The following is a 56,849-nucleotide window of genomic DNA, read 5'->3' as shown; positions in this document are numbered from 1 at the left end:
CCTGCGTGGCGCTGATCAAGGCCAACGGCAAGCTCACCGACGAGGAGTTGTTCGCCCTGGTGCCGGGGCCGGACTATCCCGGCGGCGCGCAGATCATCAGCAGCGCAGCCGACATCGCCGACGCCTACCGCACGGGGCGCGGCTCGCTCAAGGTGCGGGCGCGCTGGAAGATCGAGGAACTGGCGCGCGGGCAATGGCAGCTGGTGGTCAACGAGCTGCCGCCGGGCGTCAGCTCGCAGAAGGTGCTGGAAGAGATCGAGGAGCTCACCAACCCGAAGATCCGCGCCGGCAAGAAGGCGCTGTCGGCCGAACAGACCCAATTGAAGGCCGCGGTGCTCTCGCTGCTCGACGTGGTGCGCGACGAGTCGAGCAAGGACGCGCCGGTGCGCCTGGTGTTCGAGCCCAAGACTTCGCGCATCAGCCAGGAGGAGTTCACCACGATGCTGCTGTCGCAGACCTCGCTGGAGAGCTCGTCGTCGATCAACCTGACGATGGTCGGCATCGACGGCAAGCCGACGCAGAAGTCGCTGCGGCAGATACTCAACGAGTGGATCGCCTTCCGCGAGATCACGGTCGAGAAGCGCTCGCGGCATCGGCTGGGCAAGGTGCAGGACCGCATCCACATCCTCGAGGGGCGGCAGCTGGTGCTGCTCAACATCGACGAGGTGATCGCGATCATCCGCGCGGCGGAGGATCCCAAGGCGGCGCTGATCGCGCGCTTCAACCTGAGCGACCGGCAGGCCGAGGACATCCTTGAAATCCGCCTGCGCCAACTGGCGCGGCTGGAGGCGATCAAGATCGAGCAGGAGCTCAAGGGCCTGCGCGAGGAACAGAAGAAGCTCGAGGACATCCTGGGCAGCCCGGCCGCATTGCGCCGCCTGCTGGTGAAGGAGATCGAGACCGACGCCAAGAGCTTCGAGGATGCGCGCCGCACCCTGATCCAGGCCGAGAAGCGCGCCGTGGCCGAGGTGCGCGTGGTCGACGAGCCGGTGACCGTGATCGTCTCGCAGAAGGGCTGGGTGCGCACGCAGAAGGGCTGGGCCAGCGAGCGCGCCGCCGGCGCGGCGGCGCCCGAGTACAGCTTCAAGTCGGGCGATGCGCTGTACGGCGCCTTCGAATGCCGCTCGGTCGACACGCTGCTGGTCTTCGGCACCGCCAAGGACAAGGGCGTGCGCGTCTACAGCGTGCCGGTGGCGTCGCTGCCGGGCGGGCGCGGCGATGGCCAGCCGGTGACGACGCTGATCGACCTCGACAGCGGCACGCACGTGGCGCATTACTTCGCGGGGCCTCTGGGCACCAGCCTGCTGCTCGCGAACACCGGCGGCTTTGGCTTCATCGCGACGGTCGAGAACATGATCTCGCGCCAGCGCGGCGGCAAGGCCTTCATCGACGTCGGCGAGGGCGAGCAGCTGTGCCGGCCTTCGCTGGTGGGCGGCGCCGGCGGCGCCGAGCCGCTGCCGGCGGCCACGCACGTGGCCTGCGCCTCGACCGGCGGCCGCATCCTGACCTTCGAGATCGGCGAACTCAAGGCGCTGCCGAAGGGCGGGCGCGGACTGACCCTGATCGACCTCGAAGCCAAGGACACGCTCGCCGGTGCCGCGGCGTACACGCGCAGCATCAAGATCGAGGGCATCGGGCGCGGCGGCAAGGAGCGCGAGGAGACGCTGGAGATCCGCACGCTCAACAACGCGCGCGGCGCCCGCGCGCGCAAGGGCAAGGCGGCCGACCTCGGCTTCAAGCCCTCGGCGGTCGTGCGCGTGCTGTAGCGGGGCCGCGCATGGAAGTCGGAATCATCGGGCTCGTGATCGCGCTGCTCAGCGGTCTGGCGAGCTTCGCCCTGGGGCGCTGGCTGTCGAAGCGGCGGCGGCAGAAGAAGGCCGACCAGGCACGCGCGGCGGCCGAGGCCGGGCAGAGCCGGCAGGTGCGGCGGGCGCGCGAGCGGCAGCAGAAGCGCTGAGGCTCGGCAAGCGCTACTTCAATCCGGCCCACCAGCGCCGGTTGGTGCGCGGCCGGCCGATGGTCAGCACCTCGCCGATCACCGGCGTGGCAAGCGTGATGTTCCGGGCCTCCGACAGGTCGGCGATGCGGTCCAGCGGGTCGTGCCAGGTGTGGAAGGCGAGGTCGAAGGTGCTGTTGTGGACCGAGAACAGGACCTTGCCGCGCAGGTCCTCGAAGGCCTGCACGCTTTGTTCGGGCGTCATGTGGACCGCGGGCCAGTAATCGTCGTAGGCGCCGTTCTCCATCATCGCCAGGTCGAAGCCGCCGAAGCGCTCGCCGATCTCGCGGAAGCCCTTGAAATAGCCCGAATCGCCGCTGTAGAAGACGCGCTGGCCGCCGCTCTGGATCACCCACGATGCCCACAGCGTGCGGTCGCGGTCGTTCAGCGAGCGGCCGGAGAAGTGCTGCGCCGGCGTCGCTGTGAGCTCGACGCCGTCGAACTGCGCCTGCTGCCACCAGTCGAGCTCGGTGACCCGGTCGGCCGGCACGCCGAGCTCGACCAGCCGCTCCTTGACGCCCAGCGGCACAAAGTAGCGCTGCACCCGCTGCGCCAGGTAGCCGATGGTGGCGACGTCGAGGTGGTCGTAGTGGTCGTGCGACAGGATCAGCCCGGTGATCGGCGGCAGCTGTTCGAGCGTGATCGGCGGCTTGTGGAAGCGCCGCGGGCCCAGCCACTGGAAGGGCGAGGCCCGTTCGCTGAACACCGGATCGATCAACCAGTAGCGGCCCTGCAGCTTGAGCAGGTGCGACGAGTGGCCCAGGCGCACCAGGTGGTTGGCCTGCGGATCGAGCGCCGAGAGCTGGGCGCCGTCGAGTGCCTGCACCGGGATCGGGTCGGTCGGCACGGTGTCGGTCTTGGTCTCGAGGAGGAAGCGCGACCAGATCTTCCAGCTGCCGGCGGAGGGCAGGGCGTCCGGGTTCGGCGGGTTCCTGAAACCGCAGTCCTTGAACTGGGGCGAAGCGGCATAGGGGCTCTCGCAGGCGGCGCTGCTCGCGCAGCCGGCGAGCAGCGCGCCAGCCGCCAGCACCAGGGCGGCGGTCGCGGAACGGGAGATCGCAGCGGTCATGGGGTGGGAATTCCGGAAGGAGCGGCAGGCCCGGGGGGCGCCGCGAGCTTAACCAATAGCGCGCCTTCGTGCCGTCCCCAGCGCTGCTGGCATAGGCCGTTCGAGCCATTGATGCCCCGCCGCAAGCATGAAATATTGCATCGAACGACGAGGAGCCGAATGGACGAGACCATCCAGAAGCTGGTCGCCGAGCGTCGACGCGCCCTGCATGGCGCCGACGATGGCCGACGGCCCTGGGGCCTGGCACTGTCGGGTGGCGGCATCCGCAGCGCCACCTTCTGCCTGGGCCTGCTGAAGGCGCTGGCGGTGCGGCGTCAACTGCTCAAGTTCGACCTGATGTCGACCGTCTCGGGGGGCGGCTACATCGGCGCGGCGCTCGGGCGGCTGTGCAGCAGCGCGACGTCGGCGGACGAGGTGCGCGAGATCGAGCACGCCCTGGGCGACGTCGACCGCGCCCGCTTCGGCTGGTGGCTGCGCGCCAACGGCCGCTACCTGATCCCGGGCGGCCTGCGCGACACCCTGTTCGCCACCGCGCTCTACCTGCGCAACCTGCTGGCCACCCACATCGAGCTGGCGATCGCCGCCAGCTTGATCGGCATGGTGCTGGCGGCCACCAACCTGCTGCTCTGGGACGCCGTGTTCCGCGCAGTCGACCTCAACAGCGTGCCGCCCGACGCGGTGCTGCGAAGCGCCCAGGTCGATGCCGCGCAGTTCATGCGCCTGGCCGTCGAATGGGCCACGCTATGGCCGACGCTGTGGTTCACGCTGGTCGGGCCCTTTCTCGCCTCGGTGGTACTGGCCTGCGCCTACTGGTCGGTGCACGACAAGCCGTCGACCTCGTCGATGCTGCTGCAGGTCGCGATGTGGCTGGCGCTCGGCCTCGGGGCCGCCTTCGTCGCGCCCGAACTGATGCTGCGCTTCAGCGGGCCGCCCTGGCTGGCGCCCAGCTTCGAGGCCTTCGCGGCCTGCTGGGTGATCGCGCTGCTGTGGGTGCTGCACCGCAGCCGCAGGCAGTCGCCGGCCGCGCTGCGCAACGACCTGACCGACCGGCTGGCCTCGGTGCTCAACACCGCGCTGCTGATCGTCATGCTGGGCCTGCTCGACCGCAGCGCCTGGTGGCTGGCTGCCGAGGGCCAGCAGCAGCGCATCTCTTACGGTGCGGTGCTGCTGGTGGCGGCCGCGGTGCTGCGCGGCGTGCTGCCGATGCTGCTGTCGCACCGGCAGGAACTGCCCGGCGTCGGCAAGACGGTGATGCTGACCCTGGCCAGCCTGCTCGGACTGGCGCTGGCCTTCTGCCTCGCGGCCTGGTGGATCGGCGTGGTCTATGCGGCGGTGCTGCTGCCGGTCTTCACGCCGGCCGGGCTGGACTTCATGCGCGGCTGGGCCTGGCTAGGCACCATCGCCGTGATCATCGGCGTCTATGCGCTGGCGACCGGGCGCAATTTCGCCTTTCTCAATGCGTCTTCGCTGCACATGTTCTACAAGGCGCGGATCGTGCGCGGCTACCTCGGGGCCGCCAATGCGCGGCGGCTCGGGGCCCGGCCGACCGACAAGGTGTCGGGGCTGGAGCCGCCGCAGGTGCCGGTGGGCGAAGTCGACCCGCACGACGACCTCTCGCAGCTGCGCTACGCGCCGCAGGCCCACGGCGGCCCGGTGCACCTGGCGAACGTCTGCATCAACCAGACGCACGACACCAAGGAAAGGCTGTTCAACCGCGACCGCAAGAGCCAGCCGCTGACCATCGGGCCGCTGGGCTGGATGCAGGCTGGCGGCGCGCCCTGGGCCCAGGCGCACGGCGACGGCGCGCTGAGCCTCGGGGCCTGGATGGCGATCTCGGGCGCGGCCTTCGCCCCCGGCCTCGGCCGCCTCACCAAGCGCGGCATCTCGGCGCTGTCCGTGTTCGCAGGCCTGCGGCTGGGCTACTGGTGGAACAGCGCCGGCGCCGGGATCGCCCAGCGTGGCGCGGTGGTGCATGCCAGCCCGCTGCTCATGAAGACCCGCTTCCTGCTGCTCGAATGCTTCGGCGCCTTTCCGGGCAGCAGCTCGGCCAACTGGTACCTGAGCGACGGCGGCCACTTCGAGAACACCGGCGCCTACACGCTGCTGCGGCAGGAGGCCGCCCTGATCGTGATCGCCGACTGCGGCGCCGATCCGGACTACCGCTTCTGCGACCTCGAGGTGCTGATCCGGCGGGCCCGCATCGACCTCAACGCCGAGATCACCTTCATGAAGCCGCGCCCCGATGCCGAATGGACGCACCTGGGGGCCTTCGGTTCGCTCAACGACCTGGCCTCGCCGACCAGCCAGGCCTGCCTGGCGCTGGCGCAGGTGCGCTACGCGAGCGGCCAGACCGGGCAGATCGTGCTGGTCAAGCCCAATGTCTCGGCCTCGCTGCCGGTCGACCTGGTCAACTTCAAGGCGGCGAACCCGCTGTTCCCGCAGCAGCCGACCACCGACCAGTTCTTCGACGAGGCGCAGTGGGAGAGCTACTTCCGGCTCGGTTCGGAGATCGGCTTCCGGCTCGACGAGGAACTGCTGGAACACGTGGCGCAGGGTGCGCCGGGCCTGTTCATGCTCGACGACGGCCAGCCGGATTCGAGCGTCCGCGGCGCCAAGCCGGGCGACAAGGACAGCGCCGCGGCGGCCGCCGTGGGCTCGATGAGCCGGCTGCAGGCGCGGGTGCTCAAGGCCGGCGCGGTGACGGCGTCGATCGGCATCGGCACCGCCGCCACCTTCGGCGTCGCGGCCTGGCAGGGCATCGACAGCTGGCGCGCCCAGCGCGCCGACCAGGAGAAGTCGGAGAACAGCGCCTTCAAGGACCTGACCGAGCGCTGGGCCCGCCTGCACGGCGGCGGCGGGGGCGGCGATGCACCGGCCCTGCTGGCGGCCGAGCTGCTGCGCACCGGGGACCTGCTGTGCCGCGAGGGCAGCGACAACTTCATGGCCAAGTTCCGGCTCTCGGTGCGGATGGTGGACGACGCCAAGCAGGCCTGCGCGGGCGAGGCCGTGGGCCAGCGCTCGCCGGCGTGCGCGCGGCTGCTCGATCCCGGCAACGGCATCGACTGCCTGCAGCCGGCGCAGGCCCCGCCGTGCGCGCCGCGCTACTGGGCCCGCGACTACAGCGGCCAGACCGGCTCCAAGCAGAACTGCAGCGGCATCCTGCCGCAACCTTTCAAGCTCGCCGTCTGGCTGCGCGACCGGCTCACCGGATTCGGGGCGGGCGACCAGGTCGCTAGCGCGCCGCCGCCGCCGCCGACCTACGCGCCGTCGCCCGACGGGACCCGCTTGCCGGCGACGCCGATCGCGCCGGATGCCTGCGCCGGCACGGTGGTCTACATCCTGACCTACGGCACCGGCCTGCGCGACAAGGCGCGCGCCTGGCGCGGCCCGTGGCGCGGGCTCGGCGCGTCGGTGCCGCCGATCGAGGACGTGCTGAGCACCTCGCGCCGCGCCGGCCGGGCGCCGCCGGTGGGCCACCCGGGGCCGACCGTCGTCATCCGCGACGAGTCCGCGCGCGCCTGTGCCCGGGCCCTGACCGAGACCGCCGAGTCGCCGACCGGACAGCCCTGGGCGATCCGGCTGCTGCCGCGCCCTGGTCAGTCGGACCCGAGCGCGATCGAAGTCTGGCTGCCGCGGGCCAGGGATGGGGTGGGGGGAACCTAGTCCGAACCGGGGCGCCAGACCCGCGCCAGCACGCCGAGCTTGTCGCGCAGGGTATGGCGCTCGTCGGACAGCGCATCGATGAAGTCCGACAGCCGCTTCGACTTGACCATGGTGTAGACCGTGAGCCAGGTGGTGAAGCCGAAGACGATGCCGAACCACAGCAGCTTGCGCCACAGCGGCGCGTCGGCTTCCGCCAGCAGGTTCATGCCCAGGAAGCCGGTCGTGATGGTGCCGATCAGGCCGAACAGCGTGACCACCGTCAGCCGCACCACCGTGTTGGCCTGCCGGCGCAGGCTGTCGGCGTCGAGGTAGGTGTTCATGTCGGCGATGCGCTCCTTGACCTCGTCGTAGAGCGGGTCGAGCCCGAGGTGCGTGGCGCACAGGCGGGACAGCGCGCGCACCTGCGCCTGCTCCGAGATCTCGTGGAACCAGTAGCGGTGCGTGAAGCGCAGGAAGCCCTCGAAGCTGGCGCGGATCGCGCGCTTGAAGCGCTTGACGCTGGCGACGTCGTGGATGTCGAGATTGCGCAGCGCCTCGACCAGCCGGTCGGAGTACATCAGCAGCGCCGCCTTCTGGAAATGCGCGATCAGGAACAGCAGGAAATGCTGGTGGCGGAACTGCGCCAGCACGCCGCGGTCGCGGCAGCAGAAGTAGTCGGCGCGGGCGTCGCCGACGACGATCAGGGCGCGGCCGTTGCACAGATAGCGTGTGCGCGGCGCGGCGCCGGCATCGACCCAGAAGCGGTCGTAGCAATAGCGCTGCTCGAAGTCCTGCACCAGCTCGTCGGCATAGGGCAGCGGTCCGCCGCCGGTGGTGGCCGGCTCGGCGGCGCCGGTCACCGTCGCCAGCCGGATGAAGTCGTTGCGCGAGAGCCGCCGTGGATCGTCGAGGGCGAGATAGGCCATCACCGGCATGCGGTAGTACTCGATCTGGCGAAAGCGCAGCGCGCCGGCTTCATCCGAGTGGTCGCTGACCAGCGGCCGCATGAGCCAGGCCCAGTGCGCCGCCAGGCGCGGCGCGCGGTGCTCGGCCACGTGCGACAGGAAGGCCTCGCGCTGCTGCGCGTCAGACGCCGCCAGCACGCTGCCATCGGCCGCCAGCCACTCGACGCTGCTCATGCAGTGCAGCGCCTGGCCCTGCGCATCCCAACCGCCGGGGTAGGCGCGGCCGAAGCGGTAGAGGACCTCGTGCGCCTGCGCGAGGCTCAGGCGGTCGGCGCCCACCTCGACGTTGAGCATCACGACGTCGACGTCGAAGAAGAAGTAGAGGTCGACATGCACCACGTCGAGCGTGATCGGCGGCGTGCCGGGGCGCGCCACCACCCGCACCGCCGCCACGTCGCTGCGGCGGAACACGCGCATCGGCGAATCGCCGCCGTTGGCGCCGCCGGCGGCGCGGCCCTTGCGGCCATCGCCGTAGAGAAAGCGCTGCACGTACGGCAGGAAGCTCACGAACTCGTTGTAGTGGCGCTCGTGGAAACGGTCGCTGGCGCCGGTGTATTCGTCGATCTCCTCGCGCCAGGGCGAGGCGTCGCCCAGGTCCCGCAGCACCTGCCACGGGCCGCGCTGCGCATGGCGCGGCTGCTGGGTCGGCATCAGTCGCAGCGGCCAGAGAAGGGTCTGGCGCAGATGCTGTACCGAAGGTGCTGCACCTGCGCCGGAAAGCTCTGCTTCTGCGTCCGCCAGGCATGGCGCCAGTGTAGGCATCGCTGCGACCTAGGGGAATCCCTAGGACGGTGCTGAAACCGGTTTCACATATACTTCGCTGCCCCCGGATGAAGTCTTTCGACTGCGGGGATGCACCAACACCGAACCCGTCTTCGAATCGACGCCTCCCGTGAACTACCAATTCCAGTTCGACGCCGTCTTCGCCGCCTGGCCCCTGCTGCTCAAAGGCACCTGGATCACGATCCAGCTGTCGCTGGTGGCGACGCTGCTGGGCCTGGTGGTGGCGGTCTTCTGCGCCTGGGGCAAGACCTCCGGGCCGGCCTGGCTGCGCTTCGTCGTCAATGCCTACATCGAGGTCATCCGCAACACGCCGTTCCTGGTGCAGCTGTTCTTCTTTTTCTTCGCGCTGCCGGCCATCGGGCTGCGCTGGTCGCCCTACACCGCGGCGCTGACCGCGATGGTGGTGAACCTCGGCGCCTACGCGGCCGAGATCGTGCGCGCCGGCATCGAGTCGATCCCCAAGGGCCAGATCGAGGCCGGCCGGGCGCTCAACCTCAAGCCCTGGGAGATCTTCCGCTTCGTGATCATCAAGCCGGCGCTCAAGGCCATCTACCCGGCGCTCACCAGCCAGTTCATCCTGCTGATGCTGAGCTCGGCGGTGGTGTCGGTCATCTCGGCCGACGACCTGACCTCGGTCGCGGCCAACCTGCAGTCGCAGACCTTCCGCAGCTTCGAGATCTACATCGTGGTGGCCTGCATCTACCTGGCGCTGTCGCTGGCGTTTTCGGCGCTGTTCAAGCTGATCTACAAGCGCACGCTCAACTACCCGGATCGGCGCTGAACACCATGCGTACCTTCGGCTTTCCAGAATTCCTGTTCATCCTCGAAGCGGCCCAGTGGACGCTGGCGCTGTCGGCGATCGCCTTCGTCGGCGGCGCGGTCCTGGGCCTCGCGATCGCGCTGGCGCGCACTTCGGAGAACAAGGCGGCACGGGCGCTGTCGACCGGCTTCATCCAGGTCTTCCAGGGCACGCCGCTGCTGCTGCAGCTGTTCCTGATCTTCTTCGGCGCACCGGTGCTGGGGCTGGAGATCAACCCGTGGATCGCGGCCGGCGTGGCGCTGATCCTCAACAGCGCCGCCTTCCTGGGCGAGATCTGGCGCGGCTGCATCGAGGCGATCCCGCGCGGCCAGTGGGAAGCGGCCGAGGCGCTGAACCTCGACTATGGCGCGCGGATGCGCGACGTGGTGCTGCCGCAGGCTTTCAAGATCGCGCTGCCGCCGACCGTGGGCTACCTGGTGCAGATCATCAAGGGCACCTCGCTGGCGGCCATCATCGGCTTCACCGAGATCACGCGGGCCGGCCAGATCATCAACAACGCCACCTTCCAGCCGCTGCATGTCTTCACCACGGTGGCGGCGCTGTACTTCGTCATCTGCTGGCCGCTGTCGCTGCTGGCGGCGCGCATGGAGCGCAAGCGCGCCCGCGCGCTGGCACGCTGAGCTTTTCCGTTCTTCATCCAAGTCCTCAACCTAGGAGACCTTCGACATGATCCGTTCCACCACCCGCCGCGCTGCGATCGCAGCACTGGGCCTGGGCGCCGCGCTGACGGCGTTCGCCCCCTTCGCCTCGGCCCAGAGCGTGGCCGACATCAAGAAGAAGGGCGAGATCACGATCGGCATGCTGGTCGACTTCCCGCCCTACGGCACCACCGACGCCAAGAACCAGCCCGACGGCTACGACGCCGACGTCGCCAAGTTGCTGGCCAAGGAGTGGGGCGTGAAGGCCAACATCGTGCCGGTCACCGGCCCGAACCGCATCCCCTTCCTGCTGACCAACAAGGTCGACCTGCTGGTCGCGTCGCTGGCGATCACGCCCGAGCGCGCCAAGCAGGTCCAGTTCTCGCAGCCTTATGCGGCCGCGACCATCGTGCTCTACGGCAAGACCGGCACGCCGATCAAGAGCGCGGCCGACCTGAAGGGCCTGCGCGTCGGTGTCGCCCGCGCCAGCACCCAGGATGTGGCCGTGACCAAGGCCGCGCCCGAGGGCACCGAGATCCGCCGCTTCGACGACGATGCCTCGGCCATGCAGGCCCTGATGTCGGGCCAGGTCGACGCCATCGGCGCCTCGACCACGGTCGCCGCGCAGATCGCCAAGCGCGTGCCGCCGAACACCTTCGAAAACAAGTTCAACCTGGTGCAGCAGAACATGGGCATCGCCATGCGCCCGGGCCAGGACGACCTGCTCAAGAACGTCAACGACTTCGTGGCCAAGAACTCGGCCAACGGCGAGCTGAACAAGCTCTACCAGAAGTGGCTGCAGACCGACCTGCCCAAGCTGCAGTAAGCCGGACAACTCCAGGGAACATCCATGACTGACGCCGTCACGACCGCCGCCGACCCGATCATCCGCATGGAGGCGGTGAACAAGTGGTACGGCAGCTTCCAGGTGCTGACCGGCATCGACCTGTCGGTGCGCACCGGCGAGCGCATCGTGATCTGCGGGCCTTCGGGCTCGGGCAAGTCGACGCTGATCCGCTGCATCAACCGGCTCGAGACGGTCCAGCAGGGCAAGATCGTGGTCGACGGCATCGACCTCACGGCCGGCGGCAAGAACGTCGACGCGGTGCGCGCCGAGGTCGGCATGGTGTTCCAGCAGTTCAACCTGTTCCCGCACCTCACGATCCTGCAGAACTGCACGCTGGCGCCGATGCGCTCGCGCGGCATGAGCAAGACCGAGGCGGAAGAGGTGGCGATGAAGTACCTGACGCGGGTGCGCATCCCGGAGCAGGCCCACAAGTACCCGAGCCAGCTCTCGGGCGGCCAGCAGCAGCGGGTGGCGATCGCACGCGCGCTGTGCATGGCGCCCAAGATCATGCTGTTCGACGAACCCACCTCGGCGCTCGACCCCGAGATGGTCAAGGAAGTGCTCGACACCATGATCGGCCTGGCCGAAGACGGCATGACCATGCTGTGCGTGACGCACGAGATGGGCTTCGCGCGCAGCGTGGCCGACCGCGTGATCTTCATGGCCGACGGCAAGATCGTCGAGCAGGCGCCGCCGCAGGAGTTCTTCGGCAACCCGAAGAACGAGAAGACGCGCCAGTTCCTCGGACAGATCCTCAGCTCACACCAGGCGCACTGACGCCGCGATCGACGACATGACGCCGGTTCTGATTTCTCTTTCATCTTTCGGCGCCGCGGAGACCGGGCGCCATGGCCAGCTGTGGTGCGCGCAGCTGGCGCGCGCGGCCGGGGCCGACAGCGTCGAGGTGCGCGGCGAGCTGCTGCGCGATGCGGCCTCCGAGCTGCCCGCGCTGGCCGGGCTGGCCTCGGTCTACTCGAGCCCCGAGGGCCTCTGGGCCGAGGGCGGCTGGCTCGACAGCGCGGCGCTCGGCCGCGGCATCGCCGCCGCCACGACGCTGGGCGCGCGCCGGCTCAAGATGTCGATCGGCGACTTCGGCCCGGGCTCGCACGGCTCGCTGTGGGGCCTCAAGGTGCAGCTGGCCGAGACCCGGATCGAGCTGGTGATCGAGAACGACCAGACCGTCTCGGCCGGTTCCCTGCCCGCGATGCAGGCCTTCTTCGACGCCGCCGACCGCGCCGGCCTCGACCTCGGCATGACCTTCGACATGGGCAACTGGCACTGGGTCGGCGAATGCCCCTTGCAGGCGGCGCAGGCCCTGGGCCGGCGCGTGCGCTACGTGCATTGCAAGGGCGCGCAGCGGCTGCCGGCCAAGTGGGTCGCGGTGCCGCTGGCCGATTCGGTGGCGCCCTGGCGCGCCGTGCTGCGGGCGCTGCCGGCCGACGTGCCGCGCGCCATCGAATACCCGTTGATCGGCGACGACCTGCTGGCCGTCGCCCGCGACCAGGTCGCCCACATCCGCTCCCTGTGACCACCGCCATGACCTCCTCCGCCTTCGACGTCGCACTGTTCGGCGAAGCCATGCTGCTGCTGGTGGCCGACCGCCCCGGCCCGATCGAGAACGCCACCGCCTTCCACAAGCGCACCGCCGGCGCCGAGACCAACGTCGCGATCGGCCTGTCGCGCCTCGGGCTGCGGGTCGGCTGGGCCAGCCGGCTGGGCACCGACTCGATGGGCCGCGCGCTGCTGGCGACCATGGAGGGCGAGGGCATCGACTGCTCGCACGTGATCTGCGATGCGACGCAGCGCACCGGTTTCCAGTTCAAGGGCCGCGTGACCGATGGCAGCGACCCGCCGGTCGAATACCACCGCAAGGGCTCGGCCGCCAGCCACATGGGGCCGGCGGACGTCGACGAAGCCTGGCTGCGCTCGGCGCGCCACCTGCACGCCACGGGCGTGTTCGCCGCCATCTCGGACACCAGCCTGCAGGCCGCGCTCAAGAGCATGGACGTGATGCGCCAGGCCGGCCGCACGATCTCCTTCGACCCCAACCTGCGGCCGACGCTGTGGTCGTCGCCCGAGACCATGCGGCACTGGATCAACGATCTGGCGTCGCGCGCCGACTGGGTGCTGCCCGGCATGGAGGAGGGCCTCATCCTCACGGGCGAAAGCACGCCCGAGGGCGTGGCGCACTTCTATCGGCAGCGCGGCGCGAAGCTGGTGGTGGTGAAGCTCGGCGCGCAAGGCGCCTATTACGATGGCGACGCGGCCGGCACCGGCCACGTCGATGGCTTCCCGGTCAAGGAAGTGGTCGACACCGTGGGCGCCGGCGACGGATTCGCGGCCGGTGTGGTGAGCGCCCTGCTCGAAGGGCGGACGGTGCCCGAGGCGGTCCGCCGCGGCGCCTGGATCGGCGCCCGCGCGGTGCAGGTGCTCGGCGACACCGAGGGCCTGCCGACGCGCGCCCAACTGGAGGAGGCCGGCCTGTGACACGCAAGAACATCCTCGTGTTTCGCGAGTTGCCCGACGATCAGCTGGCGCGGCTGCAGGCCGCGCACGAAGTCACGGTCGCCAATCCGCGGCTGGATGCGCAGCGCGCCGCCTTCGACGCGGCGCTGCCGCTGGCCCATGGCCTGATCGGTTCCAGCTTTCCGGTCGACGAGGCGCTGCTGGCGCGCGCCCCGCGGCTCGAGGTCGTGTCCAGCGTCTCGGTCGGCGTCGACAACTACGCGCTGGCCGCGCTGCATGCGCGCGGGATCCTGCTGTGCCATACGCCGGGCGTGCTCGACGAGACCGTGGCCGACACGGTGTTCGCGCTGCTGATGGCCACCAGCCGCCGGGTCGTCGAACTCGCCAATCTCGTGCGCGACGGCGCCTGGACGAAGAACATCGGCGAGGACCTGTTCGGCTTCGACGTCCACGGCAAGACGCTGGGGCTGTTGGGGTTCGGCCGCATCGGCCAGGCGATCGCGCGCCGCGCTGCGCTGGGTTTCGGCATGCCGGTGCTGTATCACGCGCGCCGGCCGGTCGACCTGGCGTCGCAGGCGCCCGAGCTGCAGGGCCGCGCCGTCCACACGCCGCTGGCCGAACTGCTGGCGGGCGCCGATTTCGTGGTTGCGATGCTGCCGCTGTCGGACAGCACGCGCGGCATGATCGATGCGGGCTTCTTCGCCGCGATGAAGCCGGGCGCGGTCTTCATCAACGGCGGCCGCGGCGCCACCGTGCAGGAAGACGCGCTGCTGGCGGCGCTCGACCAAGGCACGTTGCGGGCCGCCGGCCTCGACGTCTTTGCGACCGAGCCGCTGCCGGCCGCGTCGCCGCTGCGCACCCATCCACGCGTGACGCCGCTGCCGCACATCGGATCGGCCACGCACGAGACGCGGCATGCCATGGCCGAGCTGGCGACCACCAACCTGCTGCAGGCGCTCGCCGGCGAACGCCCCGCGGCGGTCTTCGACACCGCATCCGCGTGAGCGCCGCCGCCCCAGCGCCGCGACCGGCGCGCGTCACCATCGCCGACGTGGCCAAGGCGGCCGGCGTCTCCAAGGCCACGGTGTCGCGCTTCCTGAACCACCGCGAGCGGCTGCTGAGCCCCGACATCGCGGCCCGCGTCGAGGCCGCGGTGACCAAGCTGGCCTACACGCCGAGCCCGATGGCGCAGGCCCTGAGCCACGGCCGTTCGCGCCTGATCGGCCTGATCGTGGCCGACATCACCAATCCCTATTCGGTGGCCGTGCTGCGCGGCGCCGAGAAGGCCTGCCAGGATGCCGGCTACCTGGTGATGCTGTTCAACCTCGGCAACGACATCGACCGCGAGCGCGAGGCGATCAATGCGCTGGCCGGCTACCAGGTCGACGGCTTCATCCTCAACACGCTCGGGCGCGGCGCCGGCCTGGTCGATGCCGACGCGCTGCACGGCAAGCCGGCGGTGCTGGTTGACCGCCGCCACGCGGGCATGCACACCGACTTCGTCTCGCTGGACAACGCCGCCGCCATGCAGGCGGCCTGCGGCCACCTGGTCGACGGCGGCTACCGCGAGCTGCTCTACATCACCGAGCCGCAGAAGGGCGTGAGCTCGCGGCGCGAGCGGACCGCGGCCTTCGGCGACTGCGTGGCCGCGCACGAGCCCCGTGTGGCCGGCGAGGTGTACGAATCCACGGGTGACGACGGCGATGGCCTCGACGCCGCCTTGCGCGCCCTGCACAAGCGGGCGCAGCGCGGCAAGCGCGTAGCCGTGCTGGCGGGCAACGCGGTCGTGACCCTGCGCGTGGCCGCGGCGATGGCGCGGCTGGGCTTGCGCTTCGGGGCGGATATCGGCTTCGTCGGCTTCGATGACGCCGAGTGGGCGCCGCTGATCGGTCCCGGGCTCAGCGCGGTCGCCCAGCCGACCGAAGCCATCGGCCGGACGGCGGCGACCTGCCTGCTGGAGCGGCTGCAAGGGCTCGAAGGGCCGGCGCGGCAACTGCTGCTGCCGGGGGTGCTGGTGGTGCGAGGGTCGTCCAGCGCCGGTTGATGCGCCGGCGCGATGCGCATTCGGATGGGCTGCGGCCCGCTCAACCCTCGACCAGCGCCAACACCCGCAACGGACTCCCCGACCCCTCCTGGATCTTCAGCGGCGCCGACACGATCAGCGCCCCGGTGGGTGGCAGCTGGTCGAGGTTCTTCAGGCACTGCAGGCCGTAGCGGTTCGCGCCGTGCATCAGCGTGTGGCAGGGGTAGGCGAGCGGCCACCCATACGACTGGCCGGCATCGGTGTTGATCGTCTCGACGCCGAAGCCATGCACCTTGCGCTCGCCGATCAGCCACTCGACCGCGGCCTGGGTCGGCCCCGGCGTGTGGGCGCCGTCCTCGCGCATGTTGACGAAGGCGGCCGGGTCGGCGATGCGGTGGGACCAGTCGGTGCGCAGCAGCACCCAGGCGCCTTCGGGGATGCGGCCGTGGCGCGCTTCCCAGGCCTGCAGGAAGTCCACCGTCAGCAGCCAGTCGGGATCCTCCGCCACCTCGGTGCTGGCATCGACCACCACCGCCGGCGCGATGAAGTTGCCGGCGTCGATGGTGTCGACCGTGTTGCCCGGATGGTCCTTGCCGGTCACCCAGTGGGCAGGCGCATCGAAGTGCGTGCCGGTGTGCTCGCCGCAGGTGAAGTTGTTCCAGTACCAGCCGGGACCGGCCTCGTCGTAGCGCGAGATGCGTTCCATCTTGAAGGCTGCGACCTGGCCGAACTGTGGCGGCAGTTGCAGCGGCGGGAAATCCTCGCTCAGGGTGTGGGTCAGGTCGATCGTGCGGACCGATCGATCGCGCAGGGCCGCGGCGAGGTGGGTCAGGATGCTCATCGGGGGGTTCCTATCCGTGGGAAGAATTCGTTCGTTCAGGCCCGGCGCCGGGCCGTGACCTCGATCTCGACCTTGGCGCCGTCGACCGCCAGCGCGCCGCACAGGGTCGTGTTGGCCGGCCGGTTGTCGCCCAGGCGGCGCTTGAGCACGCCGCTGACCGCGATCACGTCGCCGCGATCGGGCACGTGGACCCGCACCCGCACCACGTCGGCGAGGCTGGCCCGCGCCTGCGCCAGGGCGCTTTCGATGGTGTCGAGCGCCAGCTCGCATTGCTGCTCGGCCGTGGCCGGGAACGCGCCGCTGGCGAAGTCCTGGCCGATGGTGCCGGAGACGAAGATCCAGTCGCCGTCGACGACGGCGCGCGAGTAGCCGGCCAGTTCTTCCCAGCGAGAGCCGCTCTGGATGAAGGTGCGCGCGGTCGTGCTCATTGCGCCTTGAACCCCGAATCGCGAATCACCTTGCCCCAGCTGCGCGAGGCATCGACCACCCACTGCTCGACCTCCTTCGACGGCGCCGCCGTGACCTCGTTGCCCATCTTGGCCAGCTTCTCCTGCAGGTCGGGCTGGGCCAGCACGGTCTTCATCGCGCGGTCGAACTGCTCGACGAAGTCGGCCGGCAGGCCCTTCGGACCGAAGAAAGCCAGCCAGGGGTTCTTGTCGATGCCGCTGTAGCCGAGTTCGAGGAAGGTCGGGATCTCGGGCGCGGTCTTGCTGCGCGCCTGGCCCGAGCTCGCGAGGATGCGGACCTTGCCGGCGCGGTGGTACTCGATCAGTTCGGTCATCGACGCGATGCCGATCGGGATCTGCCCCGCGAGCAGGTCCTGCACCATCGGCGCGCCGCCCTTGTAGGGCACGGAGTTCATCGTCACGCCGAAGGACTTGCCGACGATGTGGCCGATGAACTGCGGCACGCTGCCGGCCGCGGGGACGCCGTAGTTGGCCGCGTCGGGATGGGCCTTGACCCAGGCGCCGAGCTCGGCCATGGACTGGATGCCGGTGGCGGCGCTGACCGCGAGCACGTTGTAGTACGAGGCCACGCCCGCCAGCGCGGTGAAGTCGTTCACCGGGTCGTAGCCGGCGGCGGCGATGGTCAGCGGGATGATGACCTGCGTGTGGTCGATCGACAGCATGATCGTCGAGCCGTCGGCCGGTGCGGCCTTGAGCAACTGGGCGGCGATCTGGCCGCCGGCGCCGGCCTTGTTGTCGATCACGAACACCTGGCCGTTCATGGCCTTGCCCAGCTTGTCGACCACCGCGCGCGCCACCACGTCGGTGGCCCCGCCCGGTGGAAAGCCCACCAGCACGCGGATCGGGCCGCTGTAGGCCTTGGTGTTCGCGTGGGCCAGCCAGGGCGACGAGAGTGCGGGGGCGAGCAGCGCGGCCGTGAAGGCCTGGCCGAGTCGGCGTCGGTTCATGATCTCTTCCTCATCGTGGTTGCAGAATCTGCGGCGCGTCCGCGGCGGCGCTGCGTTCCAGGCGGGCCTGGATCAGCAGCACCTCGAGCTCGTGGCAGCGCACCAGCCGCAGCCAGCGGGCGTCGTCCATGTCGGCGCCGCGCGCCGCATGCAGGGCGATGCGGCAGCCGCCGCTGGCCGCATCGGGCTCGACCGTAGCGTGGATGCGGGGGGCGAGCGCGTCGGGCGCGCCGCCCACGTGGTAGGTCACGGTCAGGCGCGCGCTGTCGACCACCGGTCGCACCCAGCTCGGCGAGTCGTCGAACAGCGAGTGGCCGCGCACCACGCCGGCGCCGGCCGCCTCGGTCTGCCAGCAGCCCAGGGCCCACTGGCCGAGCGCCAGGCCATCGCCAAGGAAGTCCAGGGCCTGCTGCGGGCTCGCGCGGCATTGGACCGAAGCGCTGTGGGTGGCGGTCATCGCGTCAGCCGAGCCAGCTCGCGCAGGGCGCCCACGACGTCGTCGGCCGTGTTGTAGAAATGCGGCGCGATCCGGATCACGTCGTTGCGCGCCGAGACCACGTAGCCCGACTGCAGCATCCGCTCTTGGACCGCGTCGGCGTCGGCGATGCGGATCGCGGTGTTCGCGCCCTTGGCGGCGGGGTCCAGGGGGCTCGCCACCTCGAGGTCCAGGCGCGCCGCCTCCTCGATGGCCACGGCCGACAGCTGCTGCAGGTAGGCCTCGATCGCGGGCACCCCGATCTCGTTGAGCAGGGCCATGCTGGCGCGCGCGACGCTGGCGCACATCATCGGCGGCGTGCCGGTGTTGAAGCGCGTGGCGCTGTCGGCGAAATCGAGCTGCGCGGGATCGAAGGCGAAGGGGTTGACGCGGCCGAACCAGCCGGTGACCGTGGGCACCAGCTGCCGCGCCAGCGCCGGCCGCACATAGAGGAACGCGATGCCCGGAATGCCCAGCAGGTACTTCTGGGCACCGGCGGCCAGGATGTCGACCTCCTGGGCCCGGACGTCGATCGCGACCGAGCCGGCGGACTGGTAGGCATCGACGAACTGGAGCGCCCCCTGGGCGCGCGCCGCCCGGCCGGTGGCCGCGATGTCGACGATCTGCCCGTCGTAGAAGCAGGCCTGCGACACCGACACCAACGCCGTGCGCTCGCTGATCGCCGCCGCGATCCGTTGCGCGGTGTCGGTGCGGCCCGCCTCGGCTTGCACCAGGCGCACCTGCGCGCCGCGCGGCTGCTGCGCCAGCCAGACGTGGCAGATCGAGGGAAAGTCCAGCGTGCTGGTGACGACCTCGGGGCGTCCGGTGTCGAAGCGCAGCGCCGAGGCGATGGCCGAGGCGGCATCCGACACGCTGCCCAGCACCGCGATGTCTTCGACGTTGGCGTGGATCATGCGAGCGAACTCGGTGCGGGCCAGGGCCACCTGGTCCATCCAGTAGCCCCAGTCGGCGCCGCGGCGCACCCAGACGTCGAGGTACTCGTCGATGGCCTGGCGCACCGGCAGGCTCAGCGCGCTCTGCGAGCAGCTGGACAGCTGCACCGCGTGGTCCAGGATGGGAAAGAGCTTTCGGTATGAGGAGAATGGATGTTTCATGTGACTGCCCGCCGCGACGAGCGGGCTTCGAGGCGATGAACAAGAACGCAGAGACGACGGCTTCCCCTTCGGCGTGGATCGAGGTGCCGCACTTCCGCTGGGAAATGCTGACGGCGCAGGGCGCGCCGCGGGTGGAGTTCCGCAAGGGCCAGACCCTGTTCTCGCAGGGCGACCCCGTGACCCATGTCCACGTCGTCGAGCAGGGCCGTGTCCGGCTGGTGCTGCTGTCGGAGGCCGGCCACGAGAAGCACATGGCCATCGTCGGCACGCAGGGGATGGTGGGCGAATGCAGCGCGTTCCTGGACGGCCGGCATTCGGTCACCGCGGTGGCCTCGTCGGACGTGGTCACGCGGCAGGTGGGCCTGGCGCTGCTGCAGCAAGGGATGATGCGCGACGAGGCATGCATGCGCCAGGTGCTCTGGCTCATGAGCGTCAAGCTGCGCGTGCTGGCGCACCAGAACCTGCTGCTGAGCCAGGCGACGGCGGCGCAGCGGGTGGTGCACCACCTGGTGCAGCTGGCCGGCACCTACGGCGAGGCGCAGGGGCAGGGCGTTGCGATACGGATCTCGTTCACCCACCAGGAGATGGCCAACCTCGCCGGCCTGAGCCGGGTCATGACCTCCAACGTGCTGATGCAGCTGCAGGCGCAGGGCCTGATCGAGATGGTCAAGTCGCATTGCGTGATCCGAGAGATGCAGGCGCTGAGACAGCGGGCCGTGGTCTTGTGATGGGACCCGGGTCGATGGCGGCCCAGTGTAGGAACGGACTTGGACGCCGTATGTCAACGGCTTTACAAGCGGCCCTCTTTTTCTTGCCGGGCCCGGCGTGCGGCGCGGCCTGACCTATCGATCGTCCGGGCCGTCGTTTCGTCTGCGCCAAGCGGTCCTTCGACGCAATGGCGGCTTCCGCCCGACCGCGAGGGCTCCTAGAGTCGGTTCTTCCGATGCCGCAAGGGAGGACCCGATGATCTCGATTCGCAACGTGCTGGTGCTGGGCGCCGGCAAGGTGGGTGGCACGGTGGCCGACATGCTGGCCGACTACCACCGGATGCCGGTCACGCTCGCCGACCGTGAACCGCCGCGGCATGCGCTGGACGACCGGCTGGTGCGGCGCACGGTGCTCGACGTCGAGGACGACACGGCGCTGGCGGCCGCGTTGGCCGGGCACCAGCTGCTGATCAACGCGCTGCCTTTCCAGCAGGCCGGGCGCGTGGCGGCCGCTGCGCGCAGGCTCGGCGTGCACTACCTCGACCTGACGGAGGATGTGGCGGCCACCCGCGCCATCCGGGGCCTGGCCGACGGCGCCGCCACGGTGCTGATGCCGCAGTGCGGCCTGGCGCCCGGCGTGATCGGCATGCTGGGTGCCCACCTCGCCAGCCGTTTCGACGACCTGCACGACCTGCACCTGCGCGTCGGTGCGCTCTCGCGTCACGCCACCAACGGCCTGCGCTACAACTTCACCTGGAGCATCGACGGCCTGATCAACGAGTACTGCCATCCGTGCGCGGCCATCGTGCAGGGCCAGCCGGTGTCGGCGCAGCCGCTCGAAGGGCTCGAGACGCTGGTGCTCGACGGCGACACCTACGAAGCCTTCAACACCTCGGGCGGGCTCGGCACCTTGTGCGAGACGCTGGCGGGCCGCGTGCGCAACCTCGACTACAAGACGCTGCGCTACCCGGGCCACCGCGATGCGATGGCGCTGCTGCTGCACGACCTGCGGCTGGCCGAGCGGCGGGACCTGCTGCGACAGGTGCTGGAATACGCCGTGCCGCACAGCCGGGAGGACGTGGTGATCGTGTTCGCCTCGGCCTCCGGCCTGCGTGGCGGGCGCCTCGAGCAGGAGACGCGCATGGCCCGCATCCAGGGTGGCCGCCTGCGCGGCGTGGACCGCACCGCGATCGAGCTCGCCACCGCGGCGGGCGTGGTCGGCGTGTTCGAGCTGCTGCGCACGGGCCGCCTGCCGGCGCGCGGTTTCGTGGGGCAGGAGCGGGTCGCGCTCGATGACTTCCTGGCTACGCGCGTCGGCGCCTGCTACGCCGCGCTTCGCGAACCGGGCGCCGGCGCGGCGCCGGCCGGCCCGCATCGCGGCGCCACCTTCGCTCATACTTGGCCGCCTCAGGCGCGACGTCGCGCACGCAAGGAGCCACAAGCATGAACGCGCTGCAAAAGGTCCTCGAACGCTGCGGCATCGCGGCACCGGCCTTGTCCGGCGGGACGCTGGGCGTGCGCTGCGCCGTCGATGGCAGCGAGCTCGCACGGCTGCACGAGACGCCGATGGGGTCGATGCCCGACGTGATCGAGCGTTCCACGGCCGCCTTCCACCGCTGGCGCGAGGTGCCGGCGCCGGCGCGTGGCGAACTCGTCCGGCTCTGGGGCGAGGAGCTGCGCCAGGCCAAGGCCGACATCGGCCATGTCGTGTCGGTCGAGGTCGGCAAGATCGCGCAGGAGGGGCTGGGCGAAGTGCAGGAGGCCGTCGACATCTGCGAATTCGCGCTCGGCCTGTCGCGCCAGCTCTACGGCAAGACCATCGTGTCGGAACGGCCCGGCCACCGGATCATGGAGCAGTACCACCCGCTCGGGCCGGTGGCGGTCATCACCGCCTTCAACTTCCCGAGTGCGGTGTTCGCGTGGAATGCGGCCATCGCGCTGGTGTGCGGCGACCCGGTCGTCTTCAAGCCGTCGGAGAAGGCGCCGCTGTCCGGCCTCGCCACCTTCAAGGCGCTGGAGCGTGCCATCGCGCGCTTCGGCGACCGAGCGCCGGAAGGGCTCGCGCAGATCGTGATCGGTCGAAGGGAGCACGCGCAGGCGCTGGTCGACAGCCCCGGCATCGCGCTGGTCTCCGCCACCGGCTCGACGCGCATGGGCCGCGAGGTCGGCCCGCGCGTGGCGGCACGCTTCGGCCGGCGCATCCTCGAGCTCGGCGGCAACAACGCGATGATCGTCACGCCGGCGGCCGATCTGGACATGGCGCTGCGGGCCATTCTCTTCAGCGCGGTGGGCACGGCGGGCCAGCGCTGCACCTCGCTGCGGCGCCTGATCGTGCACCGCTCGGTCAAGGCGGCGTTGCTCGCGAAGCTGCTGCCGGCCTACGACAGCCTGCGCGTCGGCCATCCGCTCGAAGACGGCACGCTGGTCGGTCCGCTGATCGACGAAGCGGCCTGGGACACGCTACGGCAGGCCGTGGCCGAGGTCGAGGCACAGGGCGGCCGCATCCTCACGGGCGGCGAGCGGGTGCTGGCGGATCGCTTTCCCAACGCCTTCTACGTGCGCCCGGCCATCGCCGACATGCCGGCGCAGACCGAACTGGTGCGGCGGGAAACCTTCGGGCCGCTGCTTCACGTGCTGGCCTGCGACGACCTGGACCAGGCGATCGCGATCCACAACGAGGTGCCGCAGGGCCTGTCGTCGTGCATCTTCTCGAACGACCTGCGCGAGGTCGAGCGCTTCCTCTCGGCGGCGGGGTCCGATTGCGGCATCGCGAACGTCAACATCGGCCCGAGCGGTGCCGAGATCGGCGGCGCCTTCGGCGGCGAGAAGGAAACCGGCGGCGACCGCGAGAGCGGCTCCGACGCCTGGAAGCAGTACATGCGCCGCAGCACCAACACCATCAACTTCTCGACCGAGTTGCCGCTGGCGCAGGGCATCCGATTCGGTTGATCCGGTCAGCCGGGCAGCGGCACCGCGCTGCGCCGATCGATCTTGCGGCTCAGCACCACCGAGGTGTGGGTGTGCTGGATGCCCTCGATCTGGCCGATGCGGTCGAGCAGCGCGTCGAGCTGCTCGTTGGTCTCGCAACGCAGGGCCAGCATGTAGTCGTACTGGCCGCTGACGGCCGAGAGTTCCTCGACCTCGGGCAGCCGTTCGAGGGCCCGGACCACCGCGGCGCCGGCCTTCGGCGCCACGCTGAGCCCGCAGTACGCGCGCACGGCGGCGTGTTCGAGGCGCTGGCCGAGTCGCACGCCGTAGCCGGCGATCACGCCGTCGCGCTCCAGCCGCGCGATACGGGCGACCACCGTGGTGCGCGCCACGCCGAGCTGGCGCGCGAGCGTCGCGGCGGGCGCGCGGGCGTCGGCCTGGAGCAGGCTCAGCAGATGGCGGTCGGTGTCGTCCAATGAACGGCTTATTCGATCTCTGCGATCAACTCGATCTCGACGCAGGCGCCGAAGGGGATCTGCGCGACGCCGAAGGCGCTGCGCGCATGGGCGCCTTTCTCGCTGCCGAAGACCTCGGCCATCAGGTCGCTGGCCCCGTTGGTCACCAGGTGCTGCTCGGTGAAGGTGGGCGTGGAGTTGACCAGGCTCATGAGCTTGACGATGCGCTTGACCTTGTTCAGGTCGCCCACCGCCGCATGCAAGGTGCCGAGCAGGTCGATCGCGATCGCGCGCGCGGCCTGCTTGCCGTCGTCGGTGCCGAGTGCGCCGCCGAGCTGGCCGACCCAGGGTTTGCCGTCCTTGCGGGCGATGTGGCCGGAGAGGAAGACCAGGTTCCCGGTGCGCGCGAACGGCACGTAGGCGGCGGCGGGCGTGGCCACCGGGGGCAGGGTGATGCCGAGGGCGGTGAGTTTGTCGTAGACGCTCATGAGGACTCCTTGTTCTGGGATTGGGATTGGGATTGGGATTGGGATTGCGCCGCCGCCGCCGCCTGCTCCTTCAGCTCCTCGAGCGGCCGCACCGTGACGCTGACCGCGAGCGTGTGGCGGGCGCCGCCATGCAGCACGCCGCGCATCGGCGAGACATCGGAGTAGTCACGGCCGATGGCCAGCGTCACGTAGTCCTCGCCGGGCTGGCGCCCATTGGTCGGGTCGAAGTCGGCCCAGTCGCCCGGGCCGTCGGCGCCCGGCAGGTAGACCGAGACCCAGGCATGCGAGGCGTCGGCGCCGATCAGGCGCGGCCGGCCCGGCGGCGGCTGGGTCAGCAGGTAGCCGCTCACATAGCGCGCCGGCAGCCCGAGGGTGCGCAGGCAGGCGATCATGATGTGGGCGAAGTCCTGGCAGACGCCCTTGCGCTGGGCCAGTGCCTCGATCGCCGGCGTGCTGATCTCGGTGCTGCCGGCGTCGTACTCGAAATCGCGGTACATGCGCAGCGTCAGGTCCATCGCGGCGTCGAAGGCCGGCCGGCCGGGCGCGAAGCTGGGCCGCGCGTAGGCGGCGAAGTCGTCATGGCGCGGCACGTAGCGCGACGGGAAGACGAAATCGGAGGCTGGGTCGTAGCTCGAATCCTTGACGTAGCGGAAGCGCTCGCGCACCTCTTCCCAGGGCAGCTCGCGGGCGATCGCCGCCGACAGCACCGGCGGGGCGGTGTCGACCACGCTCTCGGCGGTGACGACCAGTTCCTCGTGGGTGGCTTCGAGCGCGAAGAAGGCGCGGGTGTTGCCGTAGACGTCCGGCGACTCGCCATGCTGGGCCGGGGTCGGGCTGATCGTCAGCGCATGGCTCACCAGCCGCTGGGAGGCCGTGTTCATCGGCTTCAGGTGCGCCAGGTGCTGCGCCGTCTCGACCGGCGGCGTGTAGTCGTAGCGGGTGGCGTGGGTGACGTGGAGCAGCATGGACGGGACTTTACTCGCCCCAGGCGGGCCGTTTCAGGCCCCCACGGACCGCAGCGATTCGGAGGTCAGCGTGAAATAGCGGGTGCCGATGGCATCCGACACATGGTAGGCCGCGGTCTCGCTGGCCGCGAACAGCTGCACCAGGGCCGGGTACTGGGCCTCCGGGCCGGCCTCGCACAGCCCTTCGAGCGTCCAGGTGTCGGGGTCTGGCAGGTCGTACGACAGCGCCGTGAGCCGGTCGGGCGCGCTGCCCGCCAGCTTGGCGATGCGCTTGCGCAGGGTGTGCGTGACCCAGGCCAGCGAGCGCGGGTTGTCGCCGTCCTGCACCAGCAGGTCGACCAGGGTGGCGACGTCGCGCCGCTGCTGGTAGCGGGCATGGAAGGTGATGGTGCTGTCGAACAGCGCCACCATCGCCTCGAAGCCGCTGACCTCGTGCACCGAGCCGTGCTCGAAGCCGGCCGCCAACGCGCTCGACAGGAAGCCGAGGCGCTCGATGTGGCGGCCGATGGAGAGCAGCCGCCAGGCGTCGTCGCGCGTCATGCGGTCGGTCTGGGCGCCGGTCATGGCCGACAGCGAGGTGCTGGCCGATTCGAGCAGGCGCAGCGCGATGCCGGTGGCGTAGCCGCCCTCGGCCTTCTCGCCGGCCTGCTCGGCGCTGCGGCGCAGGAAGTCGGACTCGGCCCGCACGATCTGGTTCCAGTGGTCCTGCGACAGGCGTTCGCGCACCGCGGCGGCCGACTGGCGGATGCAGCGCAGGCTCCAGCCCACGCTCCCCCCGGTGTCGACGTTGCCGAGCTCGGCGATCAGCGCCCGCTCGAAGACGCGCCGCGACTTGGGCAGGCTCGGCACTTCGGGCGGCACCAGCGCATTGCGCTGGGCCAGCTGATGCAGCCAGACCAGCAGGGCGCGCGAAGACTGGTCCTCGCCGCTCAGCAGGTCGAGCGTGAGCCGGGCCAGCCGCACCGCGTTCTCGGCCCGCTCGGTGTAGCGCCCGAGCCAGAACATGTTCTCGGCCGCCCGGCTGGTGACCGGGGCGCGGTGCCGCGCCAGCGAAGCCGGCGTGGCGTGCGGCTGCAGCAGCGTGGTGCGGTCGACCTCGCCGTCGGTGCGCACCCAGACGTCGGCGCTGCTGCCGCCGCGCTGCATCGAGGCGATCTGCGCGTCGCGTCCGGCCAGCCGCGCCAGCCCGCCCGGCAGCACCCGCCAGGAGCGCGGGCCGTCGCTGACCGCGAATACCCGCAGCAGCACCGAGCGCTGCGCGATGTGGCCGCGGCCGAGGTCCTGGGTCCAGGTCGGCATCTGCGACAGCGGCAGGTAGCTCTGCACCGTGTGGGCCTCGCCCTGGCGCACGATCCGGCCCGCCCATTCGTCGAGTTCGCGGCGGCCCATGTGGCGCCCCAGCACCGCATCGAAGCTGGTGTGGGCGTCGATGTCGGGGTAGGTGGCCTTGATCGCGCAGTCGCCCAGCTGCGGCAGCACGGCTTCCATTGCGGCGCGCTCGCCGCACCACCAGGTCGGCAGCGCCGGCAGCTGCAGCTTCTCGCCGATCAGCCGGCGCGCCAGCGCCGGCAGAAAGCCCAGCAGCGCCGGCGATTCCAGGAAGGCCGACCCGGGCATGTTGGCCACGAGCACGTTGCCGGCGCGGATCGCCTGCAGCAGCCCCGGTACGCCGAGCGTCGAATCGGGTCGCAGCTCGAGCGGGTCGAGGTACTGGTCGTCGAGCCGCTTGACCAGCCCGTGCACCGGCCTGAGGCCCTGCAGCGTCTTGAGGTAGAGGCGCTGGTCGCGCACCGTGAGGTCGTTGCCCTCGACCAGCGTGATGCCGAGGTAGCGCGCCAGGTAGGCATGCTCGAAGTAGGTCTCGTTGTAGGGGCCGGGCGTCAGCAGCGCGATGTGCGGCGGCTGGCCGGCCGGACACATGCGCTGCAGGCCTTCCATCATGGCGTTGTAGGTGGCCGCCAGGCGCTGCACCTGCAGGTTCTCGAAGGCCTGCGGGAACTGGCGCGCGATCGCGAGCCGGTTCTCGAGCAGGTAGCCCAGGCCCGAGGGCGCCTGGGTGCGCTGCGAGACCACCCACCAGTTGCCGTCGGGGCCGCGCGCCAGGTCGAAGGCGGCGATGTGCAGCCAGGTGTCGCCCGGCGGGCGGACGCCGTGCAGCGCCCGCAGGTAGCCCGGGTGGCCCTGCACCAGCGCCGCCGGCAGCAGGCCTTCGGCGAGCAGCTGCTGGGGGCCGTAGACGTCGGCCATCACGTGGTCGAGCACGCGCACGCGCTGCTGCACGCCGGCTTCGATCTGGCCCCAGCTCTCCGGCGAGACGATCAGCGGAAAGAGGTCGAGCGACCAGGGCCGCTGCGGACCGTCGGCGTCGGCATAGACGTTGTAGGTGACGCCGTTGTCGCGGATCTGGCGCTCGAGGCTGATCGCGCGCCGTGGCAGGTCGTCGAAGCCGCCCGGGCCCAGGTGCTCGAAGAAGCCGCTCCAGGAGGGGACCAGCGGTGCCTGGTCGCGGGCGCCGGTGTCGATGGCCTCGCTGGCCGGCGCGGCCGGCGCGGCGGGCGGGACGGAGGAGGCCTCGTAGAGGGGCGCCGGCTGCGAAGGCGCGCCCGGGCGCGCCTCGCCCTGCGGCGTCGCGAGGCCGCGCAGTTCGTCGAAATGGCCGGGCGCAGCCGGCGGCGCGAGCGCGGCCGCGAGCGCCGCAGGCGCTTCCAGGGCCTGGGCGTCGAAGAGGGATTCGTTCAGTGGGTCCACGGTGCGCCGATTGTCACACTGCGGTCACGACGACACGGGGCGCTTGCGTGAGAAAAGTCCGAAACGCCGCGCCGCCTCGACATGCGCTCAGCGCCGCAGGTCGAGCGTGAACGGGAACTCGCGGCTGCCGGCCAGTTCGATGGTCGCCGGAGGCGTGCGCATCAGTCCCGGCGTGTGGCCCATGCGCGAGAAGCGCGAATGGCGCCGGCTCTCGGCTTCGTAGGCGTTGACCGGGAAGGTGTCGTAGTTGCGACCGCCCGGATGGGCGACAAAGTACTGGCAGCCGCCCAGCGACCGCTTCATCCAGGTGTCGACGATGTCGAAGGTCAGCGGCGCATGGGCGCCGATGGCGGGATGCAGCGACGAGGGCGGATTCCAGGCCTTGTAGCGCACGCCGGCGACGAACTCGCCGACGGTGCCGGTGGGCTGCAGCGGCAGCACCTTGCCGTTGACGGTGATGACGTGGCGGCTCTCGTTGAGGCCGGTGACGCGCACCTCGATGCGTTCGAGCGACGAGTCGACATAGCGCACGGTGCCGCCGGCCGAGCCTTCCTCGCCCATCACGTGCCACGGCTCGAGGGCATTGCGCAGCGACAGCTCGACGCCCATCGCCTGCACCTGCCCGACCAGCGGGAAGCGGAATTCGAAATGCGGCGCGAACCAGTTGGGATCGAAGGCGAAGCCGGCCTGGCGCATCTCGCTGATGACGTCGTCGAAGTCCATCTTGACGAAGGTCGGCAGCAGGAAGCGGTCGTGCAGCTCGGTGCCCCAGCGGGTGGCCGGCGCCTGGTACGGCTCGTCCCAGAAGCGGGCGACGAAGGCGCGCAGCAGCAGCTGCTGGGCGATGCTCATGCGCGCATGCGGCGGCATCTCGAAGGCGCGCAGCTCCAGCAGGCCCAGGCGGCCGGTGCTGGAGTCGGGCGAGTAGAGCTTGTCGATGCAGAACTCGCTGCGGTGCGTGTTGCCGGTGACGTCGACCAGGATGTTGCGCAAGGTGCGGTCGACCAGCCAGGCCGGCATGTTCTGGCCGTGGATCTCGCGGTTGCGGGCGATTTCCTTGAGCGCGATCTCGAGCTCGTAGACCTGGTCGTTGCGGGCCTCGTCGACCCGCGGCGCCTGGCTGGTCGGGCCGATGAACATGCCCGAGAACAGGTAGCTCAGCGACGGATGGTTGTGCCAGTAGAGCAGCAGGCTGGCCAGCAGCTCGGGTCGGCGCAGGAAGGGGCTGTCGGTGGGCACCGCGCCGCCGAGCACGAAGTGGTTGCCGCCGCCGGTGCCGGTGTGGCGGCCGTCGGTCATGAACTTCTCGGCCGACAGGCGGGTCTCGAAGGCCGCGTTGTAGAGGAACTCGGTGTGGTCGACCAGCTCGCGCCAGTTGTGGGCGGGGTGGATGTTGACCTCGATCACGCCCGGGTCGGGCGTGACCTGCAGCATCTTGAGGCGTGGATCGCGCGGCGGCGGATAGCCTTCCATGACGATCTGGACGCCGAGCTGCGCGGCCGTGGCCTCGACCGCGGCGACCAGGTCGAGGTAGTCCTCGAGCCGGGCCAGCGGCGGCATGAAGACGTACAGCACGCCCGAGGCGCTGCCCAGCTTCTCGGCCGCCGGGCCGTTGGCGCGGCGCGGGTCGCGGACCTCGACGCACAGCGCGCTGCGCGTGATCCAGTGGGCCGACTCGCCGCGCCGCGGCTGGCGCGGCGTGGTCGGGTCCGCGCTGTCGTCGCTCGACGGGCTGGAGCCGTCGCCCGGCGACTGCATGCGCAGGGTCGACGGCGCGGCCTCGGGCGCCCCGAAGGCATAGGGCACGGCGCCCCGGTCGGCGCCGGCGCCGGGCGCCAGGCCCGTGTAGCGGGCGCGGTAGTCGGCCGCGCTCGGCAGGCTGCCGCGCGGCGCGGTCGGGTCGCGCTCGATGAGGTAGGGGTAGTCGCCCTTGCTGGCCCAGGGTTGCGAATCGAGCGGCAGGCGCAAGCCCATCGGCGAATCGCCCGGGATCAGGTACATGCGGTCGTCGCGCAGGAACCAGGGCCCGGTCTTCCAGCCCGGGCCGGCCAGCGCAGGCGCATCGCCGTCGGCATTGCCGGCCTCGATCGGCAGCATGTAGCCGATGACGGCGTCGAGCTTCTGCGTGAACACCCGTCGCAGCCGCACCCGCTCCATCTCGTCGTCGAGCTTGGAGTCGAAGGGGTCGACGTTGACCGGCAGCCGGCGCTCGCGCCACAGGTAGTAGTAGACGTCCTCGTAGGCCGGCTGGATGTAGCGCTCGGTCAGGCCGAGGCGGTGCGCGAGCACCGTCGTGAAGCGGCGCGCATCCTCGCTGGTGTAGTGGGTGGGCGTGCGCTCGTCGGCGAACAGGGCGGGGTCGTGCCACAGCGTCTCGCCGTCGGCGCGCCAGAAGATCGACAGCGCCCAGCGCGGCAGCTGCTCGCCGGGATACCACTTGCCCTGGCCGAAATGCAGGAAGCCGCCTTGCCCGTACTCGGCCCGCAGCTTGTGCACCAGTTCGGTCGCATAGCCGCGCTTGGTGGGGCCCAGCGCATCGGTGTTCCATTCGGCCGCATCGCGGTCGCTGGTGGCGACGTAGGTCGGCTCGCCGCCCATCGTGAGGCGCACGTCGCCGGCCGCGAGGCGCTTGTCGACCGCATCGCCCAGGGCCACGATCCCGGCCCATTGCTCGTCGGTGTAGGGCTTGGTGACGCGCGGCGACTCGTAGATGCGCGTGACCTTCATCTCGTGGCCGAACTCGACCTCGGCATCGTCGACCACGCCTTCGATCGGCGCGGCGCTCGACGGCGTCGGCGTGCAGGCCAGCGGAATGTGGCCCTCGCCGGCCAGCAGGCCGGAGGTGGCGTCGAGCCCGATCCAGCCGGCGCCCGGCAGGTAGACCTCGCACCAGGCGTGCAGGTCGGTGAAGTCGACCTCGGTGCCGCTCGGGCCGTCGAGCGCCTTGACGTCGGGCGTGAGCTGGATGAGGTAGCCCGAGACGAAGCGTGCCGCCAGACCGCAGTGGCGCAGCAGCTGCACCAGCAGCCAGCCCGAGTCGCGGCAGGAGCCCGAGGCGTTGGCGAGCGTTTCTTCCGGCGTCTGCACGCCGGGCTCCATGCGGATCAGGTAGTTGACGTCGCCCTGCACCTGCTGGTTGAGCCCGACCAGGAAGTCGATGGTGCGCTGTTCCTTGCGGTCGATCTTCTCGAGATAGGCCTTGACCAGCGGCGTCGCCTCGTCGGCCACCAGGTAGGGCGCCAGTTCCTGGGCCTGCGACTCGGTGTACTCGAAGGGGAAGTTCTCGGCCTGCGGCTCGAGGAAGAAGTCGAAGGGGTTGTAGACCGCCATCTCGACCACGAGGTCGACCGTGACCTTGAACTCGCGCGTCTTCTCGGGGAACACCAGCCGCGCCTGGTAGTTGGCGAACGGGTCCTGCTGCCAGTTGACGAAGTGCTCGGCGGGTTCGACCTGCAGCGAATACGAGATCACGTTGCTGCGGCAATGCGGCGCCGGGCGCAGGCGGACCACCTGGGGGCCGAGTTGCACCGGACGGTCGTACTTGTAGTGGGTGACGTGGTGGAGGGCGGCGTGGATGGACATTGTTTCTCGGTGCGTCGAGGGTGCCTCGGGGTGAGACGCATACTAGCCGACACATCAAGCAATTTGCGCGCCAAAGAAGTGCGCAGGGAGTGAATTGCACATGAAGTCTGGAGTGAGGTCCGGCCGGGAGCGGCACGCCCTGGCAGCCTTTGCCGCCATGGCGGGGTCGGTGCTGGGCGCTGCGCTGCAGCTGCAGCAGGGCGCCCTGTGGCATGGCGCCGTCTACGCCGGGCTGCTCGGCGTCGCGGTCGCCGGCTGCTTTGCGCTGCGCGGGCAGCGCCGCTGGATGCCGGCCGGGCTGCAGCTGTCGCTGGCCCTGTGGGTGGGCGCGATGGCGGGCGGCGGCCTGGCGGGCTGGCGCGCCGTGGCGTACGCGGCCGACGCCTTGCCGGCGGCGGTCGAGGGCCGCGACCTGTGGGTCGAGGGGCGGGTCGCGGCCATGCCCCAGCATGGCGCGGGCGTGACGCGATTCACCTTCGAGGTGGCGTCGGCAGGCTGGGCCGCCGGTTCGATGGAGGGCGAAGCGCCGCCGCGCGTGCCGGCGCGGATCTCGCTGGCCTGGTACGCCCGGGGCAGTGGGCTGTGGGACCGGTCCGCAGCCGACGCGGCGCCGCCCGCGGGCCCGGCCGCGCCGGTCCATGCGGGCGAACGCTGGCGCCTGGCGGTCCGGCTGCGGGCGCCGCACGGCAGCCTGAACCCCCACGGCTTCGACCACGAACTGTGGATGTGGGAGCGGGGCGAGCAGGCCAGCGGCCAGGTCCGCAACGGTGAGCGCGATCCGCAGCCCGAACGGTTGGCATCGACTTGGCGCCATCCCGTGGAGCGCCTGCGCGAGACGGTGCGCGATGCGATCTTCGAGCAGGTCGACGAGCCACGCCGGGCGGGCGTGATCGCGGCGCTGGTCACCGGCGACCAGAACGCCATCGAGCGCAGCGACTGGGAGGTCTTCCGCGCCACCGGCGTAGCCCACCTGGTGTCGATCTCGGGCCTGCACATCACGATGTTCGCCTGGCTCGCCACGCTGAGCGTCGGCGCCCTCTGGCGCCGCAGCGCCGTCCTGATGCTGCGCTGGCCGGCCCCGCATGCCGCCCTGGTCGGCGGCGTGCTGCTCGCCACCCTCTATGCGGTCTTCAGCGGCTGGGGCGTGCCTTCGCGGCGCACGGTGCTGATGCTCGCGACCATCGCGCTTCTTCGCCTCACGGGCCGGCGCTGGCCCTGGCCCTTCGTCTGGCTGCTGGCCTGCGCGGTGGTGGTCGCGGCCGACCCGTGGGCCCTGATGCAGGCCGGCTTCTGGCTCAGCTTCGTCGCGGTCGGCGTGCTGTTCGCGGCCGAGGGCGCAGCGCCCGGCGACGCGCCCCGGGGCATCGCGGCCCGCCTGCTGCGCATGCTGCGCGAACAGTGGGTCGTGACGCTGGCGCTGACGCCGCTCACTTTGCTGCTGTTCCAGCAGGTCTCGGCCGTCGGCCTGCTGGCGAATGCGATCGCGATCCCCTGGGTCACGCTGGTGGTGACGCCGCTGGCGATGCTGGGCGTCGCCGTGCCTTCGCTCTGGCATCTGGCCGCCGGGTCGGTCCAGGCGCTGCTGGCCGTGCTGGAGTGGCTGGCGGGCCTGCCGTTCGCGACCGTGTCGATGGCGGCACCGCCGCTGTGGAACGCCATCGCGGGCGTGGCGGGCGGCGTGCTGCTGGCGATGCGGCTGCCCTGGTCGATGCGCATGCTGGGACTGCCGCTGCTCCTGCCGGCCCTGCTGTGGCAGGCGCCGCGCCCGGCGGCGGGAGAGTTCGAACTGCTGGCCGCCGACATCGGGCAGGGCAATGCGGTGCTGGTGCGCACCGCCTCGCACAGCCTGCTCTACGACGCCGGTCCGCGCTACAGCCTGGAGAGCGATGCCGGCCAGCGGGTGCTGGTGCCGCTGCTGCGCGCGCTCGGCGAGCGGCTCGATGCGGTGGTGCTGAGCCACCGCGACAGCGACCACAGCGGCGGTGTCGCCGCGGTGCTCACGGCGCAGCCGGAGGCGACGCTGCTGAGTTCGATCGAGCCCGGGCATCCGCTGCAGGCGGTGCGTGCCGCGCGGCGCTGCGAGGCCGGCCAGCGTTGGACCTGGGACGGCGTGGATTTCGAAGTGCTGCACCCCCAGGCCGACGACTACACCGTGTTCGCGCCGCCGAAGCCGAATGCGATCTCGTGCGTGCTGCGCATCGGCAACGGCCGGGTCGCTGCCCTGCTGGCCGGCGACATCGAGCGGCTGCAGGAGGCGGCGCTGGTGGCGCGCACGCCGGGGCTGCGTGCCGACCTGCTGCTGGTCCCGCACCACGGCAGCAGGACCTCGTCGAGCGGGCTGCTGCTCGACGCCGTGCAGCCGCGCATCGCGCTGGTCCAGGCCGGCTGGCGCAACCGCTTCGGGCATCCGGCCGGGGAGGTGGTGGAGCGCTACCGGGCGCGGGGCATCCGGCTGGCGGAGTCGGCGCGCTGCGGTGCCGCGACCTGGGCGAGCGGGACCCCGCAACAGCTGCATTGCGAGCGCGAGCAGGGTCGGCGCTACTGGCATCACCGGCCGCCCTGATCACCGCGCGGGCGCGATTTCCATCATTCGACGTCCGGGTTTGGCCTTGAACTTGCTAAGCTATGGTCAAGGAGATTGGTCGTCCCATGCACAAATTCGATGAGATGTACGAACAGCTGCCCTACAACGGCGCGGCGGTCCGGAGCCACTACAAGCGTTACGACCAATGGCTCGCCAGGCAACCCGGCGAGGTGATGCGGTCGCGGCGCGAGGAAGCCGAATTGATCTTTCGGCGGGTGGGCATCACCTTTGCCGTCTATGGCGCGAAGGACGAGGACGGCTCCGGCACCGAGCGCCTGATCCCCTTCGACCTGCTGCCGCGGATCATCCCGGCGCACGAATGGGCCTCGATGGAAAAGGGCCTGGTCCAGCGCGTCACGGCGCTCAACCGCTTCATCCACGACGTCTACCACGGGCAGGAGATCATCAAGGCCGGCGTGATCCCGGCCGAGCAGATCCTGAACAACGCCCAGTACCGGCCCGAGATGGTGGGCGTCAAGGTGCCGAACGACATCTACTCGCACATCGCGGGCATCGACATCGTGCGCGCCCCCGATGCCCAGGGCAACGGCGAGTACTACGTGCTCGAGGACAACCTGCGCGTGCCCAGCGGCGTGAGCTACATGCTCGAGAACCGCAAGATGATGATGCGGCTGTTCCCCGAGCTGTTCAGCCAGAACCGGATCGCGCCGGTCGCGCACTATCCCGACCTGCTGCTCGAAACCCTGCGCGCCTCGGCGCCCCCCGCCACCGCCGAGCCGACGGTGGTGGTGCTGACGCCCGGCATGTACAACAGCGCCTACTTCGAGCACGCCTTCCTGGCCCAGCAGATGGGCGTCGAGCTGGTCGAGGGGCAGGACCTGTTCGTCAAGGACGACTTCGTCTACATGCGCACCACGCGCGGCCCGCGCCGGGTCGACGTGATCTACCGCCGGGTCGACGACGACTTCCTCGACCCCGAGGTGTTCCGCCCGACCTCGACCCTCGGCACCGCCGGCCTGATGCGGGCCTACCGCGAAGGCAACGTCGTGATCTGCAACGCGGTCGGCACCGGCGTCGCCGACGACAAGTCGGTCTACCCCTACGTGCCGAAGATGATCGAGTTCTACCTCGGCGAAAAGCCGATCCTCAAGAACGTGCCGACCTACATGTGCCGCAACAAGGACGAGCTGGCCTACACGCTCGACAACATGAAGGACCTGGTGGTCAAGGAGGTCCACGGCGCCGGCGGCTACGGCATGCTGATCGGCCCGGCCGCGACCCAGGCCGAGATCGAGGACTTCAAGAAGGCGGTGCTCGCCAAGCCCGACGGCTACATCGCGCAGCCGACCCTGAGCCTGTCGACTTCCCCCACCTTCGTCGACGCCGGCATCGCGCCGCGCCACATCGACCTGCGGCCCTTCGTGCTGTCGGGCAAGGAAGTGCAGATGGTGCCGGGCGGCCTCACGCGCGTGGCGCTCAAGGAGGGCTCGCTGGTGGTCAACTCGTCGCAGGGCGGCGGCACCAAGGACACCTGGATCCTCGAGGCCGACCGAAGCGCCAAGCCGCGCGCACCGGCGCAGTCGCAAAGCCAGTCCTGATCAAAAGAAGAGAGCACACGGAAGCACACCCATGATGTTGTCACGCACCGCCGATCACCTCTACTGGATGTCGCGCTACACCGAGCGGGCCGAGAACACCGCGCGCATGCTCGACGTCAACTACCAGACCTCGATGCTGCCGCAGTCGGCCGAGGTCGCGCAGTACGGCTGGCAGGGCCTGCTGTCGATCAGCGAACTGCTGCCGCTCTACAACGAGAAGCACGAGGGCTTCAAGCCCGACGAGGTGATGGAGTTCATGGTCAAGGACGAGTCGAATCCGTCGTCGATCCTGTCCTGCCTGCGCGCGGCGCGCGAGAACGCGCGCGCGGTGCGCGGCTCGCTGCCGACCGAGGCCTGGGAGACCCAGAACACGACCTGGCTCGAAGTCAACCGGATGCTGCGCGCGGGCGACTTCGAGCGCGACCCGGGCCAGTTCTTCGAGTGGGTCAAGTTCCGCTCGCACCTGTCGCGCGGCGTGACGCTGGGCACCATGCTGCAGGACGAGGCCTTCTACTTCTCGCGCCTGGGCACCTTTCTCGAGCGGGCCGACAACACGGCGCGGCTGGTCGACGTCAAGTTCCATGCGCTCAACAGCGAGTTCTTCGGCACCGCCACCGAGGAGGACCAGGAGTACGACTTCTACCACTGGAGCGCGATCCTGCGCAGCGTCTCGGCCTTCGAGGTCTACCGCAAGGTGTACCGCGACGTGATCAAGCCCGAACGCGTGGCCGAGCTGCTGATCCTGCGCGCCGACATGCCGCGCTCGCTGCACGCCAGCCTGCGCGAGGTGGTGAGCAACCTCGACATGGTCAAGAACGAGCAGAGCGCCGAAACGCAGCGCCGCGCCGGCAAGCTGCTGGCCGACCTGCAGTACGCGCGGGTCGACGAGATCCTCGCGACCGGCCTCCATGCCTACCTGACGCAGTTCCTCGACCGGGTGAACGAGCTGGGATGGCGGATCAGCCAGGACTTTCTGGTGCCGGGGCACTGAGCAAGCCGCCCGCCCTCACACGAGCGTCGCCCGCCGCACCGCCAGCTCCCACCTTGCCATCGCCTCCTCGGCCTTGGCGCGGCTCAAGGTCGGCATGAAGCGCCGCTCGATGCGCCATAGCTTCGACAGCTGGGCGACGTCGGCATAGACCCCGGTCGACAGCCCCGCGAGATAGGCGGCGCCGAGCGCCGTGGTCTCGGTGACCTCGGGCCGCACCACCGGAATCCCCAGCAGGTCGGCCTGGAACTGCATCAGCAGGTCGTTCACGCAGGCCCCGCCGTCGACTCGCAGTTCGGCCACCGGCATGCCGCCGGCGGCGACCGCGTCGCGGCTCATGGCCTGCAGCAGCGCGGCGCTCTGGTAGGCGATGCTCTCCAGCGCCGCGCGCGCGATGTGGGCGACCGTGGTGCCCCGCGTCAGGCCGGTGATGGTGCCGCGCGCGTCGGCATCCCAGTAGGGCGCGCCGAGCCCGGTGAAGGCGGGCACCATCATCACGCCGCCGGCATCGGGCACGCTTTCGGCCAGCGCCTGCACATGGGCGCTGCCGGGGATCGCCTTGAGGCCGTCGCGCAGCCATTGCACCACCGCGCCGCCGACGAAGACGCTGCCCTCCATTGCGAACTGCGGCGTGGCGCCGGTTTGCGCCGCGCTGGTCACCAGCAGGCCGTTGTGCGAGGGCTGGAAGGCGCCGCCCGTGTGCATCAGCATGAAGCAGCCGGTGCCGTAGGTGTTCTTGGCCATGCCGGCCTCGAAGCAGGCCTGGCCGAAGAGGGCGCTCTGCTGGTCCCCCGCGACCCCGCCGATCGGCAGGCTGCGTCCGAGCAGGGCGGCATCGATGTCGGCGAAATGCGCGCTCGACGGCTTGACGTCGGGCATCAGCGAGGCCGGGATGTCGAGCGCCTTCAGCAACTCGGCATCCCATTGGTTGGCGTGGACGTTGAACAGCATCGTGCGCGAGGCATTGCTGACATCGGTCACGTGCACCTTGCCGCCGGTGAGCTGCCACATGAGCCAGCTGTCGACGGTGCCGAAGGCCAGCTCCCCGCGTTCGGCCGCGGCCCGAGCGCCCGGCAAGTTGTCGAGCAGCCAGCGCAGCTTGGTGCCCGAGAAGTAGGCGTCGATCACCAGCCCGGTCTTCTCGCGGATCGCGTCGGCCATGCCGTCGGCGCGCAGCTGGGCGCACAGCGGCTCGGCGCGACGGTCCTGCCAGACGATCGCGTGATGCACCGGCTGGCCGGTCTTGCGGTCCCACAGCAGCGTGGTCTCGCGCTGGTTCGTGATGCCCACGGCATGGATGTCGGCCGGCTGCAGCCCGGCCTTGTCCAGCACCTCGCGCGCCGTGGCGAGCTGGCCGTTCCAGATCTCCATCGGGTCGTGCTCGACCCAGCCGGGACGCGGGTAGATCTGGGTCAGCTCGCGCTGCGCGATGGCGACGATGCGGCCTTCGGCGTCGAACACGATGCTGCGGGAACTGGAAGTGCCCTGGTCGAGGGCCAGCAGGTAGGTCATGGCAAGAATCCTTCAGGTGTCGCGCGCGATCTCGCAGCGTACCTGTGCGCGCTCCAGCAATTCGGGAAAAGGCGGCGGCGGCGCGGCGTCGGTGAACAGGCAGTCGATCTGCGAGAGCTTCGCCAGCTCGATCATCGCCGGCCGGTTGAACTTGCTGGCGTCGGCCGCCAGCCAGACTTCACGCGCCTGGGCGATGATGGTCTGCGCCACCTTCACCTCGCGCAGGTCGAAGTCGCGCAAGGTGCCGTCGTCCTCGATGCTCGAGACGCCGATCAGCGCGATGTCGACCTTGAACTGGCGGATGAAGTCGACCGTCGCCTCGCCCACGATGGCGCGGTCGCGCAGCCGCACCGAGCCGCCCGCCACGATCACCTCGCAGGCCGGGTTGTCGCTCAGGATGCTGGCCACGTTGAGGTTGTTGGTGATCACCCGAAGCCCGGTATGGCGCAGCAGCGCCTTGGCGATCGCCTCGGTCGTGGTGCCGATGTTGAGGATCAGCGAGCAGTCGTTGGGCACCCGGGCCGCCACCGCGCGCGCGATCCGCGCCTTGCCCTCGGCGTGCAGCGTCTCGCGCTGCTGGTAGCCGATGTTCTCGGTGGTCGAGCTCGGCACCCGCACGCCGCCGTGGAAGCGGGCCAGCAGGCCTTCGTCGGCCAACCGCTGGACGTCGCGGCGCACCGTCTGGAGCGTGACGCCGAGCATGTCGGCGAGCTGCTCGACCGTGATCGAGCCGCGCGAGCGGACGGTGTTGAGAAGCTTGAGCTGGCGCGGGTTGGAATTCACGGGAAAAGAGGAAAGCGGCGCGTCCTACTTTAGAACGAACAAAAACGAATGGACTTTAGGGTTAACGACTAGGAAAATCGCGTCATAAGGAACCAGAATGAAAAGATTCGAAAGCGAAAAGCCCCTTGATCGTGAACTAAGTCACATCGGATCGGAACCTCTCGCCGTGAGTGCCACCGCCTCGCCACAGACCCCGCTCGCCACCGACTGCGACGTGCTGATCGTCGGCGGCGGCATCAACGGCTGCGGCATCGCGCGCGACCTCGCGGGCCGCGGCTGGCGGGTCGTGCTGTGCGAGAAGGACGACCTTGCGGCCCACACCTCGTCCTCGTCGACCAAGCTGATCCACGGCGGCCTGCGCTACCTCGAGTACTACGAGTTCTCGCTGGTGCGCAAGGCGCTGCAGGAGCGCGAGGTGCTGCTCAAGAGCGCGCCGCACATCATGTGGCCGCTGCGCTTCGTGATGCCGCACGACCCCTCGATGCGGCCGGCCTGGATGATCCGCATCGGCCTGTTCCTGTACGACCACCTGGCCAAGCGCGAGGTGCTGCCGGGCTCGCGCACCGTCGACCTGCGCCGCCACGAGGCCGGTGCACCGCTCAAGCCCGCCTTCAAGCGCGGCTTCGTCTATTCCGATGGCTGGGTCGACGATGCGCGGCTGGTGGTGCTGAACGCGATCGACGCCCGCGCCCGCGGCGCCGAGGTGTTGACCCGCACCCGTTGCGCGAGCGCGCAGCGCGGTGCCGAAGGCTGGACCGCGGTGCTCGAAGGCCCCGACGGCCGGCGCACGGTGCGTGCCCGCGCCGTGGTGAATGCCGCCGGCCCCTGGGCCGAGGCCTTCCTGCGCGGCGTGGCGCACTCGGCGCAGGGCGAGGCGCTGGCGACCCGGCACCTGCGGCTGGTCAAGGGCAGCCACATCGTGGTGCCGCGCGTCTTCGGCCACGACCATGCCTACATCTTCCAGAACCCCGACAAGCGGATCATCTTCGCGATTCCCTACCAGGGCGACTTCACGCTGATCGGCACCACCGACATCGAGCTGCAGGGCGACGACCCGGGCGCGGCGCGCATCGGCGCCGACGAGATCGACTACCTGTGCGAGCAGGCCAGCCGTTACTTCGCGCAGCCCGTGAAGCCGTCGGACGTGGTCTGGACCTATTCCGGCGTGCGGCCGCTGCTCGACGATGCCTCGGGCGACCCGTCGGCCGTGACGCGCGACTACATGCTCGAATCGAACACCGCGGCGGCGCCGCTGCTGTCGGTCTGGGGCGGCAAGATCACCACCTTCCGCAAGCTGGCCGAGGACGCCGCCGACGAGGTCGGGCGTATGCTGGGCGAAACCCGCAGCGCCTGGACCGAGGGCGCCTTCATGGCCGGCGGCGACCTCGCCGACTGGATCGGCGCCACCACCCGCAGCACGCGCCCCGACGACGACTTCGAACGCTTCGTGGCGGCCGTGCAGGCGCGGCACCCCTGGCTCGAGCCCGGGCTGGCGCGCCGCCTGGCGCGGGCCTACGGCGCCCGGATCGCCGAAGTGCTGGGCGACGCCGCCTCGATGGCCGACCTGGGGCCGGCCGTGGCCCCCGGCCTGCACGAGCGCGAACTGCACTACCTGCACGACCAGGAGTGGGCCTGCAGCGGCGACGACGTGCTCTGGCGCCGCTCGAAGCTCGGCCTGCGCTTCACGCCGCAGCAGCGCGACCAGGTGGGCGCCTGGATGCAGCGCCACGCCCGTTCGAAGGAAGGAGCCCCATGCAGCTGACACTGGACCGCGTCACCAAGAAGTCGGGTCCGCAGACCTGGCTCTACGCGCAGAGCATCGCGCCCCACAGCGGCGCGGTGACGGTACTGCTGGGCGCGACGCAGGCCGGCAAGACCAGCCTGATGCGCCTGATGGCCGGACTCGACGCGCCGACCGAAGGCAAGGTCCTGGTCGACGGGCAGGACGTGACCGGCGTGCCGGTGCGCCAGCGCAACGTGGCGATGGTCTACCAGCAATTCATCAACTACCCGTCGCTCAGGGTGGCCGACAACATCGGCTCGCCGCTCAAGCTGCGCGGCGAGAAGAACGTCGAGGCGCGGGTGCGCGAACTGGCCGACAAGCTGCACATCGGGATGTTCCTCGACCGCTATCCGGCCGAGCTGTCGGGCGGCCAGCAGCAGCGCGTGGCGCTGGCGCGCGCGCTGGCCAAGAACGCCCCCCTGATGCTGCTCGACGAGCCCCTGGTCAATCTCGACTACAAGCTGCGCGAGGGGCTGCGCGAAGAACTCACGCAGCTCTTCGCGAGCGGCGACTCGACCGTCATCTACGCCACCACCGAGCCCGGCGAGGCGCTGCTGCTCGGCGGCTACACGGCCGTGATGGATGCCGGCGAACTGCTGCAGTACGGCCCGACCGCCGAGGTCTTCCATGCGCCGCAGTCGCTGCGCGTGGCGCGCGCCTTCAGCGATCCGCCGATGAACCTGATGGCCGGCCGCGTGGTCGCCGAAGGCGTCCAGATCGAGGGCGGGCCGCTGCTGCCGCTGGCGCTGCCGGCCGGTGTCGACGGCGCGGTCACGGTCGGCGTGCGCGCCAGCGCGCTCGACGTGCAGGCGGGCGAGGGCGGCATCGCGCTGCCGGGCAAGGTCGAGCTGGCCGAGATCTCGGGCTCCGACACCTTCGTCCACGTCGAGACCCTGGTGGGTGAACTGGTCGCCCAGCTGACCGGCGTGCACCGCTTCGATCTCGGCGCGGCCGTCACGCTGTACTTCCACGCGCCGCAGGCCTATGTGTTCGACGGCGGCGAGCGGCTCGTCGTGGCGCCGGACTGGCGCCGTCCGAAAGGCTGACATGGCACGCATCGACCTCGACCTCGCCCATGCCTACCGCGCCAATCCGACGCAGGACAGCGACTATGCGCTGCTGCCGCTGCGCATGAGCTTCCGCGACGGCGGCGCCTATGCCCTGCTCGGGCCCTCGGGCTGCGGCAAGACCACGATGCTCAACATCATCTCGGGCCTGCTGGCGCCGTCGAAGGGCAGCGTCAAGTTCAACGGCCGCGACGTCACGCTCGAGACCCCGCAGCAGCGCAACATCGCCCAGGTGTTCCAGTTCCCGGTGATCTACGACACGATGACCGTGGCGCAGAACCTGGCCTTCCCGCTGCGCAACCGCAACGTGCCGGCCGAGCAGATCCGCAAGCGGGTCGGCGAGATCGCCGAGATGCTCGACATGAGCGGCCAGCTCAACCAGCGCGCGGCCGGCCTGGCGGCCGACGCCAAGCAGAAGATCTCGCTCGGTCGCGGGCTGGTGCGCAGCGACGTCTCGGCGGTTCTCTTCGACGAGCCGCTGACCGTGATCGACCCGCACCTCAAGTGGCAGCTGCGTCGCAAGCTCAAGCAGATCCATCGCGAGCTCAAGCTGACGCTGATCTACGTCACGCACGACCAGGTCGAGGCGCTCACCTTCGCCGAAGAGGTGGTGGTGATGACGCGCGGCAAGGCGGTGCAGATCGGCAGCGCCGAGGCCCTGTTCGAGCGCCCGGCCCACACCTTCGTCGGCCACTTCATCGGTTCGCCGGGCATGAACTTCCTGCCGGTGGACAGCGCGGGCGGCATGCTCGACATCGCAGGCACGCGGCTCGCGGCCACGCGCGAGTTGCCCGAGGGCGCGCTCAAGCTGGGCATCCGGCCCGAGTACGTCACGCTGGTCGAGCCCCGCACGCCGGGCGCCGTACCCGCGACGCTGACGCAGCTGCAGGACGTGGGCACCCATCTGATGCTGACCGCGCAGGTCAACGGCAGCGCCCTGAAGGCCAGGCTCGCCTCCGCGGCCGTGGTGCCGGCGCCCGGTGACACGGTCTGGCTGAAGGTCCTTGGCGCCAAGAGCTGCTTCTATCGCGACGAGGAGCTGGTGGCATGAACGGATCCAACAAGCCCCTCAACCAGAAGGCCTGGTGGCTGGTGCTGCCGGTGCTGCTGTGCGTGGCCTTCTCCGCCATCGTGCCGCTGATGACGGTCGTCAACTACTCGGTGCAGGACATCATCTCGCCCGAGCGGCGCGTGTTCGTCGGCACCGAGTGGTTCGCCGCCGTGATGCGCGACGACGAGCTGCACGCGGCGCTGTGGCGGCAGCTCGGGTTCTCGATCGCGGTGCTGGTGGTCGAGATCCCGCTGGGCATCCTGCTCGCACTGTCGATGCCGGCCACCGGCTGGAAGGCGTCCGCCGTGCTGGTGATCGTCGCGCTCTCGCTGCTGATTCCCTGGAACGTCGTCGGCACCATCTGGCAGATCTTCGGCCGGGCCGACATCGGCCTGTTCGGCTACACGCTGCAGAAGATGGGCATCGACTACAGCTACACCGGCAATGCCCGGGATGCCTGGCTGACCGTGCTGTTGATGGACGTCTGGCACTGGACGCCGCTGGTCGCGCTGCTGTGCTTCGCGGGCCTGCGCTCGATCCCCGATGCCTACTACCAGGCGGCGCGCATCGACGGCGCCAGCAAGTTCGCCGTGTTCCGCTACATCCAGCTGCCGAAGATGCGCGGCGTGCTGGTGATCGCCGTGCTGCTGCGCTTCATGGACAGCTTCATGATCTACACCGAGCCCTTCGTCCTCACGGGCGGCGGGCCCGGCAATGCCACCACTTTCCTGAGCCAGTACCTCACGCAGAAGGCGGTGGGGCAGTTCGACCTGGGGCCGGCGGCGGCGTTCTCGCTGATCTATTTCCTGATCATCCTGCTGCTGTGCTTCGTGCTCTACAACTGGATGCTGCGTGTCGGCACGCTGGACGTCGAGGAGGAAAAATGAACGAAGACCGCCTCCAGAAGCGCACTCTGTTCCTGGTGCTCTACCTCGTCTTCGCGCTGCTGCCCATCTACTGGATGGTCAACATGAGCTTCAAGACCAACGAGGAGATCCTGTCGAGCTTCTCGTTCTTTCCGCAGCAGCTCACCTGGGAGAACTACCGGCGCATCTTCACCGACGAGTCGTGGTACTCGGGGTACATCAACAGCCTGATCTACGTCGCCATCAACACCGTGATCTCGCTCACCGTCGCGCTGCCGGCGGCCTATGCCTTCTCGCGCTATTCCTTCCTCGGCGACAAGCATGTCTTCTTCTGGCTGCTGACCAACCGCATGACGCCGCCGGCCGTGTTCCTGCTGCCGTTCTTCCAGCTCTATTCGACCGTCGGGCTGATGGACACGCACCTCGGCGTGGCGCTGGCGCACCTGCTGTTCAATGTGCCGCTGGCGGTCTGGATCCTGGAAGGCTTCATGAGCGGCATCCCGCGCGAGATCGACGAGACGGCCTACATCGACGGCTACTCGTTCCCGAGATTCTTCCTCACCATCTTCCTGCCGCTGATCAAGGCCGGCGTCGGCGTCGCGGCCTTCTTCTGTTTCATGTTCAGCTGGGTCGAGCTGCTGCTGGCGCGCACCCTGACCAGCGTGAACGCCAAGCCCATCGTCGCGACCATGACCCGAACCGTCAGCGCCTCGGGCATGGACTGGGCCACGCTGGCGGCGGCCGGCGTGCTGACCATCGTGCCGGGCGCGATCGTGATCTGGTTCGTGCGGCACTACATCGCCAAGGGCTTCGCCATGGGCCGCGTCTGAGAACCGAGGAGAACACCATGTTCGATTGGATGGTCTGGACCCTGCCGGTGGCGATCTTCTTCAGCTGCATCGCGCTGATGCTGGTCGGCATGACCGTGTGGGAGCTCAAGTCCCCCACCACCTTGCGGCGCGGCTGGCTGCCGCTGGAGACCACGCGCGGCGACCGGCTCTTCATCGGCCTCCTCGTCGCGGCCTACATCAACCTGATCTTCATCGGCATCGCCGGCCGGCTCCAGGAGTGGATGGGCCTGGAGGCCGAGCCCTCGATCTGGATCAGCTTCGTCGTTTCAATGGGCGTGCTCGCGCTGGTGATGCGCAAGGGCTGACCCCATCCTTTCCACGGACCGGCTCTTCCGCTTTCCCGGAGCCGGCTCTGCAAGAACCGGGAAGCGCCATCGAGGAGACAACCATGAAGATTCGCTACACAGCAATGGCTCTTGCAGCGGCGACGTTCGCCTTGCAGAGCGCATGGGCCGGGGAGGCAGAGGCCAAGAAATGGATCGACAGCGAGTTCCAGCCGTCGAGCCTCAGCAAGGAGCAGCAGGCGGCCGAGATGAAGTGGTTCATCGACGCCGCCAAGAAGCTGCAGGACAAGGGCGTCAAGGAAGTCGCGGTGGTGTCCGAGACCATCACCACCCACGAGTACGAATCGAAGACGCTGGCCAAGGCCTTCGAGGAGATCACCGGCATCAAGGTCAAGCACGACCTGATCCAGGAAGGCGACGTGGTCGAGAAGCTGCAGACCTCCATGCAGTCGGGCAAGTCGATCTATGACGGCTGGATTTCCGATTCCGACCTGATCGGCACCCACTACCGCTACGGCAAGATCATGTCGCTGACCGAGTACATGGCCGGGGCCGGCAAGGAATGGACCAACCCCGGCCTGGACGTCAAGGACTTCATCGGCACCAGCTTCACGACCGCGCCCGACGGCCAGCTCTACCAGCTGCCCGACCAGCAGTTCGCCAACCTCTACTGGTTCCGCGCCGACCTGTTCGCGCGCCCGGACCTCAAGGACAAGTTCAAGGCCAAGTACGGCTACGAGCTCGGCGTGCCGCTCAACTGGAGCGCCTACGAGGACATCGCGGAGTTCTTCACGGTCGACGTCAAGACCATCGACGGCAAGCCGATCTACGGCCACATGGACTACGGCAAGAAGGACCCGTCGCTGGGCTGGCGCTTCACCGACGCCTGGCTGTCGATGGCCGGCACCGCCGACAAGGGCATCCCGAACGGCATGCCGGTGGACGAATGGGGCATCAAGGTGGCGGCCGACAAGTGCACGCCGGTGGGGGCCACCGTGGCGCGCGGCGGCGCGACCAATTCGCCGGCGGCGGTTTATGCACTGACCAAGTACATCGACTGGATGAAGAAGTACGCCCCCAAGGAAGCGATGGGCATGACCTTCGGCGAGGCCGGCCCGGTGCCAGCGCAGGGGCAGATCGCGCAGCAGATCTTCTGGTACACGGCCTTCACGGCCGACATGACCAAGGCCGGGCTGCCGGTGGTCAATGCCGACGGCTCGCCCAAGTGGCGCATGGCCCCCGGGCCGAACGGCCCCTACTGGAAGCAGGGCATGCAGAACGGCTACCAGGACGTCGGCTCGTGGACCTTCTTCAAGGGCCACGACGCCAACAAGACCGCGGCCGCCTGGCTCTATGCGCAGTTCGTGACCTCGAAGACGACCTCGGCGAAGAAGAGCGTGGTCGGGCTGACCTTCATCCGCGAGAGCGACATCCGGCTCGACTACTTCACCCAGAACGCCAACAAGTACGGCGGCCTGATCGAGTTCTACCGCAGCCCGGCGCGCGTGGCCTGGACGCCGACCGGCACCAACGTGCCCGACTACCCGAAGCTGGCGCAGCTCTGGTGGAAGAACGTGGCCGAGGCCGTGACCGGCGAGAAGACGCCGCAGAAGGCGATGGACACGCTGGCCGAGGAAATGGACAACGTGATGGGCCGCCTGGAGCGCGCGGGCATGGCCAAGTGCGCACCCAAGCTGGCGCCGAAGGGCGATCCGGCCAAGATGCTCAGCGACGAGCATGCGCCTTGGAAGAAGCTGGCCAACGAGAAGCCGAAGGGCGAAACCATCGACTACTCGAAGCTGCTGACGGCGTGGAAAGAGGGCAAGGTGCGCTGAGGCAGGCAGCAGGGAGGCGCGCGGGGATCGGGCATCGCCGCGCGCGCACCGTGTTTCCTGCGCCGACGGCTAACATCTTCGGATCGAAGCCCTCCAACCCGTTCGAGCCATCATGAAAATCACCGTCGAAACCACCGTTGCCGCGCCGATCGATGAAGTCTGGCGCGCCTACACCACCCCCGAGGACATCATCCAGTGGAACGCCGCGTCCGACGACTGGCACACCACGGCGGCGACCGTGGACCTGCGGGTGGGGGGTGCCTTCTCGTCGCGCATGGAGGCCAGGAATGGCAGCATGGGATTCGATTTCGCCGGCACCTACACCGAGATCGTGCCCCAGGCCCTGATCGCCTATGCCTTCGGCGAGCGGACCGGGCAGGTCGAGTTCACCGAAACTGCGGATGGCGTGAGGGTGCGCGTCACCTTCGACGGCGAGGACCAGCATCCGGTCGAGCAGCAGCGCCAGGGCTGGCAAGCCATCCTCGAGCGCTTCGCGCGGCACGTCGAGGCCGGGCGATAGATGGCGGCGGCGAAGAAGGACGCCGGGCTGAAGGCCGCACTGGACTATGTGCCCCGGTGGCTCGGCTTCCAGCTCGAACGCTACCGGCAGCCCGGGTGCTCGGTCGCGATTGCCCAGGGCCAGGAGGTGGTCGCCGAGATCGCGCTGGGTGTGGCGGACATGCGCAGCGGCAAGCCGCTCACGCCCCGACACCGCTTTCGCATCGCATCGCATTCCAAGAGCTTCACGGCCAGCGGCGTGATGCTGCTGCGCGAGCAGGGCAAGCTGGGCCTGGACGATCCCATCGGCCGCCATGTCGGCGGCCTGCACAAGGAACTCGCCAAGGCCCGCATTGGGGAGTTGCTGTCGCACGGCGCCGGCGTCGTGCGCGACGGCGCGGACAGCGGCCAGTTCCTGGATCGGCGGCCCTTTCTGTCGCGCGCCGAACTGCGCGACGAACTCTCCCGCAAGCAGCCGCTCGCGCCCGGCCTGCAACTCAAATACTCGAACCACGGCTACGGCCTGCTCGGCCTGCTGATCGAGGAGATCAGCGGCAGCGAATACCCGGCCTGGATCACGCGCCACGTGATCGAGGCCGCCGGCTTGAAGGAGACGGTGCCCGACATGCCGCAGTTGCCCAGGTCCGCGCCCCTGGCCATGGGCCACAGCGGCGAGTTTCCCTTCGGCCAGCGCCTGATCGTGCCGGGCGACAACGTCTGCCACGCGATCGCCCCGGCGGGCGGCTTCGTCTCGACGGCGTCGGACGTGGCGCGCTTCTTCGCGCAACTGGCGCCGGAGAGCAAGCACGGCATCCTCTCGCCGGCCAGCCGGCGCGAGATGATGCAGCGCCGCTGGCGCGACGACTGCAACGGCATGGAGGCCTACTACGGCTACGGCACGATGATGAACGAGCGCGGCCCCAAGGAGTGGTTCGGCCACACGGGGAGCCTGCAGGGCTTCATTTCGCGGACCGCGCGCTTCCCGTCTTCGGGCTACACCGTCACCGTGCTCACCAATGCACAGGACGGCATGGCCTATGCCTGGGTCGATGGCATCGTGAGCATTCTCTCGGCCTTCGGACGGCACGGCGCGCCCGCCAGGCGGCTGGCAGGCTGGAACGGCCGCTGGTGGTCCATGTGGGGCGCGAGCGACCTGGTCGCCATGGGCCAGGTGGTCTGCCAGGTGGCGCCGGCCATGGCCCCACCCTTCGACGCGACCACCACCGAGATCGCGGTCACCGGCAAGGACCGCGGCTTGATCCGCAAGACCTCGGCCTACAACAGCCCCGGGCAGTCGGTCCGCCGCGTGCATGACCGCAAGGGCCAGCCCTCCGAGCTCTGGGTCGGCGGCACCCAGCTGCTGCCGAAGGAGGCGATGGTGGCGGAGGCGACCCGGCGCTACCGCAAGACGCGGCCCTCCTGATTCGCCATGAACCCCAAGACCCTGCTCATCGTCTACCACTCGATGACCGGCGGCACCGCCCAGATGGCGCAGGCCGCCGCCGAGGGCGCGGGCGACGAAGCCGGCGTGCAGGTGCGCCTGCTGCCCGCGCCGCAGGCCCAGCCGGACGACGTGCTGGCGGCCCACGGCTACGTGTTCGCGACCCCCGAGAACCTGGCCGCGATGGCCGGGCTGATGAAGGATTTCTTCGATCGCTGCTACTACCCGGCGCTCGACCGCCTGAACGGCCGGCCCTACGCCGCGCTGGTGTGTGCGGGCAGCGACGGGCAGAACGCGGCGCGCCAGCTGGAGCGCATCGCCACCGGCTGGCGGCTGCGACGGGTCGCGCCGACGCTGATCGTCTGCACCCATGCGCAGACCCCCGAGGCGATCGCGCGGCCGAAGCAGATCGGTGTCGCCGATCTGGCGCAATGCCGCGAGCTCGGCGCGGCGCTGGCCGCCGGCCTGGCCCTGGGCGTGTACTAGCCGGCGACCGCCCGGCCCAGGTTGGCCCGGGCGGCTGCTTCCAGCCGGGTTCGCATCGGCGCCGTGAGGTAGAGCGGATCGCGGGCCAGGAAGCCGCCCAGGATCTGGCGCCGCCGAGGCTCGAAGACCGCCGGCGGCACGTGTGCGTACTCGATCCGGATCTGGCGCTCGTACTCGGCGAAGCGGGCGGGCGCCGCGCCGAGGATCGCCAGGTCGATGTCGACCAGCAGGCGGGCATCGGCGTCGACCGGCTGCGCGTCGTGGCAGGTGGCCATCACGAGCGCATGCAGGCGCTCGGCGACCTCGGCCCTCAGGTCCGCGCGCAGGGCGGCCTGCCGCGCCCAGTCGGCGCTGCGCGCCTCGTTGTCGTGCCGCTGCACGTCGTAGATCGCGTCGTGGAACCAGAGCGCCAGCGCGACTTCGGCCGGACGTTCGGCGCCGTCGCGCTCGCGCGCCAGGTGGGCGAGGCACTCACCGAGATGCTGCAGCGTGTGATAGGCGCGCTGTGCTTCGCCGTAGCGCGCCAGCAGCTCGGCCAGCAAGCCATCGTCGGGGGAGGCACCGAGCGCGCGCCAGGCTTCGGTCCACGACGCGCGCAGCGCGGCCTCGTCCACGGCTACTGCTCCATCGCGGTTCGCACTTCGCGGCCCAGGTCGATCACCGACATCGCGTAGTAGCTGCTCCAGTTGTAGCGCGTGATCACGTAGAAGTTCTTGGTGCCCGCGACATAGCTGGGCGGCTCGTAGCCGTTCTGCAGTTCGATCAACGCCAGCAGGCCGGGGTGGCGCAGCGCCTCGCCCTGGAGCAGCGCACCGCCGGCGACGAAGGCATCGACGCTGAAGGTCGGCACGATGTCCGGCGCCAGCAGCACCTGCTTCTGCAGCCGCGCGGCGTCGAAGCCCACGGGAAAGACCGGCGCCACGCCCGGCTGCCAGCCGAAGCCCTTGAAATAGCTCGCCACCGAGCCGATCACGTCGGCGGGGTTGTGGACCAGGTCGATTCGGCCGTCGCCATCGAAATCCACCGCGTACTTCGCGATGCTGCTCGGCATGAACTGCGGCATGCCCATGGCGCCCGCATAGCTGCCCAGCGGCACCAGCGGGTTTTCGGCGGTGCGGCTCTCGGTGCTGAGAAAACTCTCGAGCTCGCCGCGGAAGAAGGCCTGCCGTTCGGCCGCGCGCGGGTGGGCCTCGGGAAAGTCGAAGGCCAGCGTGGCCAGCGCGTCGATCACGCGGAAGCTGCCCATGTTGCGGCCGTAGATGGTCTCGACGCCGACGATGCCGACGATGATCTCGGGCGGCACGCCGTAGGCCGCCTCGGCACGCGACAGCGTGGCGGCGTTGTCGCGCCAGAAGCGCACGCCGGCCGCGATCCGCACCGGGTCGATGAAGCGGCTGCGGTAGACCTGCCAGTTCTTCGGCGTGCCGCTCGGTGCCGGCAGCATCAGCCGCGGCACGTTGGGGAGCTGCCGTGCGTTGCCGATGGTCGCGCGCACCCAGGCCGGATCGAGGCCGCGCCGCGGCGCCACCTCGTCGGCGAACGCCATCGCGTCGGCGCGGGTGGCATAGGGGACGCCGCCGCGCACGGCCGTGCCGCGCTTGTCCTTCGCGGCCTGGGCCGCGGCCGGCACCGGCGCGAGAAAGGTGGCCGCCAGCAGCAGGGCCGGCAGGGCGTGGGAAAGAAGGCTTCGCATCGCGTCGATTGTGCCGTTGCGGCGTCCGCCGCCACCGAACGTCACATGCGGTTTCAGCGCGGCCATGCGAGCCGCCGGAATTCGCTGCGCAGGGCCGACAGGGCATCGCCCGGCGCCTTGGCATAGCGTTGCGCCTCCAGGCGCAGCAGCCATTGGCGCACCGGCTCCGCGCCGCTGCCGAAGCGCTCCGACAGCCGGGCCGCCAGCTGGCGCGGCGAGGCGCTGTCGGGCGCCTCGACGCCGGCCCGCCGCAGCCGTTGGCGAGCCCGGCCCAGCAGCCGCAGCCAGGGGTCGTGCTGGCTGCGCTCCCAGAGCGTCCAGCCGGCGCCCGCGAGGCTGGCGACCACCAGCAGCGCGAGCAGCACCAGCGCCAGGTCCTGCAGGCTGGGCGCCGCGAAGCCGAGCGTCTTGAGCAGGTCCAGCTGGCGGCTCTGGGTGTAGTTCAGCACCCACTGGTTCCAGCCGTTGTTGACCGCCTCCCACGCGGCGCGCAGGTTCTGCGACAGGGTCGGGTTCATGGCGCCGATGGCGCCGGCGATCAGCCCGGGCTGCGGCGCCAGGCGGCGGAACTGGCCGACCCGGTCGGGCGAGATCGCGCCGGTCGGGTCGACCCGCACCCAGCCGGCGCCTTGTTGCCAGACCTCGGCCCAGGCATGGGCGTCGCTGTTGCGCACCACCCAGAAGTTGTCGACGCCGTTGATCTCGCCGCCCTGGTAGCCGGTGACGATGCGCGCCGGAATGTCCAGGGCGCGCATCAGCACCACGAAGGACGAGGCGATGTGCTCGCAGAAGCCGGCCTTGCGGTCGAACCAGAACTCGTCGGCGCTGTCGTCGCCGAACAGGCCCGGCTCCAGCGTGTAGGCATAGCCGCCGGTGCGCAGCCGCTGCAGCACGTTCTGCACCAGGGCCGGGGTCGAGGCGCCGGCCAGCGCCGGGTCGGCGCGCATCTGCGCCGCCAGCGCCACGGTGCGCGGGTTCGAGCCCGGCGGCAGCGCCACCTCGTCCTGCAGCACCGCGCTGCGCCGCGTCGGGCCGCTCTCGAACTCGGCGTAGCTCTCGGCGCGGTAGCGCACCATGTCGCCGATCGGGCGGGTCGCGACCCACTGCAGTTCCGGGGTCGCGAACAGCTCGTAGCCCGCCAGCTCGGGCCGTCTGGGTGCGGCGTCCAGGGTGAGCACCCAGGGCCGGTTGGAGGGCTCGAGCGTGACCTCGTAGCCGACCGGGGCCCCGCGCACGCGCAGGTTGCGCGGCGCGGCGCTGCGCGAGAAGGGCGGCGGGGCGCTCCATTCGCGGCCGTCGAACCTCGACAGCACCGGGCCGCGGAAATAGAGCGTCGTGCGCGGCGGCACCCGGCCGTCGTCGAACTTGATGCGCGCGGCGATGCCTTCATCGAGCGCCAGTTCGGCCACGCTGCCCACGCGCATCGTGTTCGACAGCCCGGTGCGCCCGGTCATGGCGTCGTTCGGCGTGCCCCACAGCGGCGCCATGCGCGGAAACAGCATGAACAGCACCAGCATGATCGGCGCCCCCAGCAGCGCCATGCCGCCGGCCGTGCGCGCGGCCTGCATCAGCGGCGGTTTGCCCACCGGCATGTGGGCATTGACCAGCGCCGTCAGCAGCCCCAGCAGCGCCAGCAGCATCGCGAAGGCGGTGGCGAGCGACTGCGAATAGAAGAAGTTCGTGAGCATCGTGAAGAAGCCCAGGAAGAAGATCACGAAGGCGTCGCGGCGGGCGCGAAGCTCGAGCGTCTTGAGCGCCAGCAGGATCACCACCAGCGTGACGCCGGCATCGCGGCCCAGCAACGTGCGGTAGGTCGAGTAGGTCGCGACCAGGGTCAGCGCCAGCAGGGCGATGCGCCAGCCCCGGGCGGGCAGCGGGCGGCCCTGCACCGCCAGCGTGCCGCGCCAGAGCAGCACGATGGCGGCCAGCGTGCTGCACCACCACGGAAGGTTGGGCCCTTGCGGCAGCAGGATCAGGCCGATCACGGCCAGCAGGAAGAGGGTGTCGCGGGCCTCGCGCGGCAGGGCCTGGAGCCGGGTGCTCAGCATAGGGCCAGCGCCTCCAGGCATTGCCGCTTGTGGGCTTCGCCCTGCGACGGCGGCAGCACGCGGCCGGCGACGCGCAGGCCATAGTCCACGCCCAGCCGGTCGGCCATCAGCACCCAGGCGCAGAGCCGGGAGACCCGTGCTTCGAGGCCGGGCAGGCCGGTGGCCTGGGCGTCGAGCCAGAGCTCCTGCCGTTGGGCCTGCTGGGTGTCGCGGCTCACCAGGTCTTCCGAGCCCCGGGCCTGGGCCTGGGCGGCGCGCTTCCACACCACCAGCTTCAGCGGATCGCCGCGGCGGTAGGCGCGCACGCCGTCGTATTCGCCCGCTGCATGCGCGCGCAGCGCGGTCGAGGCGGCCTGGCCGGCCAGCGGCTCGCCGGCCGGCAGCGGCGGCGGATGGGCCTCGGGCGCCGGATACACCAGCACCTGCGAGGCTGGCCGCCACACGGTCCAGACCCGGAAGGTGCCGAGCGGAAAGCGGGTTTCCGCGGTCAGCGTGGGCACCGGGTGCAGGCCGCGTCGCTCGGGTCGGAAGGCGACCTCGACCGTGGCGCTGCCCTCGGCCGGCACGTCGCACCAGGCCCACTGGCCGCTGCGGTGCACCGCCAGGCCGATGCCGTAGCGCGTGCGCCGGCGCGTGTTGTCCAGCACCACGCGGAACACCGCGGCGGCACCGGCGTAGCGCGGCTCGGGCGTGAGCAGGTGCAAGGCCAGGCCGCGCAGCGTGCCGTGGCACACGTGCATGCCGACCGCGACGCTGCCCGCCAGCAGGAAGGTCAGCAGGTAGCCGAGGTTGAGCTGGTAGTTGATCGATGCGACCAGCAGCAGCAGCAGGGTGGCCGCCAGCATCCAGCCGGCCCGGGTCGGCACGATGTAGACGTTGCGCTGGGTCAGTTCGAGCGCATCGGACGGCGGGCGCCGGGTCAGGAACCAGCGGTCGATGCGACTGCGCAGCGGCGCGAAATAGGCTTTCCGCGCAGCGGCGCTTCGGAATTCGCCTGGGGAGCGGCCCGGCGGCTCATGCCGCTCGGCGAGCCAGGCGCGGACCGGCCCCGGCATCTTCACGGCAGCGGCACCGCCGCGATCATGGCGCGCACCTGTTCGATCGCGCCGCGGCCGGCGTCGCCGACGGGGGTGAGGCGGTGTGCGATGGTCTGCGGCAGCACCGCCTGCACGTCGTCCGGCGCCACGTAGTCGCGGTTGGCCAGCAGCGCCTGCGCCTTGGCGGCACGCAGCACCGCGATGCCGGCGCGCGGCGACAGGCCCTGCAGGAACCAGCGCCCCGAGCGGGTCGCGGCCATCAGGTCCTGCAGGTAGTTCAGCAGCGGCTCGGAGGCGTAGATTTGCTGCACCCGCTGCTGCAGCGCCGTGAGTTCCCCGGCGGTCAACAGGGCGGGCAGGCCGGCCAGCATCTCGCGCCGGTCGGCGCCCGCGAGCAATTCGCGTTCGGCGGCGCGGTCGGGGTAGCCGAGCGAGATCCGCATCAGGAAGCGGTCGAGCTGCGACTCGGGCAGGGCGAAGGTGCCCAGCTGGTCATGCGGGTTCTGCGTCGCGATGACGAAGAAGGGCGTCGGCAGCGGCCGGGTCTCGCCCTCGACCGTGACCTGCTTTTCTTCCATGGCCTCGAGCAGCGCGCTCTGGGTCTTGGGGCTGGCACGGTTGATCTCGTCGGCCAGCAGCACCTGGGCGAAGACCGGCCCGGGATGGAACACGAAGGCCTGCTGCCCGCGGTCGTAGATGGCAACCCCGGAGAGGTCGCCCGGCATCAGGTCGGCCGTGAACTGGACGCGCGAGAACTGCAGCCCGAAGGTATGCGACAGGGCATGCGCCAGGGTGGTCTTGCCGACGCCCGGCACGTCCTCGATCAGCAGGTGGCCACCCGCCAGCAGGCAGGCCACGCAGTCGCGCACCTGCGCCTCTTTGCCCACGATCACCGTGTTAAGCTGACCGAGCAAACTGGCGAGCTTCGCGGCGACGTCCATTTTTGTATCCATATGCAAACAATACCGTAAGCCCGGCGGGCCCATGCCGCGTGGGGATACGGCGTGAGTCGATCCATGGGTAAAACCGGCTATTTCACACACCGCGATTGCTGGAAGCACGACATGGGGCCGGGCCATCCCGAATGCCCCGCGCGGCTCGATGCGATCGAAGACCGATTGCTGCTCACCGGGGTCGGCGACGCCCTGGAGCGCATCGAGGTGCCGCTGGCCACCTTGCCCCAGATCACGCGGGCGCACAGCGTGGCCCACATGGAGCACCTCGAGGCGCTGAGCCAGCGCCTGGTCGAGGACGCGCCGGCCGGGGGGCCGGACCACGCGCAGATCGACCCCGACACCACGCTCACCCGCTTCACGGTGCTGGCCGCCCGGCGCGCCGCCGGCGCCGCCATCGCGGCCACCGACGCGGTGATCGGCGGCCAGGTCGACAACGCCTTCTGCGCCGTGCGCCCGCCCGGCCACCACGCCTGTCGCGACAAGGCGATGGGCTTCTGCTTCTTCAACAACATCGCGGTCGCGGTGCGCCATGCGATCGAGGCCCATGGGCTCGAGCGGGTCGCGGTGGTCGATTTCGACGTCCACCACGGCAACGGCACCGAGGACATCCTGAGCAACGACCCGCGGGTGCTGATGGTCGGGATCTTCCAGCATCCCTTCTACCCGTACAGCGGCACCGAGCACCCGGCGTCGAACATGCTCAACCTGCCGGTGCCAGCCTACACCAAGGGCATGGACGTGCGCGAGCTGATCGAGGCCTGCTGGATGCCGCGGCTGGAGGAGTTCAAGCCGCAGATGATCTTCGTCAGCGCCGGCTTCGATGCCCACCGCGACGACGAGCTCGGGCAATTGCGACTCAACGAGCACGACTTCGGCTGGATCACCGGCCGCGTGGTCGACGTCGCGCGGCGCCATTCGAAGGGCCGCATCGTCTCGATGCTGGAAGGCGGCTACAACCTCGACGCCCTGGCGCGCAGCGTCGAGGAGCACGTGCGCGTGCTCGCCGATCTCTAGCCGTCGATGAACTTCACCGAGTTCACCCAGAAGCTTTCGCAGATCGAGGCCCGCAGCGTCTGGATCGAGGTTGCCATTCTGGTCGGCTGCGTGCTGGTGGCTTGGGGCCTCTGCCGCTGGTTCGGCCGCGACCAGCCCAAGGATTCGATCTGGTTCGGCCAGCGCACCATCGACGGCCTGCTGTTTCCGCTGCTGGCACTGGTCCTCACCGACCTGGCGCGGCGCGCCACCCTGGTCTACCAGCCGGTGCTGGTGCTGCGCATCGCGGTGTCGGTGTTCGTGTCGCTGGTCGCGATCCGCTTCTTCGCCCGCGTGCTGAGCGCCGTGTTTCCGGCCTCCGCGTTGGCGCGGCTGGTCGAGCGCACCATCTCGTGGCTGGCCTGGATCGGCGCCGTGCTCTGGATCGTCGGCCTGCTGCAGCCGGTGCTGGCGGAACTCGACGAGATCACGCTGGCCTTCGGCCGCACCCGCGTCAGCCTGCGAACCATCATGGACGGCACCTTGTCGGCCGGCCTGGTGCTGGTGATCGCCCTGTGGATCTCGCAAACCATCGAGAAACGCATCCTGCGCGAGGCGGTGGCCGACCTGTCGATGCGCAAGGTGGCATCCAACGCGATCCGTGCCTTCCTGCTGCTGATCGGCCTGCTGTTCGCGCTGTCGGCGGTGGGGGTGGACCTGACCGCGCTGTCGGTGCTGGGCGGCGCGCTCGGCGTCGGCCTGGGCTTCGGCCTGCAGAAGCTGGCGGCCAACTACGTGAGCGGCTTCGTGATCCTGCTCGAGCGCTCGATCCGCATCGGCGACAACGTCCGCGTCGATGGCTTCGAAGGCCGCATCACCGACATCAAGACCCGCTACACGCTGGTGCGGGCGGGCAATGGCCGCGAGTCGATCGTGCCGAACGAATCGCTGATCACGAGCCGGGTCGAGAACCTGTCGCTGGCCGACCGCAAGTTCAACATCACGACCACCCTCGTGGTGGGCTACGACAGCGACGTGGCGCGGGTGCAGGCCATCCTGTGCGCGGCGGCGGCGGCGCAGCCGCGCGTGCTGACCGATCCGGCGCCGGTCGCCTTCCTGCTGGCCTTTGCGCCCCATGGGTTGGAGTTCACGCTCAACTTCTGGGTCGCCGATCCGGACAAGGGCCGCGACAACGTCCGCTCGGCCATCAACGTCGCCATTCTCGAAGGTCTGCGCGCCGCAGGCATTGCCATTCCCTACCCGCAGAGCGTGCTGCACGTCGAGTCGTTACCAGCCGGCACTTCTCTTGCCGATGCGGGTCGCCTATAATCGCAAAAAAGCACGACCGTTCTTTTTCTGCGGCCCCGGCCTCGCCCCTGATTGAAATGAACAGTCCTCGCGGAGGCCGGCGCCTAAAATCGCCTGCTGCCTGCAAGCCCCGGTTTCGCAATTCAATGGAGTCAAACCAATGAAGATTCTTGTTCCCGTCAAACGGGTCGTCGACTACAACGTGAAGGTGCGCGTGAAGAGCGACGGCACCGGCGTCGACATTGCCAACGTCAAGATGAGCATGAACCCCTTCGACGAG

Annotated in this window: 48 protein-coding genes and 1 pseudogene (1 of these 49 running past the window's edge); 30 read left to right on the top strand and 19 right to left on the bottom strand. The window is 70.1% G+C overall.

All coding sequences use genetic code 11. The features are described 5' to 3' along the window. Positions 1-1,766, top strand: the 3' portion of a protein-coding gene (parC, locus tag QTI33_RS28795) for a DNA topoisomerase IV subunit A (RefSeq protein WP_286509868.1). 619 nt of this gene lie to the left of the window's left edge; 1,766 of the gene's 2,385 nt are visible here — the last part of the coding sequence; the start codon falls outside the window, past its left edge; it ends in the stop codon at positions 1,764-1,766. A gap of 11 nt (positions 1,767-1,777) precedes the next feature. After that, positions 1,778-1,957 carry a hypothetical protein gene (locus QTI33_RS28790; protein WP_286509865.1) on the top strand — a complete coding sequence of 60 codons (180 nt, stop codon included), beginning with the start codon at positions 1,778-1,780 and terminating at the stop codon, positions 1,955-1,957. Between the two features lie 13 nt (positions 1,958-1,970). On the opposite strand, the gene QTI33_RS28785 is transcribed toward QTI33_RS28790, so the two are convergent. Then, positions 1,971-3,065 carry an MBL fold metallo-hydrolase gene (locus QTI33_RS28785; protein ID WP_286509864.1) on the bottom strand — a complete coding sequence of 365 codons (1,095 nt, stop codon included), beginning with the start codon at positions 3,063-3,065 and terminating at the stop codon, positions 1,971-1,973. 159 nt (positions 3,066-3,224) lie between these two features. On the opposite strand from QTI33_RS28785, the gene QTI33_RS28780 reads away from it, so the two are divergent. Beyond that, positions 3,225-6,728 carry a patatin-like phospholipase family protein gene (locus QTI33_RS28780; protein ID WP_286509863.1) on the top strand — a complete coding sequence of 1,168 codons (3,504 nt, stop codon included), beginning with the start codon at positions 3,225-3,227 and terminating at the stop codon, positions 6,726-6,728. On the opposite strand, the gene QTI33_RS28775 is transcribed toward QTI33_RS28780, so the two are convergent. Further along, positions 6,725-8,323 (bottom strand): magnesium transporter CorA family protein, encoded by a 1,599-nt coding sequence (locus QTI33_RS28775; protein WP_286509862.1) that lies wholly within the window; start codon positions 8,321-8,323, stop codon positions 6,725-6,727. The two genes, QTI33_RS28780 and QTI33_RS28775, sit on opposite strands and share 4 nt — an antisense overlap. Positions 8,324-8,564: 241 nt before the next feature. Here QTI33_RS28775 and QTI33_RS28770 point away from each other — a divergent pair, with 241 nt between their 5' ends. The 8 genes from QTI33_RS28770 to QTI33_RS28735 are packed head-to-tail and all read left to right on the top strand — an operon-like array spanning position 8,565 to position 15,270. Next, a complete protein-coding gene (locus tag QTI33_RS28770; RefSeq protein WP_286509859.1) occupies positions 8,565-9,236 on the top strand; it encodes an amino acid ABC transporter permease in 672 nt (223 codons plus the stop codon). Between the two features lie 5 nt (positions 9,237-9,241). Continuing rightward, positions 9,242-9,895, top strand: a complete 654-nt coding sequence (locus QTI33_RS28765; protein ID WP_286509858.1) for an amino acid ABC transporter permease — start codon at positions 9,242-9,244, stop codon at positions 9,893-9,895. Between the two features lie 46 nt (positions 9,896-9,941). After that, complete coding sequence (locus tag QTI33_RS28760) at positions 9,942-10,739, top strand: transporter substrate-binding domain-containing protein (protein WP_286509857.1); 798 nt, start codon at positions 9,942-9,944, stop codon at positions 10,737-10,739. 24 nt (positions 10,740-10,763) lie between these two features. Continuing rightward, positions 10,764-11,537 (top strand): amino acid ABC transporter ATP-binding protein, encoded by a 774-nt coding sequence (locus QTI33_RS28755; RefSeq protein WP_286509856.1) that lies wholly within the window; start codon positions 10,764-10,766, stop codon positions 11,535-11,537. A gap of 16 nt (positions 11,538-11,553) precedes the next feature. After that, positions 11,554-12,288 (top strand): sugar phosphate isomerase/epimerase family protein, encoded by a 735-nt coding sequence (locus QTI33_RS28750; protein ID WP_286509855.1) that lies wholly within the window; start codon positions 11,554-11,556, stop codon positions 12,286-12,288. Positions 12,289-12,296: 8 nt separating this feature from the next. Continuing rightward, positions 12,297-13,247 (top strand): sugar kinase, encoded by a 951-nt coding sequence (locus QTI33_RS28745; RefSeq protein WP_286509854.1) that lies wholly within the window; start codon positions 12,297-12,299, stop codon positions 13,245-13,247. Beyond that, positions 13,244-14,230 carry a 2-hydroxyacid dehydrogenase gene (locus QTI33_RS28740; protein ID WP_286509852.1) on the top strand — a complete coding sequence of 329 codons (987 nt, stop codon included), beginning with the start codon at positions 13,244-13,246 and terminating at the stop codon, positions 14,228-14,230. The genes QTI33_RS28745 and QTI33_RS28740 overlap by 4 nt, the downstream gene beginning before the upstream one ends. Next, the gene (locus QTI33_RS28735; RefSeq protein WP_286509851.1) at positions 14,227-15,270 is read left to right on the top strand and encodes a LacI family DNA-binding transcriptional regulator; all 1,044 of its coding nucleotides are present in this window, start codon (positions 14,227-14,229) and stop codon (positions 15,268-15,270) included. Before QTI33_RS28740 ends, QTI33_RS28735 begins: the two co-directional genes overlap by 4 nt. A gap of 40 nt (positions 15,271-15,310) precedes the next feature. On the opposite strand, the gene QTI33_RS28730 is transcribed toward QTI33_RS28735, so the two are convergent. Genes QTI33_RS28730 through QTI33_RS28710 form a run of 5 tightly spaced genes read right to left on the bottom strand, consistent with a single transcriptional unit; the run spans position 15,311 to position 19,040 of the window. Beyond that, positions 15,311-16,090 carry a cyclase family protein gene (locus QTI33_RS28730; protein WP_286509850.1) on the bottom strand — a complete coding sequence of 260 codons (780 nt, stop codon included), beginning with the start codon at positions 16,088-16,090 and terminating at the stop codon, positions 15,311-15,313. A 35-nt stretch (positions 16,091-16,125) separates the two neighbouring features. After that, the gene (locus tag QTI33_RS28725; RefSeq protein WP_286509848.1) at positions 16,126-16,518 is read right to left on the bottom strand and encodes a RidA family protein; all 393 of its coding nucleotides are present in this window, start codon (positions 16,516-16,518) and stop codon (positions 16,126-16,128) included. Further along, positions 16,515-17,504 carry a Bug family tripartite tricarboxylate transporter substrate binding protein gene (locus tag QTI33_RS28720; RefSeq protein ID WP_286509847.1) on the bottom strand — a complete coding sequence of 330 codons (990 nt, stop codon included), beginning with the start codon at positions 17,502-17,504 and terminating at the stop codon, positions 16,515-16,517. The genes QTI33_RS28725 and QTI33_RS28720 overlap by 4 nt, the downstream gene beginning before the upstream one ends. A gap of 10 nt (positions 17,505-17,514) precedes the next feature. Beyond that, positions 17,515-17,961 carry a hypothetical protein gene (locus QTI33_RS28715; protein ID WP_286509845.1) on the bottom strand — a complete coding sequence of 149 codons (447 nt, stop codon included), beginning with the start codon at positions 17,959-17,961 and terminating at the stop codon, positions 17,515-17,517. After that, complete coding sequence (locus tag QTI33_RS28710) at positions 17,958-19,040, bottom strand: aminotransferase class V-fold PLP-dependent enzyme (RefSeq protein WP_286509844.1); 1,083 nt, start codon at positions 19,038-19,040, stop codon at positions 17,958-17,960. The genes QTI33_RS28715 and QTI33_RS28710 overlap by 4 nt, the downstream gene beginning before the upstream one ends. 89 nt (positions 19,041-19,129) lie before the next feature. Here QTI33_RS28710 and QTI33_RS28705 point away from each other — a divergent pair, with 89 nt between their 5' ends. The 3 genes from QTI33_RS28705 (at position 19,130) to amaB (ending at position 22,750) form a co-directional block, all read left to right on the top strand. After that, positions 19,130-19,822, top strand: a complete 693-nt coding sequence (locus tag QTI33_RS28705; protein ID WP_286509843.1) for a Crp/Fnr family transcriptional regulator — start codon at positions 19,130-19,132, stop codon at positions 19,820-19,822. A 235-nt stretch (positions 19,823-20,057) separates the two neighbouring features. After that, the gene (locus QTI33_RS28700) at positions 20,058-21,248 is read left to right on the top strand and encodes a saccharopine dehydrogenase family protein (RefSeq protein ID WP_286509842.1); all 1,191 of its coding nucleotides are present in this window, start codon (positions 20,058-20,060) and stop codon (positions 21,246-21,248) included. Continuing rightward, a complete protein-coding gene (amaB, locus tag QTI33_RS28695; RefSeq protein ID WP_286509841.1) occupies positions 21,245-22,750 on the top strand; it encodes an L-piperidine-6-carboxylate dehydrogenase in 1,506 nt (501 codons plus the stop codon). Before QTI33_RS28700 ends, amaB begins: the two co-directional genes overlap by 4 nt. Before the next feature lie 5 nt (positions 22,751-22,755). Here amaB and QTI33_RS28690 read toward each other — a convergent pair whose 3' ends face one another. From QTI33_RS28690 to QTI33_RS28670, 5 genes are all read right to left on the bottom strand, one after another. Then, positions 22,756-23,217 carry an Lrp/AsnC family transcriptional regulator gene (locus QTI33_RS28690; protein ID WP_286510028.1) on the bottom strand — a complete coding sequence of 154 codons (462 nt, stop codon included), beginning with the start codon at positions 23,215-23,217 and terminating at the stop codon, positions 22,756-22,758. Continuing rightward, positions 23,214-23,672 carry a RidA family protein gene (locus QTI33_RS28685; protein ID WP_286509839.1) on the bottom strand — a complete coding sequence of 153 codons (459 nt, stop codon included), beginning with the start codon at positions 23,670-23,672 and terminating at the stop codon, positions 23,214-23,216. The genes QTI33_RS28690 and QTI33_RS28685 overlap by 4 nt, the downstream gene beginning before the upstream one ends. Next, a complete protein-coding gene (locus QTI33_RS28680) occupies positions 23,669-24,637 on the bottom strand; it encodes a transglutaminase family protein (RefSeq protein WP_286509837.1) in 969 nt (322 codons plus the stop codon). The genes QTI33_RS28685 and QTI33_RS28680 overlap by 4 nt, the downstream gene beginning before the upstream one ends. Before the next feature lie 33 nt (positions 24,638-24,670). Further along, positions 24,671-27,376, bottom strand: a complete 2,706-nt coding sequence (locus QTI33_RS28675; RefSeq protein ID WP_444814906.1) for a circularly permuted type 2 ATP-grasp protein — start codon at positions 27,374-27,376, stop codon at positions 24,671-24,673. Between the two features lie 96 nt (positions 27,377-27,472). Further along, positions 27,473-30,967 carry a transglutaminase family protein gene (locus QTI33_RS28670; protein ID WP_286509834.1) on the bottom strand — a complete coding sequence of 1,165 codons (3,495 nt, stop codon included), beginning with the start codon at positions 30,965-30,967 and terminating at the stop codon, positions 27,473-27,475. 157 nt (positions 30,968-31,124) lie between these two features. Between QTI33_RS28670 and QTI33_RS28665 the strand changes: the two genes are divergently transcribed. From QTI33_RS28665 to QTI33_RS28655, 3 genes are all read left to right on the top strand, one after another. Further along, positions 31,125-33,530 (top strand): DNA internalization-related competence protein ComEC/Rec2, encoded by a 2,406-nt coding sequence (locus tag QTI33_RS28665; protein WP_286510026.1) that lies wholly within the window; start codon positions 31,125-31,127, stop codon positions 33,528-33,530. An 86-nt stretch (positions 33,531-33,616) separates the two neighbouring features. Then, positions 33,617-35,110: a circularly permuted type 2 ATP-grasp protein gene (locus tag QTI33_RS28660; protein WP_286509833.1), complete on the top strand. Its 1,494-nt coding sequence runs from the start codon at positions 33,617-33,619 to the stop codon at positions 35,108-35,110. Between the two features lie 34 nt (positions 35,111-35,144). Continuing rightward, positions 35,145-36,101 carry an alpha-E domain-containing protein gene (locus QTI33_RS28655; RefSeq protein ID WP_286367684.1) on the top strand — a complete coding sequence of 319 codons (957 nt, stop codon included), beginning with the start codon at positions 35,145-35,147 and terminating at the stop codon, positions 36,099-36,101. A 15-nt stretch (positions 36,102-36,116) separates the two neighbouring features. Here the strand turns inward: QTI33_RS28655 and glpK are convergent, their stop codons facing one another. After that, on the bottom strand, positions 36,117-37,610 hold the full coding sequence (gene glpK / locus QTI33_RS28650) for a glycerol kinase GlpK (RefSeq protein ID WP_286509831.1): 1,494 nt from the start codon (positions 37,608-37,610) through the stop codon (positions 36,117-36,119). A gap of 12 nt (positions 37,611-37,622) precedes the next feature. Further along, a complete protein-coding gene (locus tag QTI33_RS28645; protein WP_286509830.1) occupies positions 37,623-38,393 on the bottom strand; it encodes a DeoR/GlpR family DNA-binding transcription regulator in 771 nt (256 codons plus the stop codon). Positions 38,394-38,490: 97 nt separating this feature from the next. On the opposite strand from QTI33_RS28645, the gene glpD reads away from it, so the two are divergent. The 10 genes from glpD (at position 38,491) to QTI33_RS28595 (ending at position 48,555) form a co-directional block, all read left to right on the top strand. After that, positions 38,491-40,155, top strand: a complete 1,665-nt coding sequence (glpD, locus tag QTI33_RS28640; RefSeq protein ID WP_286509829.1) for a glycerol-3-phosphate dehydrogenase — start codon at positions 38,491-38,493, stop codon at positions 40,153-40,155. Then, the gene (locus QTI33_RS28635; protein ID WP_286509828.1) at positions 40,146-41,222 is read left to right on the top strand and encodes an ABC transporter ATP-binding protein; all 1,077 of its coding nucleotides are present in this window, start codon (positions 40,146-40,148) and stop codon (positions 41,220-41,222) included. The genes glpD and QTI33_RS28635 overlap by 10 nt, the downstream gene beginning before the upstream one ends. Before the next feature lies 1 nt (position 41,223). Continuing rightward, a complete protein-coding gene (locus tag QTI33_RS28630; protein WP_286509827.1) occupies positions 41,224-42,294 on the top strand; it encodes an ABC transporter ATP-binding protein in 1,071 nt (356 codons plus the stop codon). Continuing rightward, positions 42,291-43,181, top strand: a complete 891-nt coding sequence (locus tag QTI33_RS28625) for a carbohydrate ABC transporter permease (protein WP_286509826.1) — start codon at positions 42,291-42,293, stop codon at positions 43,179-43,181. Before QTI33_RS28630 ends, QTI33_RS28625 begins: the two co-directional genes overlap by 4 nt. Further along, the gene (locus QTI33_RS28620) at positions 43,178-43,990 is read left to right on the top strand and encodes a carbohydrate ABC transporter permease (RefSeq protein WP_286509825.1); all 813 of its coding nucleotides are present in this window, start codon (positions 43,178-43,180) and stop codon (positions 43,988-43,990) included. The genes QTI33_RS28625 and QTI33_RS28620 overlap by 4 nt, the downstream gene beginning before the upstream one ends. A 17-nt stretch (positions 43,991-44,007) precedes the next feature. Further along, the gene (locus tag QTI33_RS28615) at positions 44,008-44,316 is read left to right on the top strand and encodes a DUF2160 domain-containing protein (protein WP_286509823.1); all 309 of its coding nucleotides are present in this window, start codon (positions 44,008-44,010) and stop codon (positions 44,314-44,316) included. Between the two features lie 83 nt (positions 44,317-44,399). Beyond that, on the top strand, positions 44,400-46,130 hold the full coding sequence (locus QTI33_RS28610) for an ABC transporter substrate-binding protein (RefSeq protein ID WP_286509822.1): 1,731 nt from the start codon (positions 44,400-44,402) through the stop codon (positions 46,128-46,130). A gap of 112 nt (positions 46,131-46,242) precedes the next feature. Next, entirely contained in the window at positions 46,243-46,650 is a 408-nt protein-coding gene (locus QTI33_RS28605; RefSeq protein WP_286509821.1) for an SRPBCC family protein, read from the top strand. Continuing rightward, on the top strand, positions 46,651-48,051 hold the full coding sequence (locus tag QTI33_RS28600; protein WP_286509820.1) for a serine hydrolase domain-containing protein: 1,401 nt from the start codon (positions 46,651-46,653) through the stop codon (positions 48,049-48,051). 6 nt (positions 48,052-48,057) lie between these two features. After that, positions 48,058-48,555: a flavodoxin family protein gene (locus tag QTI33_RS28595; RefSeq protein WP_286509819.1), complete on the top strand. Its 498-nt coding sequence runs from the start codon at positions 48,058-48,060 to the stop codon at positions 48,553-48,555. On the opposite strand, the gene QTI33_RS28590 is transcribed toward QTI33_RS28595, so the two are convergent. From QTI33_RS28590 to QTI33_RS28570, 5 genes are read right to left on the bottom strand one after another with little or no spacing between them, the layout of a single operon-like run. Further along, positions 48,552-49,169, bottom strand: a complete 618-nt coding sequence (locus QTI33_RS28590; protein ID WP_286509818.1) for an HD domain-containing protein — start codon at positions 49,167-49,169, stop codon at positions 48,552-48,554. The genes QTI33_RS28595 and QTI33_RS28590 overlap by 4 nt on opposite strands. Positions 49,170-49,171: 2 nt before the next feature. After that, positions 49,172-50,248, bottom strand: coding sequence for a lytic murein transglycosylase B (mltB, locus tag QTI33_RS28585; protein WP_286509817.1), 1,077 nt, complete (start codon positions 50,246-50,248; stop codon positions 49,172-49,174). 53 nt (positions 50,249-50,301) lie between these two features. Beyond that, a complete protein-coding gene (locus QTI33_RS28580) occupies positions 50,302-52,296 on the bottom strand; it encodes a transglutaminase TgpA family protein (RefSeq protein WP_286509816.1) in 1,995 nt (664 codons plus the stop codon). Then, entirely contained in the window at positions 52,290-53,351 is a 1,062-nt protein-coding gene (locus tag QTI33_RS28575) for a DUF58 domain-containing protein (RefSeq protein ID WP_286510025.1), read from the bottom strand. Before QTI33_RS28575 ends, QTI33_RS28580 begins: the two co-directional genes overlap by 7 nt. Positions 53,352-53,353: 2 nt before the next feature. After that, entirely contained in the window at positions 53,354-54,274 is a 921-nt protein-coding gene (locus QTI33_RS28570; RefSeq protein ID WP_286509815.1) for an AAA family ATPase, read from the bottom strand. A 75-nt stretch (positions 54,275-54,349) separates the two neighbouring features. Here QTI33_RS28570 and QTI33_RS28565 point away from each other — a divergent pair, with 75 nt between their 5' ends. The 3 genes and pseudogenes from QTI33_RS28565 to QTI33_RS28555 all read left to right on the top strand — a co-directional run. Further along, positions 54,350-55,303, top strand: coding sequence for a histone deacetylase family protein (locus QTI33_RS28565; RefSeq protein WP_286509813.1), 954 nt, complete (start codon positions 54,350-54,352; stop codon positions 55,301-55,303). Positions 55,304-55,309: 6 nt separating this feature from the next. After that, positions 55,310-56,590 carry a mechanosensitive ion channel family protein gene (locus QTI33_RS28560; protein ID WP_286509812.1) on the top strand — a complete coding sequence of 427 codons (1,281 nt, stop codon included), beginning with the start codon at positions 55,310-55,312 and terminating at the stop codon, positions 56,588-56,590. Between the two features lie 139 nt (positions 56,591-56,729). Continuing rightward, positions 56,730-56,849, top strand: a pseudogene (locus tag QTI33_RS28555) (electron transfer flavoprotein subunit beta/FixA family protein); the annotation flags it as partial.

This window comes from Variovorax davisae, assembly GCF_030316845.1.
Lineage (GTDB): Bacteria > Pseudomonadota > Gammaproteobacteria > Burkholderiales > Burkholderiaceae_C > Variovorax > Variovorax davisae.
Note: the sequence above shows the minus strand (reverse complement) of the source record. Positions and strands in the feature narration are given on the sequence as shown.

What these genes read in the sequence shown, in the direction of transcription:
- QTI33_RS28665 (WP_286510026.1), top strand. Translation starts at nt 31,125, where the DNA reads ATGGCGGGGTCGGTGCTGGGCGCTGCGCTGCAGCTGCAGCAGGGCGCC.
- QTI33_RS28575 (WP_286510025.1), bottom strand. Translation starts at nt 53,351, where the DNA reads ATGCCGGGGCCGGTCCGCGCCTGGCTCGCCGAGCGGCATGAGCCGCCG.
- QTI33_RS28685 (WP_286509839.1), bottom strand. Translation starts at nt 23,672, where the DNA reads ATGAGCGTCTACGACAAACTCACCGCCCTCGGCATCACCCTGCCCCCG.
- mltB (WP_286509817.1), bottom strand. Translation starts at nt 50,248, where the DNA reads ATGCGAAGCCTTCTTTCCCACGCCCTGCCGGCCCTGCTGCTGGCGGCC.
- QTI33_RS28570 (WP_286509815.1), bottom strand. Translation starts at nt 54,274, where the DNA reads ATGGACGTCGCCGCGAAGCTCGCCAGTTTGCTCGGTCAGCTTAACACG.
- QTI33_RS28745 (WP_286509854.1), top strand. Translation starts at nt 12,297, where the DNA reads ATGACCTCCTCCGCCTTCGACGTCGCACTGTTCGGCGAAGCCATGCTG.
- QTI33_RS28715 (WP_286509845.1), bottom strand. Translation starts at nt 17,961, where the DNA reads ATGACCGCCACCCACAGCGCTTCGGTCCAATGCCGCGCGAGCCCGCAG.
- QTI33_RS28615 (WP_286509823.1), top strand. Translation starts at nt 44,008, where the DNA reads ATGTTCGATTGGATGGTCTGGACCCTGCCGGTGGCGATCTTCTTCAGC.
- QTI33_RS28560 (WP_286509812.1), top strand. Translation starts at nt 55,310, where the DNA reads ATGAACTTCACCGAGTTCACCCAGAAGCTTTCGCAGATCGAGGCCCGC.
- QTI33_RS28750 (WP_286509855.1), top strand. Translation starts at nt 11,554, where the DNA reads ATGACGCCGGTTCTGATTTCTCTTTCATCTTTCGGCGCCGCGGAGACC.
- QTI33_RS28635 (WP_286509828.1), top strand. Translation starts at nt 40,146, where the DNA reads ATGCAGCTGACACTGGACCGCGTCACCAAGAAGTCGGGTCCGCAGACC.
- QTI33_RS28790 (WP_286509865.1), top strand. Translation starts at nt 1,778, where the DNA reads ATGGAAGTCGGAATCATCGGGCTCGTGATCGCGCTGCTCAGCGGTCTG.
- QTI33_RS28605 (WP_286509821.1), top strand. Translation starts at nt 46,243, where the DNA reads ATGAAAATCACCGTCGAAACCACCGTTGCCGCGCCGATCGATGAAGTC.
- amaB (WP_286509841.1), top strand. Translation starts at nt 21,245, where the DNA reads ATGAACGCGCTGCAAAAGGTCCTCGAACGCTGCGGCATCGCGGCACCG.
- QTI33_RS28780 (WP_286509863.1), top strand. Translation starts at nt 3,225, where the DNA reads ATGGACGAGACCATCCAGAAGCTGGTCGCCGAGCGTCGACGCGCCCTG.
- QTI33_RS28670 (WP_286509834.1), bottom strand. Translation starts at nt 30,967, where the DNA reads ATGTCCATCCACGCCGCCCTCCACCACGTCACCCACTACAAGTACGAC.
- QTI33_RS28625 (WP_286509826.1), top strand. Translation starts at nt 42,291, where the DNA reads ATGAACGGATCCAACAAGCCCCTCAACCAGAAGGCCTGGTGGCTGGTG.
- QTI33_RS28595 (WP_286509819.1), top strand. Translation starts at nt 48,058, where the DNA reads ATGAACCCCAAGACCCTGCTCATCGTCTACCACTCGATGACCGGCGGC.
- QTI33_RS28730 (WP_286509850.1), bottom strand. Translation starts at nt 16,090, where the DNA reads ATGAGCATCCTGACCCACCTCGCCGCGGCCCTGCGCGATCGATCGGTC.
- QTI33_RS28775 (WP_286509862.1), bottom strand. Translation starts at nt 8,323, where the DNA reads ATGCCGACCCAGCAGCCGCGCCATGCGCAGCGCGGCCCGTGGCAGGTG.
- QTI33_RS28755 (WP_286509856.1), top strand. Translation starts at nt 10,764, where the DNA reads ATGACTGACGCCGTCACGACCGCCGCCGACCCGATCATCCGCATGGAG.
- QTI33_RS28785 (WP_286509864.1), bottom strand. Translation starts at nt 3,065, where the DNA reads ATGACCGCTGCGATCTCCCGTTCCGCGACCGCCGCCCTGGTGCTGGCG.
- QTI33_RS28765 (WP_286509858.1), top strand. Translation starts at nt 9,242, where the DNA reads ATGCGTACCTTCGGCTTTCCAGAATTCCTGTTCATCCTCGAAGCGGCC.
- glpD (WP_286509829.1), top strand. Translation starts at nt 38,491, where the DNA reads ATGAAAAGATTCGAAAGCGAAAAGCCCCTTGATCGTGAACTAAGTCAC.
- QTI33_RS28705 (WP_286509843.1), top strand. Translation starts at nt 19,130, where the DNA reads ATGAACAAGAACGCAGAGACGACGGCTTCCCCTTCGGCGTGGATCGAG.
- QTI33_RS28725 (WP_286509848.1), bottom strand. Translation starts at nt 16,518, where the DNA reads ATGAGCACGACCGCGCGCACCTTCATCCAGAGCGGCTCTCGCTGGGAA.
- QTI33_RS28655 (WP_286367684.1), top strand. Translation starts at nt 35,145, where the DNA reads ATGTTGTCACGCACCGCCGATCACCTCTACTGGATGTCGCGCTACACC.
- glpK (WP_286509831.1), bottom strand. Translation starts at nt 37,610, where the DNA reads ATGACCTACCTGCTGGCCCTCGACCAGGGCACTTCCAGTTCCCGCAGC.
- QTI33_RS28630 (WP_286509827.1), top strand. Translation starts at nt 41,224, where the DNA reads ATGGCACGCATCGACCTCGACCTCGCCCATGCCTACCGCGCCAATCCG.
- QTI33_RS28720 (WP_286509847.1), bottom strand. Translation starts at nt 17,504, where the DNA reads ATGAACCGACGCCGACTCGGCCAGGCCTTCACGGCCGCGCTGCTCGCC.
- QTI33_RS28580 (WP_286509816.1), bottom strand. Translation starts at nt 52,296, where the DNA reads ATGCTGAGCACCCGGCTCCAGGCCCTGCCGCGCGAGGCCCGCGACACC.
- QTI33_RS28610 (WP_286509822.1), top strand. Translation starts at nt 44,400, where the DNA reads ATGAAGATTCGCTACACAGCAATGGCTCTTGCAGCGGCGACGTTCGCC.
- QTI33_RS28700 (WP_286509842.1), top strand. Translation starts at nt 20,058, where the DNA reads ATGATCTCGATTCGCAACGTGCTGGTGCTGGGCGCCGGCAAGGTGGGT.
- QTI33_RS28680 (WP_286509837.1), bottom strand. Translation starts at nt 24,637, where the DNA reads ATGCTGCTCCACGTCACCCACGCCACCCGCTACGACTACACGCCGCCG.
- QTI33_RS28600 (WP_286509820.1), top strand. Translation starts at nt 46,651, where the DNA reads ATGGCGGCGGCGAAGAAGGACGCCGGGCTGAAGGCCGCACTGGACTAT.
- QTI33_RS28565 (WP_286509813.1), top strand. Translation starts at nt 54,350, where the DNA reads ATGGGTAAAACCGGCTATTTCACACACCGCGATTGCTGGAAGCACGAC.
- QTI33_RS28620 (WP_286509825.1), top strand. Translation starts at nt 43,178, where the DNA reads ATGAACGAAGACCGCCTCCAGAAGCGCACTCTGTTCCTGGTGCTCTAC.
- QTI33_RS28660 (WP_286509833.1), top strand. Translation starts at nt 33,617, where the DNA reads ATGCACAAATTCGATGAGATGTACGAACAGCTGCCCTACAACGGCGCG.
- QTI33_RS28760 (WP_286509857.1), top strand. Translation starts at nt 9,942, where the DNA reads ATGATCCGTTCCACCACCCGCCGCGCTGCGATCGCAGCACTGGGCCTG.